Origin of the sequence: Streptomyces albospinus, assembly GCF_014648695.1 — a bacterium.
In the GTDB taxonomy this organism is placed as follows: Bacteria; Actinomycetota; Actinomycetes; order Streptomycetales; family Streptomycetaceae; genus Streptomyces; species Streptomyces albospinus.
This window is the reverse complement of the sequence record NZ_BMRP01000003.1, coordinates 258,147-314,516: the sequence shown is the minus strand read 5'-3', so window position 1 is coordinate 314,516 and position 56,370 is coordinate 258,147. Positions and strand designations below refer to the sequence as shown.

Sequence of the window (56,370 nt, the reverse complement as noted above, 5' to 3'; positions counted from 1 at the left end):
CGCCAGGTTGCCGCGCCGGCTCATCCCGCGCCCGGTCGCGGAGTGCGTGACCAGTGCCTCCACCGGGTCCAGTTCGGCGTCCAGCAGCGCGACCAGGTGGCCGTCGCCGCGGTGCTCGCGCAGCAGCGTCGTGGCGTGCCAGTAGGCCAGGTGCGGGGCGTCGGGCACCGGCAGGTCGGCGTGCGCGGAGTACAGCGGCCGGGCGTGGCGCGCGCCCGCCTCGGCGGCCCGCAGCGCCAGCTTCGCCGCCTCGGCCATCTCCGGGGACTCCAGCGCCTCGTCGCCGAGCAGCCGGCGCAGCGTGGCGTCCACGGCGCGCAGCCGGGCGTCCAGCACGGCCTGCGGGGTGGTGACCGTCCAGACCTCCGGGACGTACCGGGCTATCAGCTCGTACCGGAAGCTGTAGAAGGTCGCGGCGACGGTCCCGGCGCCCACCGCGCCGAGCGGCGCGCTGCGCGAGGAGAAGTAGACGGCACGGCCCTCCACGCCCAACGCGCCCATTTCCGCGGGCAGTTCGGGAGCGAAGTAGTGCGCCGAATGGAACGGGTTGAGGGCGTTGTGGCAGTGCCGGCCGGCCCGTTCGGGCAGTGCGCCGGAAGCGGAAGTGCTCGAAGCAGAGGTCATGCGAGCAGGTTACCGACCCGTTGGTATGTCGTGTCGAGGAGGGGCGAATCCGGACCGGCCCGGCAGCGGACGGCGCGGATGGCAGGAAAGGTGGGAAACCCGTCATTGCCGCCATCGGCACCGCTGCCCAGGATGGACACATGGAACAGCGCGATGTGCTGGTCGTTCTCTTCGACGGGCTCCAGAGCCTCGACGTCAGCGGCCCGGTCGAGGTCTTCAGCGGCGCCTGCCACGGCGCCCCCGGCGCCTACCGGATCCGCACCGCGAGCCTGGACGGCGCGCCGGTCCGCACCACCAGCGGACTGACTCTCACCCCCGACCTCGCGCTCGGCGCCGCCACCCCGCCGCACACCCTCCTCGTCCCGGGCGGCCGGTGCACCGACCCCCCCGACCCGCGGCTGGTCGACTGGCTGCGGGCGAACGCCCGGCGCACCCGGCGCACGGTCTCGGTATGCAGTGGCGCGTTCCTGCTGGCCGCCGCCGGGCTGCTGGACGGCCGCCGCGCAACCACCCACTGGAGCCTGTGCGACACCCTCGCCGCGCGTCACCCGGCCGTCCGCGTCGAACCCGAGCCGATCTACGTCCGGGACGGCGACGTGGCCACCTCCGCGGGCGTCACCGCGGGGATCGACCTCGCGCTGGCCCTGGTGGAGGAGGACCTGGGCCGCGACCTGGCGCTGACCAACGCCCGCCATCTGGTCGTCTTCCTGCGCCGGCCGGGCAACCAGACCCAGTTCAGCGCCCAGCTCGCCGCGCAGACCGCGCAGCGCCGCCCGCTCCGCGACGTCCAGCAGTGGATCAGCGAGAACCCGGCCGCGGACCTCTCCGTCGACGCCCTCGCCGACCGCGCCGGGCTCTCCCCGCGGCACTTCGCCCGCGCCTTCCGCGACGAGGTCGGGACGACCCCCGGCCGCTACGTCGACCGGGTGCGCCTGGAAGCCGCCCGACGTCGCCTGGAGGACACCGCCGACGGCATCGAACAGATCTCCCGCCGCTGCGGCTACGGCACCTCCGAGGCGATGCGCCGTGCCTTCCTCCGCGCCCTCGGCGCCTCCCCGGCCGAATACCGCCGCCGTTTCCAGCCCGCCGCCCCACCCTCCTGAACAGCCCTTCCGCACACCGACGCCCCTCCACAGAAACAGGAGCCGCCATGCAGATCGCCATCCTCCTCTACGACCGCTTCACCGCCCTCGACGCCATCGGCCCGTACGAGACCCTCGGTCTCCTCCCGGGCGCCGAGGTGGTGTTCGTCGCCGAACGCACCGGCCTCCACCGCAGCGACAAGGGCTCCCTCGGGCTGGTCGTGGACGCCGCGCTGAGCGACGTCACCGCGCCGGACGTCCTCGTCGTCCCCGGCGGCCCCGGGCAGACCGCGCTCATGGAGGACGGCCCGGTGCACGAGTGGATCCGGGCCGTGGACGCCGGCACCACCTGGACCACCTCGGTATGCACCGGGTCGCTGGTCCTCGCCGCCGCCGGCCTCCTCAAGGGCCGCCGGGCCACCTGCCACTGGCTCGCCCTGGACCAGATGCCCGCCCTGGGGGTCGAGCCGAGCGGGGAGCGGGTGGTCTTCGACGGCAAGTACGTCACCGCCGCCGGCGTCTCCTCCGGTGTCGACATGGGCCTCGCCCTGGCCGGCCGGATCGCCGGGGACTTCGTCGCGCAGACGATCCAGCTCGGCATCGAGTACGACCCGCAGCCGCCCTACGACGCGGGCGCCCCGGAGAAGGCCCCGGCCGAGGTCGTCGCGGCCCTGCGGGACCACGGCCGCTCCATCCTGGCCGGGAAGCGCTGGCGGGACGAAGCCGTCACCGAGAGGTGACGGAGCACCCGCCGAGCCGCGGCCGGCCCCGGCTCAGCCCGCCGGCCAGGTGAACCGCGGCGCCCGGCGCTCCAGGAAGGCGGCGGCACCCTCCAGGATGTCGCCGCTCTCCCGCGCCTGCGCCGCCCAGTACGCCCCGCGCTCCTCGGCCTCCGCGGGCGGCACGTCCCACGTCCCGTCGGCCAGCTCCTTCGCCGCGGTCTGCGTCAGCAGCGACCGGCTCGCCAGTACGGCCGTGAACTCCGCGACCCGCTTGTCCAGCGCGCCCTCGGCCAGCACCTCGTCCACCAGGCCCGTACGCAGCGCCCGCACGCAGTCGATCAACTCGCCCGAGAACAACAGGTACTTGGCGGCCGACGGCCCCACCAGCCGGACCAGCCGCCGGGTTGCCGACGCCGGATAGGCCACCCCCAGCTTGGCCGGCGTCACCCCGAACAGCGCCCCCTCCTCCGCGAACCGCAGATCGCAGGCGGCTGCCAACTGGGCGCCGCCGCCCACGCAGTAGCCGCGTATCGCCGCCAGCGTCGGCCTGGGAAACGCGGCCAGCGCCTCCTCGGCCGCCACCGCCAGCCCCTGCGACGCCCCCGACGCGTCCCGCAGCGAGCCGATGTCCGCCCCTGCGCAGAACGTCCCGCCGTCGCCCGTCAGCACCAGCGACCGCACCGCGCGGTCCGCCGCGAGCCGGTCCAGCAGCGGCGGGAGCTCCCGCCACATCTGGACGGTCATCGCGTTGCGCTTGTCCATATTGCTGATGGTGACGGTCGCGGTGCCGTCGCCGACGTGCGTCTTCAGACCCTGTTCCATGCCCGGATATTAGAGCGACCGCGCGCCGCGCGGCCGGATACGATCGGCGGTCTGATGTCTGCAACACTCGTCGCCAAAGACCTCGCCGCCGGCCACGGCGAGCGCGTCCTGTTCTCCGGTCTCGATCTGGTCGTCGCCCCCGGCGACGTGGTCGGCCTCGTCGGCGCCAACGGCGCGGGCAAGTCCACGCTGCTGCGCCTGCTCGCCGGCCTGGCGTCCCCGGAGCACGGCACGCTCGCGCTCAGCCCGCCCACCGCCACCGTCGGCCACCTCCCGCAGGAGCCCGACCGCCGCCCAGGAGAGTCGGTACGCGCCTTCCTCGCCCGCCGCACCGGCGTCGCCGACGCGCAGCGCGCCCTGGACGCCGCCACCGAGGCGCTGGTCGACGAACGCCCCGGCGCGGACGACGCCTACGCCACCGCCCTGGAGCGCTGGCTCGCCCTCGGCGCCGCCGACCTGGACGAACGCGCCGAGGAGACCGCCGCCCAGCTGGGCCTCGCGATCAGCCTCGACCAGCCGATGACCGCGCTGTCCGGCGGCCAGGCCGCCCGCGCCTCGCTCGCCTCCCTGCTGCTCTCCCGCTACGACGTCTTCCTGCTGGACGAGCCCACCAACGACCTCGACCTGGACGGCCTGCAACGGCTGGAGTCCTTCGTCACCGGGCTGCGCGCCGGCACGGTCCTGGTCAGCCACGACCGCGAGTTCCTGACCCGTACGGTCAACCGCGTCGTCGAACTCGACCTCGCCCAGCAGCAGGTCAACACCTTCGGCGGCGGCTACACCTCCTATCTGGAGGAGCGCGCCCGCGCGCGGCGCCGGGCCCGCGAGGAGTACGAGGAGTACGCCGACACCAAGGCCGCCCTGGAGACCCGGGCGCACACCCAGCGCAACTGGATGGAGAAGGGCGTCCGCAACGCCCGCCGCAAGGCCACCGACAACGACAAGATCGCCCGCAAGGGCCGGGTCGAGGCCACCGAGAAGCAGGCCGCCAAGGCCAAGCAGACCCAGCGCATGATCGAGCGGCTGGAGGTCGTCGAGGAGCCCCGCAAGGAGTGGGAGCTGCGGATGGAGATCGCCGCCGCGCCCCGGGCCGGCGCCGTGGTGGCCACCCTCCGGAATGCCGAGGTGCGCCGCGGCGACTTCCGCTTCGGCCCCGTGAACCTCCAGATCGACTGGGCGGACCGGGTCGCCATCACCGGCCCCAACGGCTCCGGCAAGTCCACCCTGCTCGCCGCCCTCCTGGGCCGGCTGCCGCTGGATTCCGGCCAGGCCACGCTGGGTCCCGGTGTGGTGGTCGGCGAGATCGACCAGGCCCGCGGCCAGCTCTTCGACGGCCACGGCGACGCGCCCCTGATGGACGCCTTCCGGGCCTCCGTGCCGGAGATGGCGCCCGCCGACGTCCGCACCCTGCTCGCCAAGTTCGGCCTCAAGGCGGCTCATGTGCTGCGCCCGGCGCACACCCTCTCCCCGGGGGAGCGCACCCGCGCCGCACTGGCCCTGCTCCAGGGACGCGGGGTCAATCTCCTCGTCCTGGACGAGCCGACCAACCACCTCGACCTCCCCGCCATCGAACAGCTGGAGTCCGCGCTCGCCTCGTATCCGGGCACGCTGCTGCTGGTCACCCACGACCGCCGGATGCTGGAAGCGGTGGATACCGCGCGCCGCATCGAGGTCGCGGGCGGGCGGATCACCGACCGCTCGGTGTGAGGCGCGGCGCCCGCCCGGACAATCGATTTGTTTCCGGGGCAGGGGACCCGTAAGGTGTTCCGAGCCGACGCGGGGTGGAGCAGCTCGGTAGCTCGCTGGGCTCATAACCCAGAGGTCGCAGGTTCAAATCCTGTCCCCGCTACTCAGAAGAACAGCAGGCCCGGTGCGCAGGCACCGGGCCTGCTGTTCTTGTGCCGCCGCCCCGTCTGCCTCCGCGCGCCGGGTCCGCTCCGCTCGCCCTGCCCCACCCTTCGATACGGGGTATACCGGAACATAAGGCACCGGATTGAGGAGGCGGCGATGGCCGGCAGGTCCACATCCGCTCGGCGCGATGCGCAGACGGCCCGGCTGGGGCGCAGCTTCCTCGTACTCGCGCTGCTCGGTTCCGTGCTCGCCCTCGCCGGCATCGTGGGCCTGGTCTACGTCGGCGTGGCCACCCTCACCACCATGCTGCTCTTCGGCTGGCTGCTGCTGATCGGCGGCCTGGTGGGCCTGGCGCACGCCCTCCAGTCCCGCGGCACGAACGTCTTCTGGCTCGCGGTGATCGTGGCGGCGCTGAACATCGCGGCCGGTGTGGTGGTGATCCGCCGGCCCGATGCCACCGCCGCCGCGCTGACCATGTTCGCCGCCCTGCTCTTCCTGACCGGTGGCCTGTTCCGCCTGGTCGGCGCGGTCGTGGTGCGCGGGCCGCAGTTCGGCTGGACGCTGGTGCAGGGCGCCTTCGGCATCCTGCTGGGCGTGCTGGTACTCGGCAACTGGCCGCACAGCAGCCTCTACGTCATCGGTTGCTTCTTCTCGCTCGCGCTGCTCTTCGACGGGCTGGGCCTGATCGCGATGGGGGTCGGCGGGCGCCGGGTCGTCGGCATGGTCGAGGAGGGCAGAGTGGCCGGATCCGGACCCCTTTCCGGCGGCTCCGGTGGCGACGGCGCGGTGACCGCCGAGCGTCAGCCTCGAAACAAGGATTAAAAGCGACAGGACGTGTCGCGAGGTTGATCAATTCCGGCAGAATCGGTCAAAAGGCGTCGATAGGCGCTGACTTGTGTTCAGGGGGTCGGTCCGGACCAGAGCATTCTCAACACTCTTCGTGTGAGGATGCCTTCCGGACCCCCAGCAGAACCCCCCGAGGAGCTGACCTCCCCGCTCGCGTACGAAGGTGTCTGGCGGTTCACCGCCCCGGCACTGGAGTCCTCGGTGCCCCAGGCACGCCACGCGGTCCGGGATCTGCTCGACGAACAGCATGTGCCCGTCGCCGAGGGCATCGTGGACGGGCTGCTGCTGATCGTCTCCGAACTGGTCACCAACGCCGTCCGGCACGCCGCCCTGCTCTCCCCCCAGATCGCCGTACAGCTCACGATCGGTGCGAACTGGCTGCGGGTCGCGGTCGAGGACGACCACCCCTACCGCCCCAAGGCGCTGGAGGCGGACGAGGGCGATATCGGCGGTCGCGGCCTGTGGCTGGTCAAGATGCTCACCACGGAAGTGGGCGGCAAGTGCGACGTCGAGCACACCGTGAACGGCGGCAAGGCCATCTGGGCCGAGCTGCCGCTCACCCCCCTCGCTACCAGCCCGCCGACTGCCCTGTGAGCTCGCGGACCGCCGGGCGCGCCGCGTCCAGCACGGTCATGAACCACGCGGAGAACGGCGCCTGCGCATGCCGCTCGGCCAGCTCCTCCGGGGTGACGAACGCGATCTCGCCGATCTCCTCGGGGTCCGGCGCCGGCTCCGCCCGCACCAGCCCGACGAACAGGTGGTTGTACTCCTGCTCCACGAGGCCGGAGTCCGGGTCCGGGTGGTTGTAACGCACCGTGCCGGCCTCCCCGAGGAGCACGGGCGCCAGCCCCAGCTCCTCCGCGGTCCGCCGGGCCGCCGCCGCGAACGGCGTCTCGCCCGGATACGGGTGGCCGCAGCAGGTGTTGGACCACACGCCGGGGGAGTGGTACTTCGACATCGCCCGGCGCTGCAACAGCAGCCGCCCCTTCTCGTCGAAGAGGAACACCGAGAACGCCCGGTGCAGTTGGCCGGGGGGCTGGTGCGCCGCGAGCTTCTCCGCGGTGCCGATCGTCGTACCGTCCTCGTCGACCAGCTCCAGCATGATCGGCTCGGCGGCGCCGTCCGGTGCGCCCACCGCCGGGGTCCCGGCGGTCTGTCCGTTGGCAGGTGTGATCGGCATGCCCATCCTTGTCGTCGGTCGTCGACGTCAAGTCTGCCCCACCAGGGTCCTGATCAGTGGCAGAGCGCAGCCAGGCGATCCGCGGCGCCGACGCCGCCCGGCGGGAATCGGGGCCCGGCACGGGGCGCCGGACCCGCCCGCCGTCCCGTGAGAAGCTCCACACCGGCCGCATCATGGCCCTCGCCACACCGCCCCGGCACCAACCCGCCCCACCCGTGACCAGCCCCCTCATAACCGACGCCGGGGCGGGCGCCGGGCCGGCGGCCAGTTGTTCATGCGCCGCCCCATCCACCATGATGATCGCGGCAGGCGCAGCCGTCGGTCACCCGATCGAGCGGTGAATGCGTGGTGAACGGCCGCATCCCGCGATCCGATAGCCTCTGCCGACGTGCCACCCAGCCCTCCGCGGGCGAGGTGTGCCACGCCCGCCGCCCGGGTAGTTCGTGCCGAATGCGGACCGACCGGCGCTGCCTGGTCAGCATCCAAGGAGTGAGTTCGTCTGTCGACCGCCATCCTCACCGGTCCGCCGGTCGCCGGGTCGCCGCTCGAAGCCGACCTGCGCACGCTGGGCTTCGACGTCCGTACGGCCAGTGACCCGGCCGACGTCACCGCGCTGCTCGCCGACGTCCCCGCGCAGGAGCGGGTGGCCCTCGTGGACCCCCGTTTCGTCGGCCATCTGCACGCCCTGCGGCTCGCCCTGACCGACCCCCGCTTCCCGGCCGCCGCGGTGCCGGGCGCGCTCACCGCGCAGCCCGAGGCCCGCGCGGCGCTGGCCCGCGCGGCCGGCCGGATCCCGGTCGGCGCCGGCACCGCCCACCTCACCGACGTCCTCACCGACACCCTCACCGAGGCCCTGGACCGCGAGGACATCGGACTCCACCGCGTCGAGCCCGGCAGCCTGGTCGCCACCGTCGCGCTGACCCCGGCCCAGCGGGACGAGGCCCGGGAAGCGGCCGCCGCCGTCGACGACGAGGCGGTCCGGCTGCGCACCGCCGTCAAGTCCCGCGACGGGTTCTTCACGACCTTCTGCATCAGCCCGTACTCCCGCTACCTCGCCCGCTGGTGCGCCCGCCGCGGCCTCACCCCCAACCAGGTCACCACCGCGTCCCTGCTCACCGCGCTGATAGCGGCGGGCTGCGCGGCCACCGGCACCCGCGCCGGTTTCGTCGCGGCCGGCGTGCTGCTGCTCCTCTCCTTCGTCCTGGACTGCACCGACGGGCAGCTCGCCCGCTACTCGCTCCAGTACTCGACGATGGGCGCCTGGCTGGACGCCACCTTCGACCGGGCCAAGGAGTACGCGTTCTACGCCGGGCTCGCCCTCGGCGCCGCCCGCTGCTCCGGCGACGACGTCTGGGCGCTGGCGCTCGGCGCGATGATCCTCCAGACCTGCCGGCACGTCGTCGACTTCGCGTTCAACGAGGCGAACCACGACGCGACCGCCAACACGAGCCCCACCGCCGCGCTCTCCGACCGGCTCGACAGCGTCGGCTGGACGGTCTGGGTCCGCCGCATGATCGTGCTGCCCATCGGCGAACGCTGGGCCATGATCGCCGTGCTGACCGCGCTGACCACCCCGCGCGTCGTCTTCCTGGCGCTGCTGGTCGGCTGCGCGCTGGCCGCCTGCTACACCACCGCCGGCCGGGTACTGCGCTCGCTGACCCGCCGGGCCCGGCGCACCGACCGCGCCGCCCGGGCGCTCCTCGACCTCGCGGACACCGGGCCGCTGGTCGAGCTGATCTCGCGCGGCGCCCGCGGCCGGGGGAGCACCGGTTCCCTCCTCGCGCCCGTTATGGCGTTTCTCTCGTCCGCGGTGCTGCTGGTGTGGGTGATCTTCCAGAAGAACCCCGCCTCCTGGCCCACCGTCGGCGTCGCCGCCTGCTCCGCGCTGCTCGCCGGCGCGGCCGTGTCCCGCCCGCTCAAGGGCGCTCTCGACTGGCTCGTGCCGCCCTTGTTCCGGGCCGGCGAATACCTCACGGTCCTCGTGCTGGCCGCCCGGTCGGACGCCCCCGGCGCGCTGCCCGCGGCGTTCGGGCTGATCGCGGCCGTCGCCTACCATCACTACGACACGGTCTACCGCATCCGCGGTGGCACCGGGGCCCCACCGCGGTGGCTGGTCCGGGCGACCGGGGGGCATGAAGGTCGGATCCTCGTGGTCACGGCCCTGGCCGCCCTGCTGCCCGACACAGGTTTCACAATCGCGCTCACGGTACTCGCTGTGGTCCTGGCGCTGCTGGTGCTCATCGAGAGCATCCGCTTCTGGGTGTCCTCCGGAGCACCCGCCGTACACGATGAAGGAGAACCCGCATGATCGGCCTCGTGCTGGCAGCCGGCGCCGGACGGCGTCTGCGCCCCTACACCGACACCCTGCCCAAGGCTCTGGTGCCGGTGGGCCCGGAATCGGACGGGGAAGCGAAGACGATCCTGGACCTGACCCTCGGCAACTTCGCCGAGATCGGCCTGACCGAGGTCGCGATCGTCGTCGGCTACCGCAAGGAGGCCGTGTACGAGCGCAAGGAGGCCCTGGAGCAGCAGTACGGCCTCAAGCTCACCCTCATCGACAACGACAAGGCCGAGGAGTGGAACAACGCCTACTCCCTGTGGTGCGCCCGTGACGTGATCGCGGCCCACGACTCGGTGATCCTCGCCAACGGCGACACCGTGCACCCGGTCTCCGTCGAGCAGACGCTGCTCGCCGCCCGCGGCAACGGCCAGAAGATCATCCTCGCGCTGGACAGCGTCAAGCAGCTCGCCGACGAGGAGATGAAGGTCGTCGCGGACTCCGCCAAGGGCGTCCGGAAGATCACCAAGCTGATGGACCCGGCCGAGGCCACCGGCGAGTACATCGGCGTCACCCTCATCGAGGGCTCGGCCGCCGCCGAGCTGGCCGACGCCCTGAAGACCACCTTCGAGCGGGACCCCGACCTCTACTACGAGGACGGCTACCAGGAGCTGGTCAACCGCGGCTTCAAGGTGGACGTGGCACCGATCGGCGACGTCAAGTGGGTCGAGATCGACAACCACGACGACCTGGCGAAGGGCCGTGACATCGCATGCCGGTACTGACCCGCCTCATTCCGTCCCCGGTCGTCGTCGACATCAGCGCCGGCGCCCTGGACGACCTGGCGGGCCTGCTGGCCGATCAGCGCATCTCCGCGTCCGGCAAGCTCGCCATCGCGATCAGCGGCGGCTCGGGGGCGCGGCTGCGCGAACGGCTGGCCCCCGCGCTGCCGGGCGCCGAGTGGTATGAGGTCGGCGGCGGCACCCTGGACGAGGCGATCAAGCTCGCCGACGCCATGAAGAAGGGGCACTACGACGCGGTCGTGGGCCTCGGCGGCGGCAAGATCATCGACTGTGCGAAGTACGCCGCGGCGCGTATCGGCCTGCCGCTGGTGGCGGTCGCGACGAACCTGTCGCACGACGGGCTGTGCTCCCCGGTCGCCACTCTCGACAACGACGCGGGCCGCGGCTCCTACGGAGTGCCGAACCCGATCGCCGTGGTGATCGACCTCGACATCATCCGCGAGGCGCCGGTCCGCTTCGTCCGCTCCGGCATCGGCGACGCGATCTCCAACATCTCCGCGGTCGCGGACTGGGAGCTCTCGCACCGCGAGACCGGCGAGGACCTCGACGGGCTGGCCGCCGCCATGGCGCGTCAGGCGGGCGAGGCGGTGCTGCGCCACCCCGGGGGCGTCGGCGACGACAGCTTCCTCCAGGTGCTGGCCGAGGGGCTGGTCCTCACCGGCATCTCGATGTCGGTGGCCGGCGACAGCCGCCCGGCATCGGGTGCCTGCCACGAGATCAACCACGCCTTCGACATCCTCTTCCCCAAGAGGGCGGCGAGCCACGGCGAGCAGTGCGGCCTCGGTGCCGCGTTCGCCACCCATCTGCGCGGGGACCGGGAAACCTCCGCGCTGATGGTCGAGGTGCTCCAGCGGCACGGGCTGCCGGTCACCCCGGGCGAAATCGGCTTCACCGACGAGGAGTTCGTCCAGGCCGTCGAGTTCGCCCCGAAGACCCGCCCAGGCCGCTACACGATCCTGGAGCACCTGGACCTGTCCACCGACCAGATCAGGGACGCATACGCCGACTATGCCGAAACCATCAGTAGCTGAACTCCGCCCGGTCGTTCACCCCGAGGGCGTGAAGGACCGGCGCAGCGGTGAGCACTGGGCCGGCCGCCTCTACATGCGGGAAATCTCGCTGCGCTGCGACCGGTACCTGGTGAACACCCGGGTCACGCCCAACCAGCTGACCTACCTGATGACCGTCTTCGGCGTCCTCGCGGCACCGGCGCTGCTGGTACCGGGCATCTGGGGCGCCGTGCTCGGCGTGCTGATGGTCCAGCTCTACCTGCTGCTCGACTGCATCGACGGCGAGGTGGCGCGCTGGAAGAAGCAGTTCTCGCTGGGCGGCGTCTACCTGGACCGGGTCGGCGCCTACCTGTGCGACGCCGCGGTGCTCGTCGGCTTCGGCCTGCGCGCCGCCGACCTGTGGGGCCCCGGACGGATCGACTGGCTCTGGGCGTTCCTCGGCACGCTGGCCGCCCTCGGCGCGATCCTGATCAAGGCCGAGACCGACCTCGTCGGCGTGGCCCGGCATCAGGGCGGGCTGCCGCCGGTCAAGGAGGCGGCGTCCGAGCCGCGCTCGTCCGGCCTGGCGCTGGCCCGCAAGGCCGCCGCGGCGCTGAAGTTCCACCGGCTGGTCCTCGGGATCGAGGCGTCCCTGCTGATCCTGGTCCTGGCGATCGTGGACGCGGTGCGGGGCGACCTGTTCTTCTCCCGGCTCGGCGTCGCGGTGCTGGCCGGTATCGCGCTCCTCCAGACCGTGCTGCACCTCGTGTCCATCCTCGTCTCCAGCAGGCTCAAGTGACCGCGGCTCCCCGGATGCGGCTCGGCGCGGTCGTCCTGACCATGGGCAACCGCCCCGACGAGCTGCGCGCGCTGCTGGACTCGGTCGCCAAGCAGCACGGCGATCCGGTCGAGATCGTGGTGGTCGGCAACGGCTCGCCGCTGCCGGAACTGCCCGACGGCGTACGGACCGTCGAACTCCCCGAGAACGTCGGCATCCCGGCGGGCCGCAACGTCGGCATCGAGGCGTTCGGCCCCCACGGCAGCGAGGTCGACGCACTGCTCTTCCTCGACGACGACGGGCTGCTGCCCAACGAGGACACCGCGGAGCTGTGCCGTGCGGCGTTCGCCGCGGACCCCGCGCTCGGCATCATCAGCTTCCGCATCGCCGACCCCGACACCGGGCAGACCCAGCGCCGGCACGTCCCGCGGCTGCGCGCCTCCGACCCGATGCGCTCGTCGCGGGTGACCACCTTCCTCGGCGGCGCGAACGCGGTCCGTACGACGGTGTTCGCGGAGGTCGGCGGGCTGCCCGACGACTTCTTCTACGCCCACGAGGAGACCGACCTGGCCTGGCGGGCGCTGGACGCCGGCTGGCTGGTCGACTACCGGTCGGACATGGTCCTGCACCACCCGACGACGGCACCGGCCCGGCACGCGGTCTACCACCGCATGGTGGCCCGCAACCGCGTCTGGCTGGCCCGCCGCAACCTCCCAGCCGTGCTGGTTCCGGTCTATCTCGGGGTCTGGTTCCTGCTCACCCTCGCCCGCCGGCCGTCGCGGCCGGCGCTGCGGGCCTGGCTGGGCGGCTTCAAGGAGGGCTGGGCCACCGCATGCGGTCCCAGGCGCCCCATGAAGTGGGCTACCGTTTGGCGACTGACCCGACTGGGCCGCCCTCCCATCATCTGACAAGCTCGTATCTGAGAGCATCAGGCGCGAACCGGGGCGAGTCCCCGGCAGCGCACCTTGAGGACGAAAGTGTCTACTGTGAGCGAGACCACGCACGACAGTGCGGTCGCCATGAGTGCCCCGCCATCCGCCGATGAAGGGCTCACGGCGGCCCAGCGGGCCGAGAAGTACGGGCTCGCGCAGAGCGGTGCCCGCCCCAGCCTCGCGGAGTACATCCGGGAGCTGTGGGACCGCCGGCATTTCATCTCCGCCTTCTCCAGCGCCCGGCTGACCGCGCAGTTCAGCCAGGCGAAGCTGGGTCAGGTCTGGCAGGTGGCGACGCCGCTGCTGAACGCGCTCGTGTACTACCTCATCTTCGGCCTGCTGATCGGCACGCGGAAGGGCGTCCCGGACTACGTCCCGTTCCTGGTGACCGGCGTCTTCATCTTCACCTTCACCCAGAGCTCGGTGATGGCGGGTACCCGCGCGATCTCCGGCAGCCTGGGTCTGGTGCGTGCGCTGCACTTCCCGCGGGCCTGCCTGCCGATCTCGTTCTCCCTGATGCAGCTCCAGCAACTGCTGATCTCCATGGGCGTGCTGGTGGCCATCCTGCTGGGCTTCGGCCAGGTGCCCACCTGGTCCTGGCTGCTGGTGATCCCGGCGCTGGCGCTCCAGTTCGTGTTCAACACCGGACTGGCGATGGTCATGGCCCGCCTCGGCAGCAAGACGCCGGACCTGGCGCAGCTGATGCCGTTCATCATGCGGACGTGGATGTACGCGTCCGGCGTCATGTTCAGCATCGACCTGATCCTGAAGGGCAAGCACGTCCCGCACATCGTCGAGGTGCTGCTCTACTCCAACCCCGCCGCGGTCTACATCGACCTGGTGCGGTTCGCGCTGATCGACAGCTTCAAGGCGCACCAGCTCCCGCCGCACGTGTGGGCGTTCGCCGGCGGCTGGGCGGTGCTGGCGGGCGTCGCGGGCTTTGTGTACTTCTGGAAGGCTGAGGAGCGGTACGGACGTGGCTGAGCAGATGGACGCCGTCCAGCCGACGGCAGCGGCGCAGGAGCGGATCCCGACCGTGATCGCGGACGAGCTGCACATCGTCTACCGCGTCTACGGCACCGGTACGGGCAAGGGCAGCGCCACCGCTGCGCTCAGCCGTATCGTCCGCCGCCGGCCGTCGGTGGGCGTGCGCGAGGTGCATGCGGTCAAGGGTGTCTCCTTCACCGCGTACCGCGGCGAGTCGATCGGCCTGATCGGCTCCAACGGCTCCGGCAAGTCGACCCTCCTCAAGGCCGTCGCCGGGCTGCTGCCCGCGGAGCGCGGCAAGGTCTACACGCACGGCCAGCCCTCGCTGCTCGGCGTGAACGCGGCGCTGATGAACGACCTGACCGGCGAGAAGAACGTCGTCCTCGGCGGCCTGGCGATGGGCATGTCCCGCGAGCAGGTCCGCGAGCGCTACGACGAGATCGTCGACTTCTCCGGCATCAACGAGAAGGGCGACTTCATCTCGCTGCCGATGCGCACCTACTCGTCCGGTATGGCGGCCCGGCTGCGGTTCTCCATCGCGGCGGCCAAGGACCACGACGTGCTGCTGATCGACGAGGCGCTGGCCACCGGTGACAGGGCCTTCCAGAAGCGCTCCGAGGCCCGTATCCGCGAGCTGCGCAAGGAAGCGGGTACGGTCTTCCTGGTCAGCCACAACAACAACTCGATCCGGGACACCTGCGACCGGGTGCTGTGGCTGGAGCGGGGCGAGCTGCTGATGGACGGCCCGACCGACGAGGTCATCAAGGCGTACGAGAAGCAGACGGGCAAATAGTCCGTTTGTGGCGGAAGGCCCCCGCGAGTCCGCTTCGCGGGGGCTTCCGAACGTTAAGAGATGGTCAACTCCGCGGATTTCGGGAACGGTTCGGATCTTCGCGAGGTTGATCGGAGCGTTGCCCGGGGCTTCGGCACCCGCCCGGAGGTGGCACGGGTGTACGGCGTAAGCTGTGCAGGTCGCCGAACGGCATAAGTGGTGCAAGTCGGGCGAATCCCTCCCGAGCGGGCGATGAGGCCTCGATTGGAGCGCGTCGCGGACCGCGGCGTGTCCGAAATGGGATGTTTTGGTTTGGCGGTGTAGAACGGGAGACGTGACGGCAATGGCTACTGGTTCGCTCCGGCTCCACAACGCGCCGGGTAGCCCCCGGTGAGTCGTGGAGACGAGCAGGCGCGTCGCGCCTTCCCGCGGAGGGCGGCGTCGGTCGGCGGGAGGGACCAGACGCGCACCGTGCTCGACCAGGCCGCACACGAGAATTTCCCGGTCGCGCCGTTCTTCCTGCCCCGTGCCTGGCGCGCCGATCTGATGGCCGTCTACGGCTTCGCCCGCCTCGTCGACGACATCGGCGACGGCGATCTGGCACCGGGCGGCGGCGATGCCGTACTCCTCGGCCTGGACCGGGCGCAGTACGACGACCGGCCCGCACTGCTGGACGCCCTGGAGGCCGACCTCCACCGCTGCTTCGGCGACCGCGCCCCCGGCCCCGGTCATCCTCTGATGCGCCGGCTCGGCCCGACCGTCCGCCGCTGCGGGCTGACCCCCGAGCCCTTCCTCGACCTGATCGAGGCCAACCGGCAGGACCAGCGGATCAGCCGCTACGGCACCTATGACGACCTGGCCGCATACTGCGAGCTGTCCGCCAATCCCGTCGGCCGGCTCGTCCTCGGCATCACCGGCACCACCAGCCCCGAACGGGTCCGGTACTCGGACGCGATCTGCACGGCGCTCCAGATCGTCGAGCACATCCAGGACGTGGCCGAGGACCTCGGCCGCGACCGTATCTATCTGCCCGCCGAGGACATGAAGCACTTCGGGGTCACCGAGGCCGATCTGGCCGCCCCGACCGGGGGCGCATCGGTGCGCGCGTTGATCGCGTTCGAAGCGGAACGCGCCCTTGAGCTGCTGAATGAAGGCACCCCGCTGGTGGGTAGCGTGCACGGCAGACTCAAGGTGCTGCTGGCCGGCTTCGTGGCCGGCGGGCGCGCCGCACTCCAGGCGGTGGCGACCGCCGATCACGACGTGCTCCCTGGACCCCCCAAACCGACCAAGCTCAGCCTGCTGCGCGAGATGCGGGCGACATTGCGAAGAGAGGGGTGAGTCGGACCGTGGAGGCAACTGCACACGTGTCCGCGCCGGTGCTCGCTGCGTACCGCTACTGCGAGGCCGTCACCGGGCAGCAGGCACGGAACTTCGCGTACGGCATCCGGCTTCTGCCGACCGAGAAGCGCCAGGCCATGTCGGCGCTCTACGCCTTCTCGCGCCGGGTCGACGACATCGGCGACGGCAGCCTTGCGGCCACCGCCAAGCAGCAGCGGCTGGAGGACACCCGCGCCCTGCTCGCCCGGGTCAAGGACGGGGCGATCAGCGAGGACGACACCGACCCGGTGGCCGTCGCGCTGACCGACGCCGCCCGGCGCTTCCCCATTCCGCTCGGCGCGCTGGACGAGCTGATCGACGGGGTGCTGGCGGATGTGCGCGGTGAGACGTACGAGACCTGGGACGAGCTGAAGGTCTACTGCCGCTGTGTCGCCGGGGCGATCGGCCGGCTCTCCCTGGGCGTGTTCGGCACCGTGCCGGGCGCACCGGACGCCGAGCGCGCTTCCGAGTACGCCGACACACTCGGCCTCGCGCTCCAACTCACCAATATTCTCAGGGACGTTCGCGAGGACGCCGGGAACGGCCGGACGTATCTCCCGGCCGAGGATCTCGCCAAGTTCGGCTGCTCGGCGGGGTTCGACCGCCCCGTCCCGCCGCCCGGTGCCGACTTCGCCGGGCTGGTGCACTTCGAGGTCAGGCGCGCCCGTGCGCTGTTCGCCGACGGCTTCCGGCTGCTGCCGATGCTCGACCGGCGCAGCGGCGCCTGCGTGGCGGCGATGGCCGGGATCTACCACCGGCTGCTGTCGCGGATCGCCGCGGACCCGGAGGCGGTGCTGCGCGGCCGGGTGTCGCTGCCGGGCCGGGAGAAGGCGTTCGTCGCGGTGCGCGGACTGTCCGGGCTCGACGCGCGGGCGATCGGCCGCCGGGAGTCCGTCAGGAGGCGCGGGTGATGTGCCGGACCGCGCACACCTGCGGTGATCCGGCCCCGGTGCGGCGAGCAACCCCCCGCCGGGCGGCTGCGTCCATGGCAGGCGTAAGGGGGGAGAGCACATGACATCGGGAGCCATGCTGCCCGGGCGCCTCACCACCCGTCCCTCCGGCCGTCCCGAAGGGGCGGCTGCGGTGGTCATCGGGGGCGGTCTCGCGGGTACCACCGCGGCGCTGGCGCTGGCCGACGCCGGACTGCGGGTCACCCTCGTCGAGGCCCGGCCGCGGCTCGGCGGGCTGGTCTTCTCCTTCCGCCGCGACTCCGCCGCCGGCGAGCTGACCGTCGACAACGGCCAGCACGTCTACCTGCGCTGCTGCACCGCCTACGGCACGCACCTGGGGCGGATCGGCGCGGACGGCCTGGTCCCCCTCCAGGACAGGATGGACGTCCCGGTCCTGGACGCGGACGGCATGCGGCTCGGCCGGCTGCGGCGGACCGCGCTGCCGGTGCCGCTCCACCTGGCCAGGAGCCTGGCGCTCTACCCGCACCTCTCACCCGCCGAGCGGGCCGGCGTGGTCCGCGCGACGCTGGCGTTGAAGGGTCTGGACCCGGCCGATCCCGCGCTGGACGGCGTGGACTTCGGCAGCTGGCTGCGCCGGCACGGCCAGTCGCCGCGCGCCGTCGAAGCGCTCTGGGACCTGGTCGGTATCGCGACCCTCAACGCCACCGCCGGCGATGCCTCGCTGGGGCTGGCCGCCAAGGTCTTCAAGACCGGGCTGCTCTCCGCGCCCGGTGCCGCCGACATCGGCTGGTCCCGGGTCCCGCTGGGCGCCGTCCACGACACGCTCGCCGGCACGGCGCTGCGGAAGGCCGGCGTCCGGATCTCGCTGCGTACCCGCGCCGGTGCCGTCTCCCGCGCCGACGGCAGCTGGCAGGTCGCGGTGGAGAACGGCCCGCACGGCAGGGAAACGCTCACCGCGGACACCGTCGTGCTCGCCGTACCCCAGCGCGAGGCGCACGCCCTGCTGCCCGACGGCGCCCTGCCCGCCAAGGACCGGCTGCTGGACATCGGCACCGCGCCGATCCTGAACCTCCATGTCGTCTACGACCGCAAGGTGCTGCGCCGCCCCTTCTTCGCGGCGGTCGGCTCCCCGGTCCAGTGGGTCTTCGACCGGACCGACGCCTCGGGGCTGGCCGGGGGCGGACAGTACCTGGCCGTCTCGCAGTCCGCCGCGCAGGAGGAGATCGACCACCCGGTCGCCACGCTCCGCGCCCGCTACCTTCCCGAGCTGGAGCGGCTGCTGCCCGCCGCCCGGGGCGCCCGGATCCGCGACTTCTTCGTCACCCGCGAGCGCACCGCGACCTTCGCGCCCGCCCCGGGCGTCGGCAGGCTCCGCCCCGCCGCCCGCACCCAAGCCCCCGGCCTGTTCCTGGCCGGTGCGTGGACCGCCACGGGGTGGCCCGCGACCATGGAAAGCGCTGTTCGCAGCGGCACTGCCGCCGCTCGCGAGGCACTCACCGAACTCGGCTTCCCCCAGGGCCAGTTGCCTCAGGAGGCGGCATGACTACGAGTACGAGCGCTCGCACGAGCACGAGCATCGGAAACAGAGGAGAAACCGTGAACCCGGCTTCCCCAGCTATCGACACCGCGAGGGTCACCGCGCTGCTGGAGCGCGGGCGGACGCTCGCCACCCCCGTGCTGCGTGCCGCCGTCAACCGGCTCGCCCCTCCCATGGACGCGGTCGCCGCCTACCACTTCGGCTGGATCGACGTCGACGGCCGCCCCACCGCGGGCGACGGCGGCAAGGCGGTGCGGCCCGCGCTCGCGCTGCTGTCGGCCGAGGCCGCGGGCGCCGCCCCCGAGGTCGGGATCCCCGGCGCGGTCGCCGTCGAGCTGGTGCACAACTTCTCGCTGCTGCACGACGACCTCATGGACGGCGACGAGCAGCGCCGGCACCGCGACACGGTCTGGAAGGTGCACGGCCCCGCCCAGGCGATCCTCGTCGGCGACGCGCTGTTCGCGCTGGCCAACGAAATACTGCTGGAGCTCGGCACCGTCGACGCGGGCCGCGCCACCCGCCGACTGACCCTGGCCACCCGCAAGTTGATCGACGGCCAGGCCCAGGACATCTCGTACGAGCACCGCGAGCGGGTCACCGTCGAGGAGTGCCTGGAGATGGAGGGCAACAAGACCGGCGCGCTGCTGGCCTGCGCCGTCTCGATCGGCGCCGTTCTCGGCGGCGCGGACGACCGCACCGCGGACATCCTGGAGAAGTACGGCTACCACCTCGGCCTCGCCTTCCAGGCCGTCGACGACCTGCTGGGCATCTGGGGCGACCCGGAGTCCACCGGCAAGCAGACCTGGAGCGATCTGCGCCAGCGCAAGAAGTCGCTGCCGGTCGTGGCCGCGCTGGCGGCCGGCGGGCCCGCCTCCGAGCGCCTCGCCGACATCCTGGCGGCCGACGCCAAGAAGAGCGAGACCGAGATCGCGGACTTCACCGAGGAGGAGTTCGCCTCCCGCGCGGCGTTGATCGAGGAGGCCGGCGGCCGGGAGTGGACCTCCGAGGAGGCCCGCCGCCAGCACGCCACCGCCGTCGCCGCGCTGGACGAGGTCGACATGCCGGAGCAGGTCCGCGCGCAGCTCGTCGCGCTCGCGGACTTCGTCGTCGTACGAGAGAGATGATGACCATCACCACGCAATAGCTCGCAGTCGCCGGCCGGTGCCAGCCGGGCGCCGGCCGACGGAATCCCTGAAGACGCATTGACAGTTCACTGCAGAAGGGGAAGCCATGACAGCGACGACCGACGGAAGCACCGGGGCGCAGCCGCCCCGGGCCCCCTCGGCCGGCGACGCCACCGCCGAAAAGACCGAACAGACCGCGAAGCCCCGCAGGACCGCGAAGGCCCGTGGGACGGGGAAGGCCGGCACGACCGGCAGGGCACGTACCGCCGTGGTGCAGGACACGGTGGACGCCGCACGGGAAGCGACCGCCCGCGCCACCGACCACCTGCTCTCCGTCCAGGACCCCGCCGGCTGGTGGAAGGGCGACCTCGAAACCAACGTCACGATGGACGCGGAAGATCTGCTGCTCCGTCAGTTCCTGGGCATCCAGGACCCCAAGCTCACCGAGGCCGGCGCCCGCTACATCCGCGGCGAACAGCGCGCGGACGGCACCTGGGCCACCTTCTACGGCGGACCCGGCGAACTCTCCACCACCGTCGAGGCGTACGTGGCGCTGCGGCTCGCCGGGGACGACCCCGAGGCGCCGCACATGGCGCAGGCGTCCGCCTGGGTCCGGGCGCACGGCGGAGTCGCCGCCTCCCGCGTCTTCACCCGCATCTGGCTGGCCCTCTTCGGCTGGTGGAAGTGGGACGACCTGCCCGAACTCCCCCCGGAACTCATCTACTTCCCCAAGTGGTTCCCGCTCAGCATCCACGCCTTCGGCTGCTGGGCGCGGCAGACGATAGTGCCACTGACCATCGTCTCGGCCAAACGCCCGGTGCGCCCGGCACCGTTCGCCCTCGACGAGCTGCACACCGACCCCCGCCGCCCCAACCCGCCGCGCCCGCCCGCCCCCGCGACCAGCTGGGACGGCGTCTTCCAGCGGCTGGACAAGGCGCTGCACCTGTACCACAAGGTCGCGCTGCGCAAGCCGCGCGCCGCCGCGATGCGTTCGGCCGCCCGCTGGATCGTCGAGCGGCAGGAGAACGACGGCTGCTGGGGCGGCATCCAGCCCCCCGCCGTCTACTCCGTCATCGCCCTGCACCTGCTCGGCTACGACCTCGACCACCCCGTGCTGCGCAGCGGCCTGGAGTCCCTGGACCGGTTCGCGGTATGGCGCGAGGACGGCGCCCGGATGATCGAGGCGTGCCAGTCCCCGGTCTGGGACACCTGCCTGGCCACCATCGCGCTGGCCGACGCCGGACTGCCCGCCGACCACCCGCAGTTGGTCAAGGCCGCCGACTGGATGCTCGCCGAGCAGATCGACCGGCCCGGCGACTGGTCCGTCCGCAGGCCCCAACTCCCCTCCGGTGGATGGGCGTTCGAGTTCCACAACGACAATTACCCGGACATCGACGACACCGCCGAGGTGGTGCTCGCGCTGCGCCGGGTCCGGCACCCCGACCCGCAGCGGGTCGCGGCGGCGGTCGGTCGGGCGGTGTGCTGGAACGCGGGTATGCAGTCGAGGAACGGCGCCTGGGGCGCGTTCGACGCCGACAACACCAGCCCGTTCCCCAACCGGCTGCCGTTCTGCGACTTCGGCGAGGTGATCGACCCGCCGTCGGCCGATGTCACCGCCCATGTCGTGGAGATGCTCGCCGACGTCGGCCGCGCCCACGACCCGCGCACCCGCCGCGGCATCGCCTGGCTGCTGGCCGAACAGGAGCCCAGCGGCGCCTGGTTCGGGCGCTGGGGCACCAACTACGTCTACGGCACGGGGTCGGTACTGCCGGCGCTCGCCGCGGCCGGCATCCCCGGCTCGCACCCCGCCGTCCGACGGGCCGTCAGCTGGCTGGAGCGGGTGCAGAACGAGGACGGCGGCTGGGGCGAGGACCAGCGCTCCTACCAGGACAAGGAGAATTGGGCAGGGCGCGGCGCCTCCACCGCATCGCAGACCGCCTGGGCGCTGATGGCGCTGCTCGCGGCCGGCGAGCGGGACGGCACGGCGGTCCGGCGCGGGGTGCGCTGGCTGGTGGACACCCAGCTGCCGGACGGCTCCTGGGACGAGCCGTACTTCACCGGTACCGGCTTTCCCTGGGACTTCTCCATCAACTACCACCTCTACCGCCAGGTCTTCCCGCTGACGGCCCTGGGGCGCTATGTCAACGGCGGCCCGGCCGGTGTGCCGGTGGAGGCCTGATGCCGAGACGGCCCCCGCCGGACGCGGATCCGCCGCTGCTGGTCGCCTGTGCGCTCGGCATCGAACGGTTCGCGCTGCGGGGCGGTGACGGCGGGGCAGCGGACTCTCCCGTGGTCACGCTCCGGACCGGCATGGGCCCCCAGGCGGCGGAACGCGCCATCGCCGCCGCGCTGGGTGAGGGCTCGGCCACCGCGGATTCCCCCGTTGTGGCCAGCGGTTTCTGCGCCGGGCTGGCACCCGGGATGCGGCCCGGGGACGTGGTCGTCGCGGCTGCGACGCGCGACCACCGGGCCGGCGTGCCGGACGTGCCCTGCCGGGACAACGGTCCGCTGCTGCGGGCCCTGCGGCAGCGCGGGCTGCGGGTGCACACCGGACTGCTGCGCGGCTCCGGCCATGTCGTACGCGGCGCGGAGCGGGCCGCCCTGCACGCCCAGGGCGCCATCGCGGTGGACATGGAGTCGGCCGCCACGCTCGGGGCCGCGGTGCGCGCCGGCCGCCGACCGGTTGCGGCCGTCCGGGTGGTCGTGGACGCTCCAGAACATGAACTCGTACGCATCGGGACCCTGCGCGGTGGAATATCGGCGTTCCGGGTGCTGCGCTCCGTGGCTCCGGTTTTCTTTGAATGGCACCGTTCTTTGCTGCTCCCCAGGAGGTGAGCCAGATGGCTATGCCGCTCCGCCAGTCCGTCCGGGTCGGGACCTATCTCTTTGAACAGAAAGTGCTGCGGAAGCGGGAGAAGTTTCCGCTGATTGTCGAGCTGGAGCCGCTCTTCGCATGCAATCTGAAGTGCGAGGGCTGCGGGAAGATCCAGCACCCGGCCGGAGTGCTCAAGCAGCGGATGCCGGTGGCGCAGGCGGTGGGAGCGGTGCTGGAATCCGGCGCCCCGATGGTCTCCATCGCCGGCGGCGAGCCCCTGATGCACCCTCAGATCGACGAGATCGTACGGCAGTTGGTGGCGCGCCGGAAATATGTCTTCCTGTGCACCAATGCGCTGCTGCTGCGTAAGAAGATGGACATGTTCCAGCCCTCGCGGTACTTCGCCTTCGCGGTGCACATCGACGGGATGCGCGAACGGCACGATGAGTCCGTCGCGAAGGAAGGCGTTTTCGACGAGGCGGTCGAAGCGATCAAGGAGGCCAAGCGGCGCGGCTTCCGGGTCACCACGAACTCCACCTTCTTCAACACCGACACCCCGCAGACCGTCATCGAGGTACTGAACTTCCTCAATGACGAGCTCCAGGTCGACGAGATGATGCTGTCGCCCGCCTACGCCTACGAGAAGGCCCCCGACCAGGAGCACTTCCTGGGCGTGGAGCAGACCCGGGAGCTGTTCCGGAAAGCCTTCTCGGGCGGCAACCGGCGGCGCTGGCGGCTCAACCACAGCCCGCTCTTCCTGGACTTCCTGGAGGGCAAGGCCGACTTCCCGTGCACCGCCTGGGCGATCCCCAACTACTCCCTCTTCGGCTGGCAGCGTCCCTGCTACCTGATGAGCGACGGCTATGTCCCCACGTACCGGGAGCTCATCGAGGAGACCGACTGGGGCAAGTACGGCCGCGGCAAGGATCCGCGGTGCGCCAACTGCATGGCGCACTGCGGCTATGAGCCCACCGCCGTACTGGCGACCATGAGCTCCCTCAAGGAGTCCCTCCGGGCCGCCAAGGAGACCGTCGCGGGAAACCGCGGGTGAGGTGGTGAGGGGCGAGCAGGTGACGCCGGCGCCCGCCGGTGTCACCGGCCTGCCCGGCACCCCCGACGTCACCATCAGCCGAATCACTGGAGGGGGACCGCCCATGACGCTGCTGGAGCAGATCCGCTCACCACGCGACCTGAAGGCACTGCCGCCCGCCCGGCTGAAGGAACTCGCCATGGAGGCACGGCAGTTCCTGGTGCAGGCGGTCGCTCGCACCGGCGGGCACCTGGGGCCCAACCTGGGGGTGGTCGAGCTGACCATCGCCCTGCACCGGGTGTTCGACTCGCCCACCGACCGGATCCTCTGGGACACCGGCCACCAGTCCTACGTCCACAAGCTTGTGACGGGATGCCAGGACTTCTCCCGCCTGCGCGCCAAGGGCGGGCTGTCCGGCTACCCCGCACGCGCCGAGTCCGCGCACGACGTCATCGAGAACAGCCATGCCTCGACGGTGCTGGGCTGGGCCGACGGGCTGGCCAAGGCGCGCCGGCTGCGCGGTACCGACGAGCACGTGGTGGCGGTCGTCGGTGACGGCGCGCTGACCGGCGGCATGTCCTGGGAGGCGCTCAACAACATCGCCGCCGCCAAGGACCGCCCGCTGATCATCGTCGTCAACGACAACGAGCGGTCCTACGCGCCCACCATCGGCGGCCTGGCCAACCACCTCGCCACCCTGCGCACCACCGACGGCTACGAGCGCTTCCTGGCCTGGGGCAAGGACGTCCTCCAGCGCACCCCGGTCGTCGGGCAGCCGCTGTACGGATCGCTGCACGGTGCCAAGAAGGGCTTCAAGGACTTCATCGCACCGCAGGGCATGTTCGAGGACCTGGGGCTGAAGTACCTCGGCCCGATCGACGGCCATGACATCGCGGCCGTCGAGTCCGCACTGCGCCGGGCCGCGGGTTTCCACGGTCCGGTGCTGGTGCACTGCCTGACCGAGAAGGGCCGCGGCTGCCGGCCGGCCCTGGAGGACGAGGCGGACCGCTTCCACACCGTCGGGGTGCTGGACCCGCTGACCTGCGCGCCCGCCGCACAGGCCGGCGCGCCGTCCTGGACGTCCGTCTTCGGCGACGAGATGGTCCGGATCGGCGCCGAGCGGGAGGACGTCGTCGTCCTCACGGCGGCCATGCTCCAGCCGCTCGGGCTGGAGCGGTTCGCCGCTGCGTACCCGGACCGGATCTGGGATGTGGGGATCGCCGAGCAGCACGCCGCGGTATCGGCCGCGGGGCTGGCCACCGGCGGGCTGCATCCGGTCTTCGCCGTCTACGCCACCTTCCTCAACCGGGCCTTCGACCAGGTCCTGATGGATGTCGCGCTGCACCGGTGCGGCGTGACCTTCGTCCTGGACCGGGCCGGAATCACCGGCACCGACGGCGCCTCGCACAACGGCATGTGGGACATGTCGCTGCTGAGCGTCGTACCGGGACTGCGGATCGCCGCACCGCGCGATGCCGGCCAACTCCGTGCCCAGCTGCGGGAATCCCTGGACGTGCACGACGCGCCGACCGTGCTGCGCTACCCCAAGGAGACAGTGGGCGAGCCGATTCCGGCCCTCGCGCGGACCGGTGGTACGGACGTGCTGCGGCAGGCGGAGCGGCCGGATGTGCTGCTGGTCGCGGTCGGGGTGATGGCGCGGGTGTGCCTGCGGGCCGCCGAGCTGCTGGCGGAGCGCGGAGTGGAGGCCACCGTCGTCGATCCCCGCTGGGTCAAGCCGGTTGACCCGGCGATCGTCCAACTGGCGGCGATGCACCGCCTGGTGGCCGTCGTCGAGGACAACTGCCGTACCGGCGGGGTCGGCTGGATGGTGGGCCAGGCGCTGCGGGACGCCGAAGTAGATGTGCCGCTGCGTACCTTCGGCATCCCCGAGCAGTTCCTGCCGCATGCCGAACGCGGTGAGCTGCTGGCCGATCTGGGCCTCACCCCGGCAGGGATCGCCGACCGGATCGGCGGCGCGCTGGCCGCCCGTGAGGAGGACGCCTCGTGACCGGATTCGATCTCCGGAAGCTGCTCGCCGAACGGGGCGCCGAGCGTTACGACCTGCACGCCCGGTATCTCAACCACCAGCTGCCGCGGATGCTGCACACCATCGGCTTCGACAAGGTCTACGAGCGGGCCGAGGGCGCCTACTTCTGGGACGCCGACGGCCAGGACCACCTCGATATGCTCGCCGGATTCGGGGTGATGGGCCTCGGCCGGCACCACCCCGTCGTCCGGCAGGCCCTGCACGACGTCCTCGATGCCCAGCTGGCCGATCTCACCCGCTTCGACTGCCAGCCGCTGCCCGGTCTGCTCGCCGAGAAGCTGCTCGGCCACGCACCCCACCTCGACCGGGTCTTCTTCGGCAACAGCGGTACCGAGGCCGTCGAGACCGCCCTGAAGTTCGCCCGCTACGCCACCGGAAAGCCCCGCATCCTGTACTGCGCCCACGCCTTCCACGGGCTGACCACCGGCTCGCTCTCGGTCAACGGCGAGGACGGCTTCCGGGACGGCTTCGCGCCGCTGCTGCCGGACACCGCCGTCGGGATGGGCGATCTGGCCGCGCTGGAACGGGAGTTGCGGCGCGGCGATGTGGCGGGCTTCATCGTCGAGCCGATCCAGGGCAAGGGCGTACACCCCACGCCGCCCGGATTCCTGCGGACCGCACAGGAGTTGCTGCACCGGCACAAGGCCCTGTTGATCGCCGACGAGGTGCAGACCGGGCTCGGCCGCACCGGTGACTTCTTCGCCTACCAGCACGAGGAGGGGGTGGCGCCGGACCTGGTGTGTGTCGCCAAGGCGCTGTCCGGCGGCTATGTCCCGGTCGGTGCGACCCTCGGCAAGGACTGGATCTTCAAGAAGGTCTACTCGTCCATGGACCGGGTACTGGTGCACTCCGCCAGCTTCGGCGCCAACGCCCAGGCGATGGCGGCGGGCCTCGCGGTGCTCTCGGTGATGGAGGACGAGGGGATCGTCGCCAGGGTCCGGCACACCGGCGACCTGCTGCGCGGCAAGCTTGCGGCGCTCATCGACAGCTACGAGCTGCTGCACGACGTCCGGGGGCGCGGGCTGATGGTCGGCATCGAGTTCGGCCGCCCCAAGTCGCTCGGCCTGCGCAGCCGTTGGGCGATGCTGCAAGCGGCGCGCAAGGGTCTGTTCGCGCAGATGGTGGTGGTCCCGCTGCTCCAGCGCCACCGCATCCTGACCCAGGTCTCCGGCGATCACCTGGAGGTCATCAAGCTGATCCCACCGCTGATCATCGGTGAACGGGAAGTGGACCGGTTCGTTGCGGCGTTCACGGCCGTCATGGACGACGCGCACAGCGGCGGCGGTCTGATGTGGGACTTCGGGCGGACGCTGGTCAAGCAGGCGGTCGCCAACCGCTGACAGCGCGTGTGGGGGAGGGGACGGTCGCCGGGGCGACGGCGCGGCCGGCAACGACATGACGGCCCGCTGGTCGCCGTACGGGGCGAGGCGGCAACGGCCTGGACGTCCATCTGCTGTGCGGCGGGCCTGAGTTGACGGGTAGTCAGGAGCCGGCGAAGGCGTGGCGGGGAGGACGGCCGGAGGCTATCCGGCCGTCCCCGGAGCGGAGCGAGTGCGACCTTCGGTGCGCCGGGCCTCAAGGCGGATGCGATGGCCGCGGGAGCGCCGATGGCTCCGCCGTACCGGGCGCAGCGGATCTCGGTCGCCCACGACCGGCCGTTCGGCTTTCTCGCCGTGCACCGGAAGTCGGGGCCGGTACTCGCGGCGGGGTGGGTCGGCGGGCCGTGACCCACCCGGGCCGGGGTCAGTCCTCCAGCAACTGCTCGCGCAGCCGCTCGCGGGTGGCGGGGGCCAGCTTGAGGCCGTCGGAGAGGTAGGACTCGGTCGAGCCCCAGGTCTCCTCGATCGCGGCGAAGGCGGCCGAGAGATAGTCGGCGTCCGCCCCGAACAGCGGCGAGAGCAGGTCCATGACCTCGGGGGACATCCCCACGGAGGAGCTGTCCGAGCGGCGGATCTTGTAGCGGCGGCTGGGGTCGTTGGACTTGAGGTAGTCCGCCTCGATGGCGTCCCGCTCCACACCGACGGCGAGCAGGGTGACCGCGATGGACAGGCCCGCACGGTCCTTGCCGGCCGCGCAGTGCATCAGCGCCGGGACGCTGTCCTCGGCGAGGGCGTGCAGCACCCGGCTGTGGTCCTCGGTGCGGGTGGTGATGATCTCGCGGTAGGTGTGGGCCATACGGGCCGCGGCCTTCCCGTCGCCGAGCGCGCCCCGCAGCTGGCCGAGCTCGCCGTCCCGCACCATCGTCCAGAACTCCGCGCCGTCGGCCGGGTCGGTGAGCGGGATGTTGACGTTCCGCACACCGGGGAGCGCGACGTCCGGGCCTTCCAGCTTGATGTCCGAGGCATTGCGGAAGTCGAAAACGGTGTGCAGCCCGAGCCCGGTGAGGAATGCGGCGTCCTCTTCGGTGGCGTGCGCCAGATGACCGCTGCGATAGAGCCTGCCGTGCCGGATACGACGCCCGTCCACGGTCGGCAGTCCGCCCACGTCACGGAAGTTGCGGACCTCCGCGAGCTCGGGCTGGGCCTGGGGGACCTGCGGCGTCTGCTGCGTCACGGGCGCTCCTTGTGGTCGGCCGCCGACGCTGCTCGTCGACGAAGCGTAACTGCTTCGACGATACGACATTGATGCAATAGGCAATCGGAGGCCAATGCTCCGGTGGCGGCGGGCATCATCGCCGATATGGCGCGCAGAGTGAGCACTGCATGCTCGATTCTTATTCCAACTTGAATGGAAATTGACCTGGTGGCATTAATCACCTCGCGTCAACCCCTGGTTACGGTGGCGTAAGTCACTTCGGAAGGTGAAGTATGTCCTGACGTGGCAGACGATTCGAAGAACAACAGCAACGGCGCGAAAAGCGCCATCGGGTCGTACGCAGCCGTCGGGGACAGCTTCACCGAGGGGGTCGGGGATCCCGGCCGTGACGGGGCGTACATCGGTTGGGCGGACCGCCTTGCGGTCCTGCTTTCTGACCAGCGGGACGAGGGGGACTTCCGCTACGCGAACCTCGCCGTCCGGGGGCGGCTGCTCGACCAGATCGTCGAGGAGCAGGTGCCCCGGGCCAAGCAGCTCGCCCCCGAGCTGGTCACGTTCTGTGCCGGCGGAAACGACATCCTGCGGCCGGGCTCGGATCCGGACGCGGTGGCCGAGCGCTATGAAGCGGCGGTCGCCGATCTGCGCGAGTCGGTCGGGGCGGTGCTGCTGTGCACCGGTTTCGACACCCGTGGGGTGCCGGTCCTCAAGCATCTGCGCGGCAAGATCGCCACGTACACCGCCCATGTGCGGGCCATCGCCGACCGGCACGACTGCCCGGTGCTCGACCTGTGGTCGCTGAAGTCCGTGCAGGACCGGCGGGCGTGGAGCGACGACCGGCTGCACCTGTCCGCCGACGGCCACACCCGGGTGGCGCTGCGCGCCGCGCAGGTGCTGGGGCTGACGGTGCCGGCCGACCCGGACCAGCCGTGGCCTCCGGAGGCGGAGCGGTCGGCCGCCGAGGCGCGGCGGGACAACATCCACTGGGCGCGCGAGCACCTCGTGCCGTGGATCGGCCGCCGGCTGCGCGGTGAGTCCTCCGGCGACCACGTCGAACCCAAGCGGCCCGACCTGCTGCCGCTGTAGCACCACCGCCGTACGAGAAGGCGCTCCCGTACGAGAAGGCCCCGATGTCCGCCCTGACGGCGGCGCGGGGCCTCAGTGCGTGGCGTCGCGGTAGGGCAGGTCCGCCCAGACGACCTGGCCCCGGCCGCCGTCGTCGGGCCGGGTGCCCCAGCTGTCGGACAGCGCACCGACCAGGAACAGGCCGCGTCCGCCCTCTTGGTCGAGGCTGCCCGGCTGGGCGTGCGGCGCGGCGGCCCCGGGGCCGCCCTCGTCGGTGATCTCTATCCGTATGTGCGCGCCGACGACGGTCACTTCGCAGCCGACCTTCTCGCTGTCGGTGTGCCGCACCGCGTTGGTGAACAACTCGGTGACCACCAACTCCACGTCGTCGCGGACCTGTTCAGCCGCACCCCACTCACGCAGCAGCGTGCTGACGCGCCTGCGCGCCTCGGGCACGGACGTACATCGCGCCGGCAAGTGGAACGCGTCCTGTGGGCTCTGGGCGAGGAAACCGCCGCATCGCCCTAACGAGGGAGCGTTTTTGTAGGAAGCCACGACATAACTATGTGCGATGTTGGTCACCGTTGGCAAGGATCACTCTGTAATTTGCAGAATTGAAAGTGCAGTCTGTTCGAGCTGATGACGGCATGACACACTGCTGAACACTGAAGCTGGTTGGAGGGGATCGGACGTGGCGGACCCACGGTCTGCGGGTGCACCGACCGTCCTGCGGGTGGTGCTCGGCAAGCGACTACAGGATCTGCGGGAGAAGGCGGGGCTCTCCTTCGAGCAGGCCGCCGCGGCACTGGATGTGACCCATGCCACGATAAGGCGGATGGAGAAGGCCGAGGTCGGCCTCAAACTCCCCTACGTCGAAAAGCTGCTGGCGACCTACGGCGTCACCGACGAAGAGGAGATAGAGGGCTTCCTCTCCCTCGCCCGCGAGGCCAACCGACCCGGCTGGTGGCACCGCTTCCGCGACGTACTCCCCGAGTGGTTCAGCGCGTTCGTCAGCCTGGAGAGCGAAGCCAACCTCATCCGCTCCTACCAACCGCACTACGTCCCCGGGCTGTTGCAGACCGAGGACTACGCCGCCGCCGTGCTGCGTGCCGGCATGCCGCACGCCGCCCCCGCCGACGTCGACCGGATCGTCGCGCTGCGCATGGAGCGGCAGGCACTGCTGACCCGCGACAACGCGCCGATGCTCTGGTCGGTCATGGACGAGACCGTGCTGCGGAGGCCCATCGGCGGTCCCAAGGTGATGCACGATCAGATCACCCGGCTGATGGAGGCCACCGAGCTGCCCAACGTGCGGCTCCAGGTGATGCCGTTCGCCGCGGGCCCGCACCCCGCCATGTACGGGCCGTTCCACATCTTCCGCTTCCCGATCCCGGAGCTTCCGGACATCGCGTATGCGGAAAGCCTCGTCGGAGCCGTGTACTTCGACCAGCGCAACGACGTCTCGCAGTACCTGGAGGCCCTGGACCGGATGTGTGCGCAGGCCGCGCCGGCACACACCACCGAGGCCATTCTGGGTGGCTTTCGCAAGGAGATCTGAACCCCCCATGGATCGCATACGTATCTACAACGGCATGCCCGCCAACGAACTCGGCACAGAGGGCTGGCACAAGCCGTGGAGTGGCGGAAACGGCGGTGAGTGCCTGGAGGCCATGCGCCTGCGGGACGGCCGGGTAGCCCTGCGCCAGTCCACCGACCCGGACGGTCCCGCACTGATCTACACGCATCGCGAGATGGTCAGTTTCATCGAGGGTGCGAAGGCCGGCCACGCCGACTTCCTGCTCTCCGCCGCGCCGTGCACGGCGCACTGAGGGAGGACGCCGTGAGCGACCAGCACAGCACTCCGGAGGCGGCCGGGTCCGGCGTACCGGAGATCGGTCCGTACCCCCCTGGGCCCGAGCATCTGGGCTTCTCGGCCGAGGAGATCGACACCAGCCGTCCGCATCCGGCCCGGATGTACGACTACTTCCTGGGCGGCTGGGACAACTACGAGGTCGACCGGGTGGCCGCCGACCGGGTCATCGAGGTGCACCCGCAGGTGCGCGACAGCGTCCGCGCCAACCACGCGTTCGTCCAGCGTGCGGTCCGCGCGGTGGTCGCGTCCGGCATCCGGCAGTTCGTCGAGATCGGCACCGGCATCCCCACCTCGCCCAACGCCCATGAGGTGGCCCGGGAGACCGCACCCGACACCCGGGTGGTGTACGTGGAGAGCGATCCGATCGTCGCCACCCACGCCCGGGCCCGGCTCGCCACCACCCCGCAGACAGGATTCGTGCTGGGCGACATCCGCGACGGCAAGGCGCTGCTCGACCACCCGGTGGTCCGCGAACTGATCGACTTCGAGAGGCCGGTGGGACTGCTGATCGGCGGCGTGATGGACTTCGTCGCGGACGAGGAGAACCCGGCCGGCCTGATCGCCCGGCTCGCCGAAGCCTTGCCGGCCGGCAGCCACCTGGTGCTCTCGCACGGGACCCACGAGCCCTACGAGGGATACCCACAGGGCCGCACCGACGAGGTGGCGCGGTCGAACGTGGAGGACGTCTACAAGAGCGCCGCCAGTCCGCTCGTGCTGCGAACGAAGGCCCAGATCGCCGCGCTCCTCGGGCCGTTCGCCCTGCTGGAGCCGGGCGTCGTACGGGTACCGCTCTGGCGGCCGGACGGTCCGGTGCCCACTCCGCAAGAGCTCAACAACACCATTTTCTACGGTGTGGTGGGGCGCAAGGACTGAACGGACCCGTCCGGCGCCGGCGCCCCTGCCGGGATCCCCGCGGCGGGGAACCGCCCCGCCGCGGGGATCCGCTCCGGTACGCCGCCCGCGAAGACGTCGTACAGCGGCAGCGTCTCCACGTGGACGCAGCCGATGGGGCAGTCGCAGGCGGCCAGTGGGCAGGGGCGCGGGCGCAGCGCGCCGCGGAAGCCGCCGTCGTAGGGATTGCCCGGCTCGGCGCGGGCGAAGTGGCAGCGCCGGACCGTGCCAGCGGGCCACCCAGCGTGCACATCGGCAGCGGACCGGCGGCCCGCTGCCGCCCTGCGCGCCTGGCGCGGGTGGCGCATCGACCTCGCCGACGACGAGCCGGTGGTGAGGGGCGAGGTGGTCGACTCCACGCCCCAACCGGACGACACCCGTCGCCCGTACCGGCTGCGGGTGCCGCCGTGGACGCGTACGGCGCGCGAGGGTGTCGCCTGGACTTCGAACCGGGGGAGGAGAGTTATGCGCCGGTAGCGGAGACCTGGGCGTCGGCCGCGGCCGGCACGGATGGCGGGGGAGAAGGGGAGAGCACGGCGCGCAGCGCGGCCCGCCCGACGAGGGCGTTATGAGTGCCCTCCGCGGTGCAGGCGTAGGCGCCCGCGACCGCGCCCAGGCGGGCGCACTCCTCCAGGTCCCGGCCCCTGCGCCTGCCGTAGAGGAAGCCGCAGGTGAAGGCGTCGCCGGCGCCGTTGCTGTCCACGACGGGGCCGGGCGGGACCGCGGCGGGCACCAGGCGCGGGGTGCGGTCCTCGGGCGTGAGGAGGTAGGCGCCGCCCGCGCCGGCCGTGGCGATCACCGCCTCGGCGCGGCCGTCGCGGAGGATCTCCCGCATGACGGAGCTGATGCGTTCGCCGGCGCCGACCGTGCTGAGGAAGACCAGGTCCGAGCGGAGCGCGAAGTCGCGGTGATGCTCGGTCAGGCCGTCCCAGTCGTGCAGGTCCGTGGAGACGGGAAGGCCCAGGGCCTCGATGTCGTCGTACAGAAAGCGGGCGAAGTGGGTGATGGAGAGATGGACGTGCCGGGTGCGGCGCAGCAGGGGGAGGTAGTGCTCCGGCGGCATCCGCAGATCGAGCGGGTCGCGGGCGTCGTAGAAGGACATCCGGCGGCCGTCGGGGGAGACGAGATTGACGGCCCGCCGGGTCCCGTGCGGGGAGATCAGCGGATGGAAGTCGACACCGCTGCCGGCGAGGCGCTCCCGGACCAGGGTGCCTGGATGGTCGTCGCCGAGGAAATCGACGAATCCGGTGGTGAGCCCCAGCGTCGCGCAGCCGAGCGCGACACCTGTGCCCGTGTGCCCCGCGTCCTCGCGGATGGCCGGCACTCCGTGGGTGTCGGCGGGCGGTACGGGCAGCGCGTCGACCCGCACGGTGGTGTCCACGCCCGATCCGCCGACGACGAGGACGTCATATGGCTCAGATTCCTGCTCGAAAGTCACAAGCGTCCCTGAATCCCTTGCTGAAGAGATGAATCCCGTTGCTGGTGGGAGCGGCTGCGGGCGCGGCGCGCCCGCTGTCGGGAGTGTAGACGCAGAGTCGTCTCATATCGGGATGTTAGGGACTGGCGTGACCCGCGGGAGGGAAGCGTGCGCGCGAAACCGGTGGGGAGGCGCGGCGGCCGGAGGCGAGCGGGTGACGGGGCGTGGCCGACGGTGTGGGAGCGGCGGCGCGGGGCCGGAGCATGTCGGGTGGAAGGGCTCTACTCGACCGCCGGAAGGGGATGTTGGGACAGTCGTTGACAGGATGCGGAGGGCGCTGAAGCCTGAGGGCCGTCACGGATCAAGGATCCGGAAACGCTGACAGGGCGCCGACCGGGGGCCGTACGGACCGCGGGGAAGATGAGGTACGAATGGCTGAGCGCACCGGCGGCGGGCGTACCGCGATCGTGATCGGCGGCGGACTCGCCGGAATGCTCGCCGTCACGGCCCTGCGCGGCCATGTCGACGCGATCACCGTCGTCGAACGCGATCGGTATCCCGCCGAGCAGGTCTTCCGCAAGGGCGTCCCGCAGGCCCGCCATCTGCATGTTCTCCTCAGCGGCGGACAGCGCGCGCTGGACGAGCTGCTGCCCGGCACGGTCGCCGCGCTCACCGAGGCCGGTGCGCGGAGCCTCTCCATGCCGCGCGATCTGGTCACCCGTACGCCCACCGGCTGGCAGCGCCGCTTCGACGACCGCCGGCATCCGGCGCTCAGCGTCACCCGACCGGTCCTGGACGCCGTGGTCCGCGAGCGCGTGCTGCGGGCGGCGGCCGAATCGCCGACCCGGGTCGAGGTCCTGGAGGCGACCGAGGCCGTCGGGCTCACCGGCGACGCGCGGCGGGTGACCGGCGTCACGGTCCGCAGCAGGAGCGGCGAGGGCGGCGCCCGGCCGGAGCGGATGCTGCCGGCCGACCTGGCCGTGGACGCCTCCGGCCGTGCGTCGCGTACGCCGCAGTGGTACGCGGCACTGGGCCGGGAAGCGCCGCGGGAGGAGAAGGTCGACTCGGGCCTGGCCTACGCCACCCGGATGTACCGCCCCAGCGATCCGGCCGCCGAACCGGAGATCGGCGTCAACGTCCCCTGCTGGCCCGCGTGTCCGCGCGGTGCCGCGTACGTCCCCGTCGAGGGCGGCAACTGGCTGCTGACCCTGTCCGGGGTGCGCGGCCACCACCCGCCCACGGACGAGGCGGAGTTCATCGCCTTCAGCGCCACCGTCGGCGACCCGTACGTCCACGAACTGCTCGCCGGCGCGGAACCGGTCTCGCCGGTGCACGGCTTCCGCGACACCTGCAACCGCCGGCGCCGCTTCGAGCGCCCCGGGGCCGCCCCGGAAGGGTTCCTGGTCCTCGGGGACGCCAACTGCACCTTCAACCCCGTCTACGGCCAGGGCATGTCGGTGGCCGCGCTCGGTGCGCTGGCGCTGCGCGACACCCTCGCGGACAGCGGTCCGCTGCGCCCCGGGGCCACCGCCCGGGCGCAGCGGGCGGTCTCCCGCGCCGCGGAACCCGCCTGGCGCGCCGCGATCGGCGCGGACCGCCCGTACACCGGCGACGGCGACAGCACGGTGGGCCTCGGCGAGCGGCTGACGACGTGGTACATCGAGCGGCTGTCCGCCCGCGCCGCAGTCGACCGCGTCGTCGGCGGCGCCTTCCGGGACGTCTTCTGCCTCACCGCCCCGCCCTCCCGCCTGATGGCCCCGCGCATCCTCCTGCGCACGGTCTTCCTGCCACGCCGCCCCGGCCTGCCCCGGCCGCCCGCCGCTGTCGAACGCGCCTGACGGCGGCACCTGCCGGCCCCCGGGGCGGAACGGGCCCCCGGCCGGAGAACCGGATGCGGCGGCCACGGGTGCCGGGGAAGGGTGAGGCGGCATGACATGGACGACGACACGGGATCTCGATGTCTTCGAGGCGGCCACACGGGAGTTCGTGCGGGGACGCCCGGTGCAGCACACGCTGCTGCTGTCGATCGCGTCCTCCCTGCGGGCCCTCGGGCCGGACGCGTACGGGACGGACGCCCCCTGGTTCGGATGGTGGGGGAGAGACGAAGAGGCGTCGGTCGGTGGCGCGTTCGTCTGGACTCCGCCGCGCGCGGTGGTGCTCTCCCCGCTGCCTGCGGTCGCCGCGGCCGAGCCGGTCGACGCCCTGGCGCGGCAGCGGCTCGACATCCCCGGGGTGACCGGCTGCGAGCCGACGGCGGAGGCGGTCGCCACGGCCTGGCAGCGGCGGCACGGCGGTCCGGTGTACCGCGCCGAACGGCACCGCCTCCACCGGCTCGGCGAGCTGACCCCGGCCGCGCCCGCCCCGCCCGGAGCGGCCCGGCCCGCCACCCCCGCCGACCGGGAGCTGCTGCGGGGCTGGTTCGCGGCCTTCGCCGCGGACGTCGGCGGTCCGCCGCCCCGCGACACCCGAGCCCTCGACGACCGGATCGCCGACGGCCGCTGCACCCTCTGGGTGGCCGGCGGACGGCCCGTAGCGATGGCCGGGGTCACCCGTCCCCTCTTCAGCACGGTCCAGGTGGCTCCCGTCTACACCCCGCCCGAGCTGCGCGGACGCGGCTACGCGGGGGCGGTGACCGCGGCCGCCTCCCGGGCCGCCCGGAGCTCCGGGGCGACCGAGCTGCTCCTCTTCACGGACCTCGCCAACCCCACCGGCAACGCCCTCTACCGGCGGCTGGGCTACCGCCCGGTCGAGGACCACCTGAGGATGGAGTTCCGACGGGCCGGGCGGCCTGACCAGGCGGGTGGCGGCAACCGGGGTGAGTGGGGGTGGCGTGAACACTGGGCCGGGTGGGGGTGGAGCGGGCACTGTGCCGCGGTTCCCCGGCCGGCCCGCCGGCCCGATGCCCGCTTGACCGGCTCGCTCCGGGCGGCGGCGAAGCGCCTCTGGGCCGGGGGCGCCCGCCAAGTGGTCGGGGCGCGCGCCGTTCGTCTCGCCCCTTGTCCTCGCTTCGGCCCCCGGTCCTTGATTTCACCCGAATGGCTGCCTCCGGGTTGCGGCATGCAGTCGGGGCTCGTAAGGGTCGAGGCCGTAACGGTCGGGCGGCGTGGGGCCGGCCCTGCCGTACGCGCCGGACCGCGCACGGCAGGCCGGAGGGGGTGCCTGCACGGAGGGGGTGGCTGTGCCTGACATATCGCAGCTCACACCGCCGGCAGGAATGCCGCGGCAGGTCGCGCGGTTGGTATCGGAGAGTGATGGTGTTGAGTCCGGGGCCGTGTGCCGCACCGTACGGCGGCGCAGGGCGGCCCGGGAGCGCCGGAACCCTCCGCTCACGCGGCCCGTTCACTTCGCGACTGCCCCGACCATGGAGGTGCTGTGACCGCATCCCGACCCCGCCGTACTCCGCTTACCGCGTTGCGCCCCGCGAGCTTCGGCGCCGAGCCCACCGGGGAGCGGCTGGCCAGGATGCGCAGGTCCCCGCAGTTCGTGGACGGGCAGTTCCGCAATCCGGCGCCCACCCGGCAGTTGCTCCGGGGCGCCGCGCTGCCGATGGCTCGTACGCAGCTGAGCCGTGCGGGCCGGTTGCGGCGGGCACCGGTCGGCCGGATTCCGGTGCACCGCCCGACGGCCGCGGACTGGGGCCGGCCGCCCGCCTCCGGGCTGCGGATCACCTGGATGGGGCATTCGAGCGTGCTCGCCGAGATGGACGGCCACCGCGTGCTCTTCGACCCGGTCTGGGGTGAGCGCTGCTCCCCGTTCAGCTGGGCCGGGCCCAAGCGGCTGCATCCGGTGCCGCTGGAGCTGGCGGAGCTCGATCCGGTCGACGTCGTGGTGATCTCGCACGACCACTACGACCATCTCGACATGCCGACGGTCCAGGGCCTGATCCGCTCCGGCGCGGCCTTCGTCGCGCCGCTCGGTATCGGCGCCGACCTGGAATTCTGGGGCGTTCCCGCGGAGCGCATCACCGAGCTCGACTGGGACGAGACGACGCGCGTCGGCGGGCTGACGCTGACCGCCACGCCCGCCCAGCACTTCTGCGGGCGCGGACTGCGCGGCCCGCAGCACACGCTCTGGGCCTCCTGGGTCGTCGCCGGTTCCGAGCACCGTATCTTCCACAGCGGCGACACCGGCTACTTCCCCGGATTCGCGGAGATAGGCGCGGCGCACGGCCCGTTCGACCTGACCATGATCCAGATCGGCGCGTATTCGGACTTCTGGCCGGACATCCACATGACGCCGGCGCAGGGGGTGCAGTCCCACCTCGACCTCCAGGGCGGCGAGCCCACCGGGGCGCTGCTGCCGATCCACTGGGGCACCTTCAATCTGGCCCCGCACCCGTGGGCGGAGCCGGCGGAGTGGACGATGTCCGCGGCCCATGAGGCCGGCGTGGCGTCCGTCGCGCCGCGGCCGGGGGAGCCGTTCGAGCCGGCCGACAAGCCGGCCGTGGACCCGTGGTGGCGGGCGGTGGCCGTACCGCCGGTGCATGGCTGGCCCGCCTGGCCGCCGGTGGCGGCGACCCGGGAGGCCGCGGGGGCGGCGGACGTGCTCGTGGGCGACGACCTCGTCAGCGAGCGGTGATCGCGCGGCGAGGAGTGCGGCGGGGCGTGCGGAGGGAAGCCTTCGCCACCGGGGGCGGCGTGGCGGTTCGGGGACGGTGGTCGCCGAGGCGTGGCCATGGATGCGTCAACTCCCGTTTCTTGAACGGGAGTTCGTATTCTTTCGTACTGCCGTGCGCGCCATGCCTACCCACGGAGGTGGCGCGGGGTAGCGAAACCCCGAAGTGGGTCCGAACACCACCTCCGTAACAACTAGCGTGCGTGCTCCGTGAACTGCCAACGGCCGATCCGGAGGGCGCCCATGCCTACCGCACCCCCACACAGGACCCAGTCGTCCCAGGAGGCTCAGAGGTCCCACGGGGGACGGCACGGTCGGGCCGCCGTCCCCGAGTCGGCTGCCGACTCGGCAATACGCTCCCGGCTGGTCCGGCTCGCCGCGGTCCCCTGTCTGCTCGTCGCCGTCATCTGCACCGGCGTCGCCGCCTTCGTCGTCCAGAGCGGCGGGGCCCGCCTCACCGGCCGGGAATGGCCGGTGCTGACCAGCGGACTCGTCGTGGTCTGCGTCATCGTGCTGATCGCCGGCGTCGCCGGGAACTCCGAGGCGCGCGCCGTGGTGAACCGCTATGCGCGGCTGCGCCAGGTGTGCGCCCGGAGCCAGTCCGAGCTGTACGACCTCCTGGACCGCGTCCGCCGGAACGAGTGGATCGAACACCGCGACCCCGAGCCGGCACCGGAGCCCGGCGGCGATGCCCTCGACCTGCTCGCCCATGAAGTCGCCGCCGCCGGCCGGGCCGCCGAGGCGGCCGTCGTCGAAGCGGTGGGCATCGCCCGCTCCAACGCCACCGGCAACGAGCAGAAGTTGGAGGTCTTCGTCAACCTCGCCCGGCGGCTCCAGTCCCTGGTGCACCGCCAGATCCAGGTGCTGGACGAGCTGGAGCACCAGGTGGAGGACCCGGATCTGCTCAAGGGGCTGTTCGTCGTCGACCACCTGGCCACCCGGGTCCGCCGGCATGCCGAGAACCTCGCCGTGCTCGGCGGTGCCGTCTCCCGCCGCCAGTGGACCCGTCCGATCACCATGACCGAGGTCCTGCGCTCCTCGACCGCCGAGGTCGAGCAGTATCCGCGGATCAAGCTGGTGCCGCCGGTGGAGGGCACCCTGCGCGGCACCGCGGTCGCCGATGTCGTCCACCTCCTCGCCGAGCTCGTCGAGAACGCCACCATCTACTCCGCCCCGGAGACGCCGGTCACGGTGCGCGCGCAGCACGTCAAGTCGGGGCTCGCGGTGGAGGTCGAGGACCGCGGCCTGGGCATGTCGGCGGAAGAGCAGGCGCAGATGAACCGGCTGCTCGCCGACCCCGAGCAGATGGATCTCACCGAGCTGCTGGACGACGGCCGGATCGGTCTCTACGTGGTCTCCTCGCTCGCCCGGCGGCACGGCATCGTCGTCCAGTTGCAGAGCAACATCTACGGCGGTGTGCAGGCCGTGCTGATCCTGCCGCCGTCGCTGCTCGGCGCCAACTCCGCCCAGGTCCGGGACGAGTTCGACGGTTCGGTGGTGCCCCAGGCGTCCCTTGACTACCACGACGAACCCGCCGCCGATCACGGGCGCGCCCCGGGCGACGGGTACGACGAGGGCGGCGCCGGCTCCCCGTACGACGGCGGGTACGGGCGGCACGACGACCTCATCTACCCCGGCGGGGGGTTCGATGCGACGACCGACGCCGGTTCCGAGGCCGCCCGTATGGTCGCCTTTCACCGGGCGATGGCCCGCCTCGCGGCCGACGCCGACATCGACGCCGGCGCGATCGAGATCCGCCCGCCGGCCGGCGCCAAGGCCCGCCCGGCCGGGCCCGCCACCCCGCGTCCGGCCGCGCCCGCCGACGCCCGGCCCACCCCGCCCGCCGACCCGCGTCCGGGCGCCCCCGCCGACAGCCGGCCCGCGGACCCCGGCCCCGTCGTCCTGCCGCCCGCGCCGCCGGTCGACGACCACGGATCCCGGCCGCGGCTGCCGCGCCGCATCAAGCAGACCCACCTCGCGCCCCAACTGCGCGACGATCCGCGGCTGCTGCCCCGCCGCGAGGGGCCCGAGCGCATCCACGACCCCAACCTGATGGCCGCCTTCCAGCGCGGCTTCAGCCTCGGCGACCCCGACTACGCGGCCGGCCGCACCACGGCCGGCCGGACCGCCGCCGGCACCGGCCCCACCCCGGGCCAGGACGGCTTCCCCGGCCGCCCCGGCGACCCCGACCTGTTCTTCGACCCCGACCACGACGCCCCGAAGGCTCGCCCCCGAGGAGACGACCACAACCATGGTGAGTGATGTGCATGCGCAGACGCACGCCGAGTTCCGCGGAAGTCAGCACACCGACCTTTCCTGGCTGCTGACCGGACTCGTACAGCGCGTACCGCACACCCGAAGCGCCGTACTGCTGTCCTCCGACGGCCTCGTCAAGGCTTCCCACGGCTTCGAACCGGATGTCGCCGACCATATGGCGGCGCTGGCCTCCGGCCTGTACTCCCTCGCCCGCAGCGCCGGCGCGCGCTTCGGGGAGGGCAGCGACGTCCTCCAGGTCGTCGTCGAGCTGGAGGAGACCTTCCTGTTCGTCTCGGCCGCCGGGACGGGGGCCTGCCTGGCGGTGCTCGCCGGGCGCGACGCCGACGCCGCGGTGCTCGGCTACGAGATGGGGATGCTCGTCAAGAGCGTCCGGCCGTACCTGTCCACCCCCGCACGCCATCAGGCCCCGGCGGGCGGTCGTTGACCGGGGCCCTGCCCCGCCGTCGGTGGCCGGGCGGGCAACCCATGTACGACGGAGCCGCGGGCGAGATGATCCGCCCGTTCACCGTCAGTACCGGCCGGACCCGCCCCGCGGGGCAGTTCGACCTGCTGACCATGGTGCGGGCGACCGGACGGCGGCCCGCCGCCGCGCAGGGACCTGACCACGTCCGCGTCCTGGCGCTGTGCGGCGGGCCGGTCTCGGTGGCCGAGATCGCCGCTCACATACGGCTTCCCGCCGTGGTCACCAAGGTGGTCATCGCCGACCTCGTCGCCTGCGGCGCGCTCACCGCGCGGGCCCCCGCCGCCGTTTCGGCCGGGCCCGCGTCCCGTACTGACCGTGCCCTGCTGGAGGCGGTGTTGCATGGACTTCGTCAACGACTGTGACCCCCCGGCCATGGGGGACCCCGGACCCGATCCCTTCCCGACCGCGCTCAAGATCCTGGTCGCGGGCGGATTCGGGGTCGGCAAGACCACCTTCGTCGGTGCGGTGAGCGAGATCGAACCGCTCAGCACCGAGGAAGTCATCACCCAGATCAGCGTCGGTACCGACGACCTGGCCGGGGTCGAGGAGAAGACCACCACGACCGTCGCGATGGACTTCGGCCGGATCACCCTCGACTCGGACCATGTCCTCTACCTCTTCGGCACGCCCGGGCAGACCCGCTTCTGGTTCCTGTGGAACGAGCTGTCCGACGGCGCGCTCGGCGCGGTCATCCTCGCCGACACCCGGCGCCTCGACCAATGCTTCGCCGCGGTCGACTTCTTCGAGCGGCGCGGCATCCACTTCATCGTCGCCGTCAACGAGTTCGACGGCTCCCACCACTACGAGCCCGACGAGATCCGCGCCGCGATAGACCTCGCGCCGGAGGTCCCCGTCGTCCTCTGCGACGCCCGGCAGTGCTCCTCCGGCACCCATGTCCTGGTGTCGCTCGTCGAGTACCTGCTCACTCCCGCCCTCGCCGCCACCCCGGAGCTCCCGTGAACCACCCGTCCCGTTACCCCTTCTCCCACTTCCCCGCCTCCCGCTACCCCTCTTCCCGTATCCCCTACGCCTCCTACGACCTGACCCGCCATCTGATGCTCACCCCGCAGGACGACGAGGCCCCGGCCCGGGTGCGCCGGCTGCGCGAGCTGGGCATCGGCAAGGATCCGCTGCCCGCGTTCGACGATTTCGCGCGCAAGCTCGCGCGGACCACCGATACCCCGTACGCCATGGTCAACTTCATCGACGAGCGCGAGCAGTACTTCGCCGGTCTCTACGTGCCCGACCAGGACAAGGCCATCGAGCTCGGCCCGGTGCCCGCCGGCGGCCGGCCGGGCCGGGTGATGGCCCGCGACCACGGCTACTGTCCGCACGTCGTGGTGCGGCGCAAGGCCCTGGTTCTGGAGGACGTCTGCGACTATCCGCGGTTCGCCGGCAATCCCGTCGTCGACGAGCTCGGCATCCGCACGTATATGGGCGCGCCGCTGATCGACCATACGGGCATGACGCTGGGCACCGTCTGCGTCGTCGACCTCGAACCGCGCCCCTGGGGGCGGGAGGGGCTGCACACGATCAAGTCGCTGGCCGCCGAACTCGTCGAGCAGATCGGCGAGATGGAGCGCCGACAGAAGGCGTCCGAGTCCGAGGAGTCCTGAACCGGAGCGCCCGGCAACGGGGTCCGTCCGGTCGGCTCCGGGGCCGCGGTACGGCGGCGGCCCGCGTCCGGTGCTCAGGTCAGCCGGGCGAGCGGTGCCGGCCCGTCCGGCAGTTCCGCCTCCTCCGGCCACTCGGCCGGCTCCCGCCGTACCAGCTCCGCAAGCCGGCCGGACCACTCGCCCTTGACCTGGCCCAGCGCCAGTTCGCCCAGCCGCAGCAGCTGGATGTCCGAGGTGCCGGCCGGTGCGAAGACGTGGTGCGCATCGCGCAGGAAGCGCTCCACGGGCCGGTCGGTGAAGAGGCCGCAGGCGGCATGGACGTCCATCGCGTCGCGCGCCGACTCCAGGGCCGACTCCACATTCACCAGCTTGGCGTTCATCAGCTCCGCGTCGCACGGCAGCCCCTGGTCCAGGAGATGCACCGCGTGGTAGGCGGACAGCCGGGCGAGCAGCAGCCGGGACTGGATCCGGCCGAGTTTGAGTTTGACGGTGGCCAGGTCGGCGAGCGGTTCGCCGTAGCGGTGCCGCTCGGTGCAGAACCGGGTGGTCTCGTCCAGCACCGCCTGGTGGATGCCCAGTGACACCGCGGTCAGGTTGGGCCGCCCGTACAGCACGCTGGAGGAGTACGCCACGGACAGCCCGTCGCCCTCACTGCCCAGCAGGTTCGCCGCGGGCACCCGGCAGTCGTCGAAGAACAGCTCGCCGAAGCCGAAACCGTGCAGCCCCATGGTGGGCTGCTCGGAGCCGACCCGGAAGCCGGGGGTGCCGGTCTCGACGAGGAAGGCCGACAGGCCCTTGGAGCCCTCTCCGGTGCGGACCACCACGCCGTGCAGATCGCCGACATGGCTGTTGCCGACGTAGATCTTGCGGCCGTTGAGGACGTAGCCGTCGCCGTCCCGGACTGCGGTGGAGGCCATGCCCAGCACATGGCCGCCGGACTGCGGTTCGGTGACCGCGATGGTCGGCAGGCAGTCGCCGGACGCGATGGCCGGCAGCCAGGTCTTCTTCTGCTCCTCGTTGCCGAAGTGGACGATCTTCGCTACGCCCAGCTGGGAGGCCTGCACCATGGCGCCCATCGCGGCGCTGACCCGCGAGAGCTCCTCGATGATGAGGGTCTTGGCGACATGCCCGGCGCCCATCCCGCCGTAGGCGCGGTGCACCGTCGCGCCGAGCCATCCCTGGCGGGCGATCAGACGCGACAGGTCGTGGCAGACCGTGCGGTTCGCCTCCATCTCCGCAATCCGGGGCCGGACCTCGCGCTCGGCGAAGTCCCGCACCCGCTGCCGGAGTGCCTCATGCCGCTGGTCGGTGAAGTAGCGGTGCAAGACGAGCCCTCCTCCGCGATCTGTCCCGCGCTGGCCGCTCCCTCTCTCGGGGCGGCACCGGCGGCGCCGCCTGTGGTCGTACCGGAACGTGATCTGCCGCTTACCGCGTGCAATACCCGTTGGCATACCTACTGCGGACCGCACGAAACATCAACTGGGTGCGATTGCGTGAACAGTTGGCGCACGCGCCACGGCCGCACCACCCCCCTGTTCGAGACGCTGGTGGCGCGGCCCCGGACCGTCCCGGAACCGCGCCACCCCGCGCCACCCGGCCTCGCAGCAGCCGGTGCCGCGGGTCAGTGCCCGGCGCCGCAGCAGGACTCGCGCCGCTGCTGGCGGCCCACCTCCAGCCAGTCGGTACCGGCCGCAGCCATCGAGCGCAGCGCATGCTCCTCGGGCGCCGGGAAGGCGTCCACCAGCGCCCGCTGCTCGTACAGCCGGCCGCCCTTGACCACCGCCGAGGTCCGCACAAGGGTGCTGAAGTCGCTGAACGGATCGCCGTCCACCAGCGTCATATCGCCCAGCTTGCCGACCTCCAGCGTCCCCAGGTCCCGGTCCGCGCCGAACACCCGGGCCGGCAGCGCGGTCGCCGTCCGCAGCGTCTGGCTCACCGTCAGCCCGCCGCGGTGCAGCGCCCGCAGGGCCAGGTGCATCGACAGCCCGACCGCCACCAGCGGCTGGTCGGTGCCCAGCGCGATCAGCCCGCCGCCGCCCAGGATCCGCCGATAGACGCCCACTTCGGTCTGGATGTCGGCCAGTTGCGCGGGCGTCGGCCGGCGCCCGGAGCCCTCCCGCACGACCGCGGTGTCCCACGGCGGCATCAGCCTGGTCACCCGCACGTCCGCGGCCAGCGCCGGATCCTCGCCGATCAGCGGGGTCGCCGAGAACGGGGTGGCGAGCATATGGAAGCCGCTGCCCGTGTAGACCTCCTCGACGTCCTGGTACGCATGCCCGGTGCTGGACACCGCGTGTCCGAACTCCAGCCGCTGGGTGGCCTGGAGATGGGTCGTCAGGTCCTGCCCCAGCTGCATGCCGGGAGTGAGCAGATGGCTCCCTGAGCGCACCCCGAGCCGCTCGTGGGCGAACCGCGCGGCCTCCGCCATCACCCAACCCGGCGCTCTGACATAGGTCTTGACGAAGTCCCAGTCCAGCGCCGCACCGCGCTCCAGCGACCGCCGCAGCCCCTCCCGGGTGCGGTGCGCCCGCCCCATGCTGTACGCGACCCGGCCGCCGTCCAGCAGCTCACCGCAGCTCAGCAGCCGCGGCCCGGTCAGCGCCTCGGCGGCCAACGCCTCGCGGAGGCGGGCCTGTTCGTACGAGAAGCCGCCGCAGGAGACGGTGGTGGTGATGCCGTACGCGAGCTGGAGCGCGGTCTGCCGGCCGCCGTACGTCGTCTGCCACGGGTGCGTGTGCGCGTCCCACAGGCCGGGCAGCACGGTCTTCGTCGAGGCGTCCACCCGCCGGGCGGTACCGGCACGGGACGCCCGGTGCGGCTCCACGGCCGTGATCCGCCCCTCCCGTACGACGACGTCGACGTCCTCGCGCACCGCCTCGCCGGTCCCGTCCCAGAACCGGCCCGCGTGCACGACGGTGTCCCGGGCGCGCGAGGGGCGGCGTTCCAGGGCGACCGGGACGGTCCGCGCCGGGCCGCCGGACACCGGGATCAGCCGCAGCCTCCCGGCGGAGAGGTACAGCAGCGTCGCGGAGTCCCCGGACCACGAAGGGTGGTCGGCGGCCTCCTCGGTCAGCTGCCGCGGCGGGCCGTCCGGCGTCCCGTCGGACCGCACCGGCAGCACCCACAGCGCCGACTCGGCGATCAGCGCCAGCAGCCGGCCGTCCGGCGACCAGACCGGGCCCGAGTCGTAGCGGTCGGCGATCGAGACATGCTCGGCGACCGGGTACAGCCGGTCCTTGCCGGACTCGGCGTCGACGATCCGGATGACGTTGTAGCCCTCGCGGAACCGGCGGTTGAGCCGGTTGCGGTCGCACAGCGCCAGATAGCGGCCGTCCGGCGACCAGCTGGGTCGGCCCGGCAGCCCGCCGGCGCCCATCGGCGCGGCCAGCACCTTCTCCGTGCCGTCCGCCAGCGTCCGGACGACGAGGTTGCCGGACATGTCGAGCGCGGCCAGCCGCCCGCCGTCCGGGGACAGCGCCGGCTGCACCCGCCCGCCGGTCGCCAGCACCGTCTCCGTCCCGGACTCCAGCTCCCGGCGGCGCACCGCGAACAGCCCGTCCCGGTCGTCCGCGTACACCAGCGACCGGCCGTCCCGGGACCAGCTCGGCGCGAGCACATAGCGGGTGGCGTCGGCGGCGGTGATCCGGCGCGGCGCGCCGCCACCCGAAGTGGGCGCCAGCCACAGGGAGTTGAGCGCCGCGAAGGCGACCGTGCGGCCGTCGGGGGAGAGCGCGGGCAGATGCACCCCGCGCACCGGACCGGCCGCGGTCCGCTCGAAGCCGTAGTCCTTGACGCGGTACTCGGGGCGGTGCAGCGGCAGACGGGCGGCGAACGGAATGCGCTCGGCGTGCTCCGGGGCGGCGGGCCGTACGATCCGGAACTGGCCGCCGACCGTCAGCAGCAGCTCCTCGCGCGACACCCAGCGCGGCGGCACCGGCTCCACGTCCCCGCCGACAGCGACCGCCGCACCGTCCACCACCAGCGTGCAGGTCGGGCCCGGATAGTCGGTGGTCCGCAGATACGCCAGCCGCCCGGCGGGGGAGACCGCCGGGACCATCACCTGGGCCGCGGCCGTCTCGGTGTGCTCGGTGCGCACCGCGCCCTGCCCGTCGGCGGGCACCGAAGCGACCGTACGGGAGGCCAGCGCGGTGCCGGCCACCTGCCCGCGGACGAAGAAGAGCCGCGAGCCGTCCGGCGACCAGCACGGGTCGAAGTCCTCCCAGGCGCCGTCCTGATGGGGACCCTCCTGGCCGGGCAGCCCGGTCACCCGGGTGAGCCGCCTGGTCTTCACCTCCAGCACCCATAACCGGTACGGGCTGCCGCTCACCGCGTCGCCGCCGCGCTCCGAGGCGAACGCGATCCGGGTCCCGTCCGGCGACCAGGCGGGCCCGCGGTCGTCCCAGGGGCCGTCGGTCAGCTGTTGGAGGCCGGAGCCGTCGGCGTGCAGCGTCCAGAGGTGGAAGTTGCCGCCCCGGTAGGCGCAGACGGCGATCCGGCGGCCGTCGGGGGAGTGCACCGGACGGGTCGGTTCCAGGTCGGGCGGGGTCAGCGCCACCGCGTCGCCGCCGGTGCGGGGCAGCGACCACAGGACGTTCTGGACCTCGGCGACCAGCCGGTCGCCGGCCGGGGCGAGGGAGGCCGCGCCATTGGTCGCGGCGGTGAAGGAGAGGGCGGCGCCGGACGCGCCGGCGGCGGGCTGCGCCGCCGCGGACGTGGGGGCGGCGACCCCGGCGAGCCCGGCCGCGGCGGCGGCCGACGCGGTGCCCTGGAGAAATCTGCGGCGGGACAGCGGCGAACGCCGGATCGGCACGTCGCCGGAACGGTCTGTGGTGTCCAACGATCCTCCTACGAAAGGGGGTTGCGGCACAGGGCCGACACAGAACCGCCTGATCGTGCCACGCCGCGCGGGCCGCGGGCCAACTCCGCCGCGCGCCCCGTGGCGCACCGCCGCCCGGCGGGACAGAGTGGGCGCGACCGACGCCCGCCAGCCCAGGAGGCAACGATGCAGCAGGACTTCCACCAGGCCCCCGACGGCGCCCGAATCGCCACCTACACCTGGCTCCCGGAGTCCGGGGTGCCGCGCGCCCTCGTCCAGATCGCCCACGGCGCCGCCGAACACGGCCGCCGCTACGACCGCTTCGCCCGCTTCCTGGCCGGCCACGGCTACGCCGTCGTAGCCTCCGACCACCGCGGCCACGGCGCCACCGCCGCCACCACCGGCGGCCTCGGCGTGGTCGGCGAGGACGCCTGGCGGGCGATCGTCGGCGACCTCAAGGGCATCGGCGACCACGCCGCCGCCGCCCACCCCGGCGTCCCGCTCGTCCTCCTCGGCCACAGCATGGGCGCGATGCTGGCCCGCGACTACGCCCAGGAATACGGCGCCGACCTCGCCGGGCTGATCCTCACCGGCGCCTTCCGCACACTGCCGGGCCTGGACATCGACGCCGCGTCCGCCGAACTGGAGGCGGAGATCGCCGCCCACGGCCGCGCCCACCTCTCGTCCTTCATCCCGCGCACCTTCGGCTTCTTCAACGACGCCTTCCCGCACCGCACCGGCTACGAATGGCTCTCCCGCGACACCGCCGAAGTGGACCGCTACGTGGCCGACGAACAGTGCGGCTTCCCGTTCTGCGCCGGCCTCGCCCTCGACTGGGTACGGGCCGTCCGCAAGGTCAACGACCCGGCCCACCTCGCCCGCATCCCCCGGGGCCTGCCCGTCCACATCGCGGTCGGCGACCAGGACCCCTGCCACCAGCGGCTGACCCTGATCCATGAACTCCTGGAGGACTTCCGCTATCTCGGCATCCGCGAGCTGACCTGGCGCGGCTACCCCGGCGCCCGCCACGAGATCCTCAACGAGACCCACCGCGACGAGGTCCAGCACGATCTGCTCGGCTGGCTCGACAAGCACCTCTGAACCGCCGCGGCCGGTCCCCCGGGAGCGTCATCCGCCCAGGAACCCGGTGATGCGGGCCCGCAGGCCCTGCGGGTCGAGCCCGTGCCCCGCCAGGTGCTCGTCGAGCTGCCCGTAGCGGCGCAGCTCCCGGCGGCCCACGCCGAGCCCGAGCACCCGGTGCGGCCGGTCCGCCAGCGCGTCGTTGGCGAACCGGGTGGAGGTGCCGGCCAGATACGGCTCGACCAGCACCACGTCGGCCGCGTCGGCCGCCCCGGCGGCGGCGCGCAGCGTCCGGGCGTCGAAGGGCCGCACGGTCGTCGCGTACAGCACGGTCACGTCCAGACCCTCGGTGGCGGCCAGCACGTTGTCCAGCATCGGCCCGACGGCGGCCACCACCCCGCGGCGTCCCTGCCGCAGGGTCAGGAAGCCGTCCCCGCCCACCGGCCGCGGGGCTCCGTTGACCTGCACGGACAGCCGCACATAGACCTTGTCGTCGCCGGCCGCGGCGGCCTGCCGCAGCAGGGTCTCGGCCTCGTCCGGGTGGCCGGGCACCTGCACCGTCCAGCCGTCGAGGGTGTCCAGCAGTGCGACGTCGCCCGGCGCCATATGGGTGAAACCCCCGCTCGGCCAGTCGTACGAGGCGCCGGCGCTCACCAGGACCCCGCCGGTGCCCTGGTGGCCGAAGTCCAGCTTCAGCTGCTCGAAGGGGCGCTCCACCAGGAAGCTGGCGAAGGTGTGCATCACCGGCCGCAGCCCGGTCAGCGCCAGCCCGCCGCCGACGCCGATGAGCAACTGCTCGCGGATACCGACGTTGACCACTCTCTCGGGGTGCCGCCGGGCCGCGTCGGCGAAGCCGGCCACGCCGATGTCGGCGAGCACGAGGGCGAGCCGCGGGTCCTCGTCCAGCAACCGCGAGGTGACCGCGGCGAAACGCTCACGCATGGTGTCCATCACTGAGAACCTCTCGAAGTCGGGGAAAGTCGGGGAAAGTCGGGGAAGGGGGGCCGAGAAACAGCCGGAGAAACAGCCGGAGAAAAGCCAGGGAAAGAGTCGGGGAAGGGCGTGGCGAAGCGGTCAGAAGACCTGCTTCTCCTTGGGCTCCACGCGGGCCACCACCGCATGCGGACGGCCCGGGTGCGGCGCGCTGAACGCCTCGTGGAGCGCCCGGTGGTCGCGACCGTCCACGGTCGTCGCGGACCAGCCGGCGGCCTCGAACCGGGAGGCGATCCCGCCGTGCCAGCCGTGCGTGGCGGAGGAGTTGTCGATGACGAGGGTGTGCAGCCGGTCGAGGCCGGCGGCGCCCGCGAAGGCGAGCGCCTCGTGATTGCTGCCCTCGTCGAGTTCGGCGTCGCCGATCAGCACCCAGACGGCCGGGTCCGGGCGGCCCTGTGCGCGCAGCCCGAGCGCGGTGCCGACGGCCAGCGGCAGCCCGTGCCCGAGCGATCCGCTGCCGATCTCGGCGCCGGGCACCAGCTCCCGGTCGGGGTGGTGGCCGAGCGGCGAATCGTAGGCGCCGAAGCCCGGCAGCCAGTCGACGGGGAAGAAGCCCTTGGCGGCCAGTACCGCGTAGTAGGCCATCGGGCCGTGCCCCTTGGAGAGCAGGAAGCGGTCCCGCCCGGGGTCGGTGGCGGTGGCGGGGGAGACCCGCAGCACCCGGTCGTAGAGGACCCAGAGGGCGTCGAGGGTGGAGGTGGCGGCCGGGCCGTGTTTCTCATCGCCCGTCATCAGGCCCATGAGCCGGGGCAGTTCGCCGAATCCGATGGGGTCCTCGCCGGTGCGGGCTTCCGGTGCGGTGTCCGTGGCTGTGTTCGTCATGCGACAGACGTTGCAACCTCAAGCTCGCTTGAGGTCAAGTGCGGAGTCGCGGATCCGGCGAACCGTGGCAGCCCGATCCTCCTGATGACCGGCGCCACCAGCGGCAGTGCGGGTGTCCGTACCCGCACTGCCGCCCTCGTGCCCCGCCCGGCCGGAATACGGCGACGCGCGGACCCTCTGACATGGGGTATTGTTCTCTTGCGCGACCGCCCGGGGCATCCCCGGCGGAACGGGCACCGGGACGTGGCGCAGCTTGGTAGCGCACTTGACTGGGGGTCAAGGGGTCGCAGGTTCAAATCCTGTCGTCCCGACTTGTGGCAGCACAGGTCGGAAACCGTCTCCTCATCAGAGGAGGCGGTTTTTTCGTCGTTCCCGCCGTGCGCGCCGTCGTCGGCCTTTCCGGCCGTGCCCGCCGCTTCCGCCGTGCCGCGCGCCCCTCCTGCCCCTCTCGTCCCGTCTGCCTCTCTCGCCACCGGCATCTCGCCGTGCGGTCGTTGTCCGGTCACTCAACTCGTGGTTAAGTTCGGCTGCCCTCACTGTCCGTATGTGGACTGGTGCGGGGTGTTCCCGGCATGACAGGATGGGGATCGCGGTTTCGGCGGCCTTAACTGTTCGTTGGGCTCGATCGAGGGGACGGTGGCATGGCAGTGGGGGGCGACGGCCGGTCCAAGGGGGCGGGTGGCTTACTCGCGGAACGGCTCCATCACCTCTTCGCGCACATGCACCCGCCCGGCGCTCCGTACACCAACGCCTTCGTGGCCGACGAGATCAGCTGCGGGACGGCGGAGTACGGCGGGGTCAAGGTCACCGAGCAGTACCTGTCGATGCTGCGCAACGGGCGGCGTACGAACCCGAGCCCCGAACTCCTGCGCGCGCTGGCCAAGTTCTTCGGGGTGCCGGTCGGCTACCTGCTGGGCGACCTCTCGCAGCCGCAGGCCGCGCGGGTGGAGGAGGAGGTCCGGTTCCTGGCCGCCATGCGGGACCAGCGGGTGCGGGCCATCGCACTGCGCTCGGTGGGGCTGCCGCCGGAAGTGCAGGACAGTCTGACGACGATCATCTCCCAGTTCCGCCGGCAGATGAACCTGCCGGCCGACCCGCCGGAGCAGGGTGGTGATCGGCGTGGCGAACGGCCCGATACGGACCGCTGAGCACGACCGCATCTTCACTACCTGGCGGCGGGCCGGACACGAGGACGGGACGAGCATGCGAGTGGGGCAGATACGCAGGCGGTGCAAGCAGCTCATCAAGGAGCTGGAGCTGCCCGCCTCGACCGATCTGCGGGGGGTCTGCGACATCGTCGCGGCACGGGTGGAGCGGCCGGTCCACCTGGTGCCGATGAGCCTCGGCGGGGTGGTCTCCGGGATGACCGCTACCACGGACGACGGCTACTGGGTCTTCTACGAACTCAAGACGTCCCCCTGGCACCAGACCCATATCGTGCTGCACGAACTCAGCCATCTGCTCCTCGGGCACGCCCAGGACCCGGCCGTCACCGAAGAGGCGCTGCGGATCTGGACGCCGTCCGTCGACGTCGCGACCGCCATGCGGCGGATGGGCCTGACCATGGGCTTCGCCCGGCACCACGGCTATGACAGCCTCGCCGAGCGGGAGACCGAGGTGCTCGGCACGCTCCTGATGGAGCGGGTGGTGCCGTCGGAGGTGGAGCGGGAGGTCCCCCTGGAGGGGCCGGCCGCCGAGGTGGCGGCGGCGCTCGGGCCCGCATTGCAGCACATCCGGCGCCGGCAGGAGCACGCCGGACGGGCGGGAGGCACCGGTGTTTGACATCGTCTACCTCTGCTTCGGGGCCGCCGCCTGGGTGCTCGTGGCGTACAAATCCGTCGCGTGGTTCCGGGACCGCAGCAACACGGACCTGGGGCTCGCCTGTGTGATGACCGGTGGCGTGGCGACGGTCTTCCTCTTCTCCGCGCCCAGTCTCTACCGCGGTTTCGACCGGCTGCTCGGGGTGGCCAACCTCGCCATGGTCTTCCTCTACTCCTCCGTCGTGGTCTTCGCGGCCGGTGCGCTGGTGCTGCTGCTGCGCTGGACGGCGGGGGACGGCGAGGCGGCGCGGGCCCGTGCGCGGGTCAAGGCGCGGGTGGCGGTCGGGGTGGTGGCCGCGCTCTGGGCGGTGGCCGTCACCGGCTTCGCGGTCGGCCGGCCGGACGCCGTCGAGCACCCCCGCGACTTCAGCACCGCCTACACCGACGCCCCCGGCGTGATGCTTTTCCTGGTGCTGTATCTGGCCATTTTCGGATCGAGTCTGGCGGGCCTGGGGACCCTGTGCCCGCGGTACGCCGCCCGGCTCGGCGGATCGTGGCTGGCGCGCGGGCTGCGGGTGCTGGCCGCCGGCTGCTGGCTCGGACTGGTCTACTGCGCCTGCAAAGTCGTCGGCTTCGTCCTGTCGTGGTCCGGGCATCCGGCACTCTGGCTCTCCAACGGCGTGGCCCCCCTGAGCGCCTCCGTCGCCGCGATCCTCGTCCTGGCCGGATTCTCGCTGCCGGCCGCCGGCCCGCGCGTCGCCGCCTGGCGCCGGCTGCGCCGCCTCTCCCCGCTCTGGCGGACCGTCACCGCGCAGAGCCCCGAGGTCACCATGGACGGCTCGCGGTGGTCGGGCCGCTGGCCGTTCGCCGACCTGGAGTGGCGGGCCAACCGGCAGATGGCCGAGATCCGCGACGTACAGCGCGGGATCCGCCGCCATGTGGAGTCCGACGCGGTCGACATCGTCCTCGAACGGGCGCGTGCGGTTGCGCTGGACGACCGCCAGCTGGCCGCGGTCGCCGAGGCAGCGGCGCTGCGGCGCGGCCTGGAGAACCGCGCGGTGGGCCACCTCCCCGCGCACGGCGCCGACAGCGTCGTGGTGGGCACCGCCCCCACCGACCGGGAGAGCGCCCAACTCGTAGCGGAGTACGAGCACTTGGCGCTGGTCGCGGATGTCTACCACTCGCCGCTGATCGAGACCGTACTGACCGAGTTGCGGGAGCGCAGCGCCCGGCCGCGCACCTGACGCGCGGTCGCACAGACGGGGTGGCCCGGCACGGGGGTCCGGGCCACCCATGCTCCAGCGGCGGCGCCGGCCCGCACGGTCGGTGCCGCCGTACAGGGGACCGGAGGCCCTGTTCTAGAGTCGGGAGCCATGCAGAACACCGCCGAGACCGGCCCCGACGCCCCCATCGACGTGACGCCCCTCCTCGACGATCCGTACGCCGGCTACGCCGCGCTCCGCGAAGCCGGACCGGTGCACCGGATCACCGGCGCCGACGGGCAGCCCGCCTGGCTGGTCACCCGCTACGACGACGTCCGCCGCGCACTGGCCGACCCTCGGCTCTCCCTCGACAAGCGCCATGCCGCGCCCGGCAGTTACCGCGGCTTCTCCCTGCCGCCCGCCCTGGACGCCAACCTGATGAACATGGACCCGCCGGACCACACCCGGGTCCGCCGCCTGGTGGTCAAGGCATTCACCCCGGGGCGCGTCCGGGCGCTGCGCGCCCCCGTGCAGCGGGTCGCCGACGCGCTGCTGGACGCCATGGAGGAGAACGGCCGCGCGGAGCTCATCGCGGACTATGCGGGCCCGCTGCCGATCACCGTCATCTGCGATCTGCTCGGCATCCCGCAGGACGACCGGCGCGACTTCCTGGCCTGGTCGGACGCCCTCGTGACTCCGGACCCCAGCCGGCCGCAGGCGATGAAGGAGGCGGTGGGCGCGATGCTGGAGTTCTACACCGGGCTGATCGCGGCCAAGCGCGCCGAGCCCGGCGACGATCTGCTCTCGGACCTCATCGCGGTGCGCGATGACGCCGAGGACGGTGCGGCCGGCGACCGGCTCACCGAGGACGAACTGACCTCGCTGGCCTTCCTCATCCTCTTCGCCGGCTACGAGAACACCGTCCACCTCATCGGCAACGCCGTCCTCACGCTGCTCGATCACCCCGAGCAGTTCACCGAGTTGCGCCGAAATCCAGCCGAACTCCCGGCGGCCGTCGAGGAGTTCCTCCGCTTCGACGGCCCGGCTCCGCTGGCGATCCGCCGGTTCCCCGTCGAGGACCTGGACATCGGCGGCGTACGGATCCCGGCGGGGGAGAGCGTGCTGCTGTCGATCGCGTCCGCGAACCGTGACCCGGCCCGATTCCCCGATCCGGACAGGTTGGACCGGGGCCGGGAACTCTCCGGGCACCTCGCGCTGGGCCACGGCATCCACTACTGCCTGGGGGCGCCGCTGGCCCGTATGGAGGCGGAGATCGCGCTCGGGGCGCTCATCGGCCGCTTCCCGGGGCTGCGACTGGATGTCCCGCGGGGGGAATTGCGGCACCGTCGGGCGCTTCGGGCGCGTGGCCTGATTTCGCTGCCCGTGGCCTGGTAATCCGCAAACGAACACTTTTTTGATGCGTAGCCGTTCAGTCATGCGGTAGAAAAGTGCTGTGACCCGCCCGGTGTGCATCCCCCGTCGCACCGGGCGGGTCCTTTGCAGCTGCGCACGGCTCCGGCCCGCCGGGCGGATCACGGCCGGCATGGCCCGTCTGGCGCATCTGTGCTGCGGCTCCCGCGCGCTCTCCATAGCGTGACTGCATGGCATTTGACGCGTGTGTGTCCAAGAAAGCCGGCGCAATGGCGCTCACCGCCGTCGCCGCGGTGTCCCTGACGTCCATACCGGCCCATGCCCACCCCAACCGGCCAACGGGCCGCCACCGCACCATGGCCGTCCCGGCGCGGGCCGCCGCGCCCCCCGGACGGCGACAGCCCAGCGGCCTGAGCGCGCTGGCCTGGACGGTCGCCGACGCGGATACCGGGCGCGTGCTGGCGGCCAGGAATCCGCATCGCCAACTCGCCCCGGCCAGCACCCTCAAAACCCTCTTCGCGGTCACCGTCCTGCCGAAGTTCTCCGCCGACCGGGTCCGCGAGGTCAGCTCCGCCGACCTCGCCGGCCTCGGCGCCGGCAGCAGCGTCGTCGGCGTCCGCCAAGGCCAGAGCTACCAGGTCGCCGACCTGTGGCACGGCGTCTTCCTGCGCTCCGGCAACGACGCGGTGCATGTGCTCGCCTCGATGAACGGCGGCTGGTCGGCCACCGCCCGCGAGATGCAGCAGACCGCCCGAAAACTCGGCGCGCACGACACCACGGTCAAGTCACCGGACGGCTATGACGAGCCCGGCCAGGTGTCCTCGGCGTACGACCTGACGGTCTTCGCCCGCGCCGGGCTCGCCAACGCCGACTTCGCCCGCTACTGCTCCACCGCCCACGCCAAGTTCCCGGCCTCGGGCGGCGCCGAGATCGAGAACACCAACCGGATGCTGGTCGGCTCGCACGGCCTGTCCCGCTACCCGGGCATCATCGGCGTCAAGAACGGCTACACCAGCAAGGCCGGCAACACGCTGATCGCCGCCGCCCGGCGCAACGGCCACACCCTGATCGCCACCGTCCTCAACCCGCAGTCCGGGGAGGTCAACGGCGTCTACAAGGAGGCCGGGGCGCTGCTGGACTGGGGCTTCAACAGTGTGGACGAGGCCGATCCGGTCAACCGCTCCTAGCGGACACGGCCGGTCGGAGGACTGGAGGACACGGCCGGTCCCAGGACCGGAGGACACAGCCGTCCTCAGGAGGTGCGCAGCCGGGGCGCCGTCCCGGCTGCCGGCACCGGATCGCTCCCGCGGCCGGACGGGGCGCCGCTCAGGCGTTCCGCCAGCTGCCGGGCCCAGGCCGTCAGGCCGCCGACGTCGATCCCGTACGGGGCCCCGGCCGCGTACGGGGCGATGGCCGCCGCACCCCGGACCAGCAGCGCCGCACCGCCGGTGGCGTTGCCGCGCGCCGCATGCGTGAGCCCGACGGCGAGCTGGGCCAGTCCGCGCCACAGCTCCCGCTCGGTCTCCGGGGCGGCCTTCCAAGCGTCCTCCAGGACCTCATGGGCGTGGAACGGCATCCCGGCGTCCAGCAGCCGCTGGGCCTCGGCCAGCGACTCCTCCGGCGTACGCGCCACGCCCTCGGGCTGCCGCTCGACGCCCTCGGACCCGTACGGGAGGGGGCGGCCGAGCCCGTCGCGCGGGCGGGCGTTGCGGGCCCGGCCCTGCGCGTCGCGGTCGCGGCGGCGGCCGGGGGTGGCGGGCCCGGGACCGGCGGCGGGTGCGGTGTCCGTGCCGGTCCCTGCGCCGCCCTCCGCGCCGCAGTGGTCGCAGACGGCGCTGCCGGGCCGTTCGCGGATCCGGCCGCAGGCGTCGCAGACCTGGTCCAGCCAGCAGGCGGGGTCGCCGCCCTCGTCGTCACGGGACGTGTGTCGGGTTTCCTCCGGGTCGCTCACCCTTCGATTGTGCGCTGCGGGGCGAGGTGCGTCGCCAGGGGGCGGGCGACGACCGGGTGCGTTCTCGGGGGACCCGTACAGGGGAGGGGCGGCCGGGACACTGGGGGCGGGGCGCCGCCG

The 56,370-nt window shown here is 72.4% G+C and carries 52 protein-coding genes, 2 tRNA genes and 1 pseudogene (1 of these 55 cut by a window edge); 43 read left to right on the top strand and 12 right to left on the bottom strand.

What is annotated here, in order from left to right; genetic code table 11:
• Positions 1-624, bottom strand: the 5' portion of a protein-coding gene (locus IEZ17_RS06960) for an SCO6745 family protein (RefSeq protein WP_189297459.1). The gene continues 264 nt to the left of window position 1, outside the view; only the first 624 of its 888 coding nucleotides appear in the window; it begins with the start codon at positions 622-624; its stop codon lies beyond the left edge, outside the window.
• A gap of 140 nt (positions 625-764) precedes the next feature.
• On the opposite strand from IEZ17_RS06960, the gene IEZ17_RS06955 reads away from it, so the two are divergent.
• Together IEZ17_RS06955 and IEZ17_RS06950 are read left to right on the top strand one after the other, a co-directional pair.
• On the top strand, positions 765-1,727 hold the full coding sequence (locus IEZ17_RS06955; RefSeq protein WP_189297458.1) for a GlxA family transcriptional regulator: 963 nt from the start codon (positions 765-767) through the stop codon (positions 1,725-1,727).
• 47 nt (positions 1,728-1,774) lie between these two features.
• Positions 1,775-2,446: a DJ-1/PfpI family protein gene (locus IEZ17_RS06950; protein ID WP_189297456.1), complete on the top strand. Its 672-nt coding sequence runs from the start codon at positions 1,775-1,777 to the stop codon at positions 2,444-2,446.
• A gap of 33 nt (positions 2,447-2,479) precedes the next feature.
• Here the strand turns inward: IEZ17_RS06950 and IEZ17_RS06945 are convergent, their stop codons facing one another.
• The gene (locus tag IEZ17_RS06945; RefSeq protein WP_189297454.1) at positions 2,480-3,250 is read right to left on the bottom strand and encodes an enoyl-CoA hydratase/isomerase family protein; all 771 of its coding nucleotides are present in this window, start codon (positions 3,248-3,250) and stop codon (positions 2,480-2,482) included.
• A 54-nt stretch (positions 3,251-3,304) separates the two neighbouring features.
• Here IEZ17_RS06945 and IEZ17_RS06940 point away from each other — a divergent pair, with 54 nt between their 5' ends.
• The 4 genes from IEZ17_RS06940 to IEZ17_RS06925 all read left to right on the top strand — a co-directional run bounded on the left by IEZ17_RS06940 (position 3,305) and on the right by IEZ17_RS06925 (position 6,541).
• Entirely contained in the window at positions 3,305-4,957 is a 1,653-nt protein-coding gene (locus IEZ17_RS06940) for an ABC-F family ATP-binding cassette domain-containing protein (protein WP_189297452.1), read from the top strand.
• Between the two features lie 68 nt (positions 4,958-5,025).
• A tRNA-Met gene (locus IEZ17_RS06935) sits at positions 5,026-5,099 on the top strand.
• 158 nt (positions 5,100-5,257) lie between these two features.
• Entirely contained in the window at positions 5,258-5,923 is a 666-nt protein-coding gene (locus tag IEZ17_RS06930) for an HdeD family acid-resistance protein (RefSeq protein ID WP_189297450.1), read from the top strand.
• A 126-nt stretch (positions 5,924-6,049) separates the two neighbouring features.
• Entirely contained in the window at positions 6,050-6,541 is a 492-nt protein-coding gene (locus tag IEZ17_RS06925) for an ATP-binding protein (protein ID WP_189297689.1), read from the top strand.
• On the opposite strand, the gene idi is transcribed toward IEZ17_RS06925, so the two are convergent.
• Positions 6,516-7,127, bottom strand: coding sequence for an isopentenyl-diphosphate Delta-isomerase (gene idi / locus IEZ17_RS06920; RefSeq protein WP_189297448.1), 612 nt, complete (start codon positions 7,125-7,127; stop codon positions 6,516-6,518). The two genes, IEZ17_RS06925 and idi, sit on opposite strands and share 26 nt — an antisense overlap.
• A 56-nt stretch (positions 7,128-7,183) precedes the next feature.
• Here idi and IEZ17_RS06915 point away from each other — a divergent pair, with 56 nt between their 5' ends.
• From IEZ17_RS06915 to IEZ17_RS06835, 17 genes are all read left to right on the top strand, one after another.
• Positions 7,184-7,468: a hypothetical protein gene (locus tag IEZ17_RS06915; RefSeq protein WP_189297446.1), complete on the top strand. Its 285-nt coding sequence runs from the start codon at positions 7,184-7,186 to the stop codon at positions 7,466-7,468.
• Positions 7,469-7,626: 158 nt separating this feature from the next.
• Positions 7,627-9,435, top strand: coding sequence for a DUF5941 domain-containing protein (locus IEZ17_RS06910; protein ID WP_189297687.1), 1,809 nt, complete (start codon positions 7,627-7,629; stop codon positions 9,433-9,435).
• A complete protein-coding gene (locus tag IEZ17_RS06905; protein WP_189297444.1) occupies positions 9,432-10,190 on the top strand; it encodes a phosphocholine cytidylyltransferase family protein in 759 nt (252 codons plus the stop codon). Before IEZ17_RS06910 ends, IEZ17_RS06905 begins: the two co-directional genes overlap by 4 nt.
• Entirely contained in the window at positions 10,178-11,239 is a 1,062-nt protein-coding gene (locus IEZ17_RS06900) for an iron-containing alcohol dehydrogenase family protein (protein WP_159507079.1), read from the top strand. Before IEZ17_RS06905 ends, IEZ17_RS06900 begins: the two co-directional genes overlap by 13 nt.
• On the top strand, positions 11,217-11,996 hold the full coding sequence (locus IEZ17_RS06895) for a CDP-alcohol phosphatidyltransferase family protein (RefSeq protein ID WP_189297442.1): 780 nt from the start codon (positions 11,217-11,219) through the stop codon (positions 11,994-11,996). The genes IEZ17_RS06900 and IEZ17_RS06895 overlap by 23 nt, the downstream gene beginning before the upstream one ends.
• Positions 11,997-12,010: 14 nt before the next feature.
• Complete coding sequence (locus tag IEZ17_RS06890) at positions 12,011-12,883, top strand: glycosyltransferase family 2 protein (RefSeq protein WP_189297685.1); 873 nt, start codon at positions 12,011-12,013, stop codon at positions 12,881-12,883.
• A 78-nt stretch (positions 12,884-12,961) separates the two neighbouring features.
• Complete coding sequence (locus tag IEZ17_RS06885; RefSeq protein ID WP_189297440.1) at positions 12,962-13,891, top strand: ABC transporter permease; 930 nt, start codon at positions 12,962-12,964, stop codon at positions 13,889-13,891.
• A gap of 4 nt (positions 13,892-13,895) precedes the next feature.
• Entirely contained in the window at positions 13,896-14,687 is a 792-nt protein-coding gene (locus IEZ17_RS06880; RefSeq protein ID WP_189297683.1) for an ABC transporter ATP-binding protein, read from the top strand.
• A gap of 450 nt (positions 14,688-15,137) precedes the next feature.
• Positions 15,138-16,004 carry a squalene synthase HpnC gene (hpnC, locus tag IEZ17_RS06875; RefSeq protein ID WP_189297681.1) on the top strand — a complete coding sequence of 289 codons (867 nt, stop codon included), beginning with the start codon at positions 15,138-15,140 and terminating at the stop codon, positions 16,002-16,004.
• On the top strand, positions 16,001-16,954 hold the full coding sequence (hpnD, locus tag IEZ17_RS06870; RefSeq protein ID WP_189297438.1) for a presqualene diphosphate synthase HpnD: 954 nt from the start codon (positions 16,001-16,003) through the stop codon (positions 16,952-16,954). The genes hpnC and hpnD overlap by 4 nt, the downstream gene beginning before the upstream one ends.
• Before the next feature lie 100 nt (positions 16,955-17,054).
• Positions 17,055-18,497, top strand: a complete 1,443-nt coding sequence (gene hpnE, locus IEZ17_RS06865) for a hydroxysqualene dehydroxylase HpnE (protein ID WP_373299740.1) — start codon at positions 17,055-17,057, stop codon at positions 18,495-18,497.
• A 53-nt stretch (positions 18,498-18,550) separates the two neighbouring features.
• Positions 18,551-19,615 (top strand): polyprenyl synthetase family protein, encoded by a 1,065-nt coding sequence (locus tag IEZ17_RS06860; RefSeq protein WP_189297436.1) that lies wholly within the window; start codon positions 18,551-18,553, stop codon positions 19,613-19,615.
• A 106-nt stretch (positions 19,616-19,721) separates the two neighbouring features.
• The gene (shc, locus tag IEZ17_RS06855) at positions 19,722-21,794 is read left to right on the top strand and encodes a squalene--hopene cyclase (RefSeq protein ID WP_189297434.1); all 2,073 of its coding nucleotides are present in this window, start codon (positions 19,722-19,724) and stop codon (positions 21,792-21,794) included.
• Entirely contained in the window at positions 21,794-22,450 is a 657-nt protein-coding gene (locus tag IEZ17_RS06850; RefSeq protein ID WP_189297432.1) for a phosphorylase family protein, read from the top strand. The genes shc and IEZ17_RS06850 overlap by 1 nt, the downstream gene beginning before the upstream one ends.
• Positions 22,451-22,455: 5 nt before the next feature.
• Entirely contained in the window at positions 22,456-23,481 is a 1,026-nt protein-coding gene (hpnH, locus tag IEZ17_RS06845) for an adenosyl-hopene transferase HpnH (RefSeq protein WP_189297430.1), read from the top strand.
• Positions 23,482-23,584: 103 nt separating this feature from the next.
• Positions 23,585-25,468 carry a 1-deoxy-D-xylulose-5-phosphate synthase gene (dxs, locus tag IEZ17_RS06840; protein ID WP_189297677.1) on the top strand — a complete coding sequence of 628 codons (1,884 nt, stop codon included), beginning with the start codon at positions 23,585-23,587 and terminating at the stop codon, positions 25,466-25,468.
• Positions 25,465-26,847, top strand: a complete 1,383-nt coding sequence (locus IEZ17_RS06835) for an aspartate aminotransferase family protein (RefSeq protein WP_189297428.1) — start codon at positions 25,465-25,467, stop codon at positions 26,845-26,847. The genes dxs and IEZ17_RS06835 overlap by 4 nt, the downstream gene beginning before the upstream one ends.
• Before the next feature lie 403 nt (positions 26,848-27,250).
• Here IEZ17_RS06835 and IEZ17_RS06830 read toward each other — a convergent pair whose 3' ends face one another.
• A complete protein-coding gene (locus IEZ17_RS06830; protein WP_189297426.1) occupies positions 27,251-28,060 on the bottom strand; it encodes a tyrosine-protein phosphatase in 810 nt (269 codons plus the stop codon).
• Positions 28,061-28,324: 264 nt separating this feature from the next.
• Between IEZ17_RS06830 and IEZ17_RS06825 the strand changes: the two genes are divergently transcribed.
• Complete coding sequence (locus IEZ17_RS06825) at positions 28,325-29,125, top strand: SGNH/GDSL hydrolase family protein (protein ID WP_189297424.1); 801 nt, start codon at positions 28,325-28,327, stop codon at positions 29,123-29,125.
• A 72-nt stretch (positions 29,126-29,197) separates the two neighbouring features.
• Here IEZ17_RS06825 and IEZ17_RS06820 read toward each other — a convergent pair whose 3' ends face one another.
• Complete coding sequence (locus IEZ17_RS06820; RefSeq protein ID WP_189297675.1) at positions 29,198-29,581, bottom strand: ATP-binding protein; 384 nt, start codon at positions 29,579-29,581, stop codon at positions 29,198-29,200.
• A gap of 214 nt (positions 29,582-29,795) precedes the next feature.
• On the opposite strand from IEZ17_RS06820, the gene IEZ17_RS06815 reads away from it, so the two are divergent.
• The 3 genes from IEZ17_RS06815 to IEZ17_RS06805 are packed head-to-tail and all read left to right on the top strand — an operon-like array spanning position 29,796 to position 31,850.
• A complete protein-coding gene (locus IEZ17_RS06815; RefSeq protein ID WP_189297422.1) occupies positions 29,796-30,662 on the top strand; it encodes a Sco1979 family transcriptional regulator in 867 nt (288 codons plus the stop codon).
• Positions 30,663-30,669: 7 nt separating this feature from the next.
• Positions 30,670-30,933 (top strand): DUF397 domain-containing protein, encoded by a 264-nt coding sequence (locus IEZ17_RS06810; protein ID WP_189297420.1) that lies wholly within the window; start codon positions 30,670-30,672, stop codon positions 30,931-30,933.
• An 11-nt stretch (positions 30,934-30,944) separates the two neighbouring features.
• A complete protein-coding gene (locus IEZ17_RS06805) occupies positions 30,945-31,850 on the top strand; it encodes an SAM-dependent methyltransferase (protein ID WP_189297418.1) in 906 nt (301 codons plus the stop codon).
• Here the strand turns inward: IEZ17_RS06805 and IEZ17_RS06800 are convergent.
• A complete protein-coding gene (locus IEZ17_RS06800; protein ID WP_373299748.1) occupies positions 31,823-32,227 on the bottom strand; it encodes a hypothetical protein in 405 nt (134 codons plus the stop codon). The genes IEZ17_RS06805 and IEZ17_RS06800 overlap by 28 nt on opposite strands.
• On the opposite strand from IEZ17_RS06800, the pseudogene IEZ17_RS42060 reads away from it, so the two are divergent.
• Positions 32,169-32,353, top strand: a pseudogene (locus IEZ17_RS42060) (DUF6745 domain-containing protein); the annotation flags it as partial. The gene IEZ17_RS06800 and the pseudogene IEZ17_RS42060 overlap by 59 nt on opposite strands.
• Here IEZ17_RS42060 and IEZ17_RS06795 read toward each other — a convergent pair.
• Positions 32,332-33,249 carry a carbohydrate kinase family protein gene (locus IEZ17_RS06795; protein WP_229851967.1) on the bottom strand — a complete coding sequence of 306 codons (918 nt, stop codon included), beginning with the start codon at positions 33,247-33,249 and terminating at the stop codon, positions 32,332-32,334. The pseudogene IEZ17_RS42060 and the gene IEZ17_RS06795 sit on opposite strands and share 22 nt — an antisense overlap.
• Before the next feature lie 467 nt (positions 33,250-33,716).
• Between IEZ17_RS06795 and IEZ17_RS06790 the strand changes: the two genes are divergently transcribed.
• The 8 genes from IEZ17_RS06790 to IEZ17_RS06755 all read left to right on the top strand — a co-directional run bounded on the left by IEZ17_RS06790 (position 33,717) and on the right by IEZ17_RS06755 (position 42,255).
• Complete coding sequence (locus tag IEZ17_RS06790) at positions 33,717-35,123, top strand: NAD(P)/FAD-dependent oxidoreductase (protein WP_189297414.1); 1,407 nt, start codon at positions 33,717-33,719, stop codon at positions 35,121-35,123.
• Positions 35,124-35,214: 91 nt separating this feature from the next.
• Positions 35,215-36,471, top strand: a complete 1,257-nt coding sequence (locus IEZ17_RS06785) for a GNAT family N-acetyltransferase (protein ID WP_189297412.1) — start codon at positions 35,215-35,217, stop codon at positions 36,469-36,471.
• Positions 36,472-36,657: 186 nt separating this feature from the next.
• The gene (locus IEZ17_RS06780; RefSeq protein ID WP_189297410.1) at positions 36,658-37,863 is read left to right on the top strand and encodes an MBL fold metallo-hydrolase; all 1,206 of its coding nucleotides are present in this window, start codon (positions 36,658-36,660) and stop codon (positions 37,861-37,863) included.
• 279 nt (positions 37,864-38,142) lie between these two features.
• On the top strand, positions 38,143-40,161 hold the full coding sequence (locus tag IEZ17_RS06775) for a sensor histidine kinase (protein WP_189297408.1): 2,019 nt from the start codon (positions 38,143-38,145) through the stop codon (positions 40,159-40,161).
• Positions 40,151-40,600, top strand: coding sequence for a roadblock/LC7 domain-containing protein (locus IEZ17_RS06770; RefSeq protein ID WP_159507060.1), 450 nt, complete (start codon positions 40,151-40,153; stop codon positions 40,598-40,600). The genes IEZ17_RS06775 and IEZ17_RS06770 overlap by 11 nt, the downstream gene beginning before the upstream one ends.
• A 41-nt stretch (positions 40,601-40,641) precedes the next feature.
• A complete protein-coding gene (locus tag IEZ17_RS06765) occupies positions 40,642-41,001 on the top strand; it encodes a DUF742 domain-containing protein (protein ID WP_189297406.1) in 360 nt (119 codons plus the stop codon).
• A complete protein-coding gene (locus IEZ17_RS06760; protein WP_189297404.1) occupies positions 40,979-41,599 on the top strand; it encodes a GTP-binding protein in 621 nt (206 codons plus the stop codon). The genes IEZ17_RS06765 and IEZ17_RS06760 overlap by 23 nt, the downstream gene beginning before the upstream one ends.
• 95 nt (positions 41,600-41,694) lie before the next feature.
• Positions 41,695-42,255 (top strand): GAF domain-containing protein, encoded by a 561-nt coding sequence (locus IEZ17_RS06755; protein ID WP_189297674.1) that lies wholly within the window; start codon positions 41,695-41,697, stop codon positions 42,253-42,255.
• Positions 42,256-42,329: 74 nt separating this feature from the next.
• Here the strand turns inward: IEZ17_RS06755 and IEZ17_RS06750 are convergent, their stop codons facing one another.
• Together IEZ17_RS06750 and IEZ17_RS06745 are read right to left on the bottom strand one after the other, a co-directional pair.
• Entirely contained in the window at positions 42,330-43,580 is a 1,251-nt protein-coding gene (locus tag IEZ17_RS06750; protein WP_189297402.1) for an acyl-CoA dehydrogenase family protein, read from the bottom strand.
• Positions 43,581-43,876: 296 nt separating this feature from the next.
• Complete coding sequence (locus IEZ17_RS06745) at positions 43,877-47,092, bottom strand: amidohydrolase family protein (RefSeq protein ID WP_189297400.1); 3,216 nt, start codon at positions 47,090-47,092, stop codon at positions 43,877-43,879.
• Positions 47,093-47,257: 165 nt separating this feature from the next.
• Here IEZ17_RS06745 and IEZ17_RS06740 point away from each other — a divergent pair, with 165 nt between their 5' ends.
• A complete protein-coding gene (locus IEZ17_RS06740) occupies positions 47,258-48,172 on the top strand; it encodes an alpha/beta fold hydrolase (protein WP_189297398.1) in 915 nt (304 codons plus the stop codon).
• A 27-nt stretch (positions 48,173-48,199) separates the two neighbouring features.
• On the opposite strand, the gene IEZ17_RS06735 is transcribed toward IEZ17_RS06740, so the two are convergent.
• The gene (locus IEZ17_RS06735) at positions 48,200-49,102 is read right to left on the bottom strand and encodes a transketolase family protein (RefSeq protein ID WP_189297396.1); all 903 of its coding nucleotides are present in this window, start codon (positions 49,100-49,102) and stop codon (positions 48,200-48,202) included.
• A gap of 123 nt (positions 49,103-49,225) precedes the next feature.
• Positions 49,226-49,966, bottom strand: coding sequence for a thiamine pyrophosphate-binding protein (locus tag IEZ17_RS06730; RefSeq protein WP_189297394.1), 741 nt, complete (start codon positions 49,964-49,966; stop codon positions 49,226-49,228).
• A 237-nt stretch (positions 49,967-50,203) separates the two neighbouring features.
• Between IEZ17_RS06730 and IEZ17_RS06725 the strand changes: the two genes are divergently transcribed.
• From IEZ17_RS06725 to IEZ17_RS06700, 6 genes are all read left to right on the top strand, one after another.
• Positions 50,204-50,277 (top strand) — tRNA-Pro (locus IEZ17_RS06725).
• 330 nt (positions 50,278-50,607) lie between these two features.
• On the top strand, positions 50,608-51,114 hold the full coding sequence (locus tag IEZ17_RS06720) for a helix-turn-helix domain-containing protein (protein ID WP_189297392.1): 507 nt from the start codon (positions 50,608-50,610) through the stop codon (positions 51,112-51,114).
• 61 nt (positions 51,115-51,175) lie between these two features.
• A complete protein-coding gene (locus tag IEZ17_RS06715; protein WP_229851999.1) occupies positions 51,176-51,748 on the top strand; it encodes a hypothetical protein in 573 nt (190 codons plus the stop codon).
• A complete protein-coding gene (locus IEZ17_RS06710; protein ID WP_189297388.1) occupies positions 51,741-52,970 on the top strand; it encodes an MAB_1171c family putative transporter in 1,230 nt (409 codons plus the stop codon). The genes IEZ17_RS06715 and IEZ17_RS06710 overlap by 8 nt, the downstream gene beginning before the upstream one ends.
• A gap of 129 nt (positions 52,971-53,099) precedes the next feature.
• Positions 53,100-54,323: a cytochrome P450 family protein gene (locus tag IEZ17_RS06705; protein WP_189297386.1), complete on the top strand. Its 1,224-nt coding sequence runs from the start codon at positions 53,100-53,102 to the stop codon at positions 54,321-54,323.
• A 206-nt stretch (positions 54,324-54,529) separates the two neighbouring features.
• On the top strand, positions 54,530-55,486 hold the full coding sequence (locus IEZ17_RS06700; protein ID WP_189297384.1) for a D-alanyl-D-alanine carboxypeptidase family protein: 957 nt from the start codon (positions 54,530-54,532) through the stop codon (positions 55,484-55,486).
• A 65-nt stretch (positions 55,487-55,551) separates the two neighbouring features.
• Here IEZ17_RS06700 and IEZ17_RS06695 read toward each other — a convergent pair whose 3' ends face one another.
• A complete protein-coding gene (locus IEZ17_RS06695; RefSeq protein ID WP_229851965.1) occupies positions 55,552-56,250 on the bottom strand; it encodes a DUF309 domain-containing protein in 699 nt (232 codons plus the stop codon).
• Between the last annotated feature and the right edge of the window lie 120 nt (positions 56,251-56,370).

What these genes read in the sequence shown, in the direction of transcription:
- IEZ17_RS06735 (WP_189297396.1), bottom strand. Translation starts at nt 49,102, where the DNA reads ATGGACACCATGCGTGAGCGTTTCGCCGCGGTCACCTCGCGGTTGCTG.
- hpnE (WP_373299740.1), top strand. Translation starts at nt 17,055, where the DNA reads ATGACATCGGGAGCCATGCTGCCCGGGCGCCTCACCACCCGTCCCTCC.
- IEZ17_RS06945 (WP_189297454.1), bottom strand. Translation starts at nt 3,250, where the DNA reads ATGGAACAGGGTCTGAAGACGCACGTCGGCGACGGCACCGCGACCGTC.
- IEZ17_RS06700 (WP_189297384.1), top strand. Translation starts at nt 54,530, where the DNA reads ATGGCATTTGACGCGTGTGTGTCCAAGAAAGCCGGCGCAATGGCGCTC.
- IEZ17_RS06810 (WP_189297420.1), top strand. Translation starts at nt 30,670, where the DNA reads ATGGATCGCATACGTATCTACAACGGCATGCCCGCCAACGAACTCGGC.
- IEZ17_RS06720 (WP_189297392.1), top strand. Translation starts at nt 50,608, where the DNA reads ATGGCAGTGGGGGGCGACGGCCGGTCCAAGGGGGCGGGTGGCTTACTC.
- IEZ17_RS06940 (WP_189297452.1), top strand. Translation starts at nt 3,305, where the DNA reads ATGTCTGCAACACTCGTCGCCAAAGACCTCGCCGCCGGCCACGGCGAG.
- IEZ17_RS06785 (WP_189297412.1), top strand. Translation starts at nt 35,215, where the DNA reads ATGACATGGACGACGACACGGGATCTCGATGTCTTCGAGGCGGCCACA.
- IEZ17_RS06880 (WP_189297683.1), top strand. Translation starts at nt 13,896, where the DNA reads ATGGACGCCGTCCAGCCGACGGCAGCGGCGCAGGAGCGGATCCCGACC.
- IEZ17_RS06950 (WP_189297456.1), top strand. Translation starts at nt 1,775, where the DNA reads ATGCAGATCGCCATCCTCCTCTACGACCGCTTCACCGCCCTCGACGCC.
- IEZ17_RS06890 (WP_189297685.1), top strand. Translation starts at nt 12,011, where the DNA reads ATGCGGCTCGGCGCGGTCGTCCTGACCATGGGCAACCGCCCCGACGAG.
- IEZ17_RS06765 (WP_189297406.1), top strand. Translation starts at nt 40,642, where the DNA reads ATGTACGACGGAGCCGCGGGCGAGATGATCCGCCCGTTCACCGTCAGT.
- IEZ17_RS06900 (WP_159507079.1), top strand. Translation starts at nt 10,178, where the DNA reads ATGCCGGTACTGACCCGCCTCATTCCGTCCCCGGTCGTCGTCGACATC.
- shc (WP_189297434.1), top strand. Translation starts at nt 19,722, where the DNA reads ATGACAGCGACGACCGACGGAAGCACCGGGGCGCAGCCGCCCCGGGCC.
- IEZ17_RS06755 (WP_189297674.1), top strand. Translation starts at nt 41,695, where the DNA reads ATGCTCACCCCGCAGGACGACGAGGCCCCGGCCCGGGTGCGCCGGCTG.
- IEZ17_RS06850 (WP_189297432.1), top strand. Translation starts at nt 21,794, where the DNA reads ATGCCGAGACGGCCCCCGCCGGACGCGGATCCGCCGCTGCTGGTCGCC.
- IEZ17_RS06930 (WP_189297450.1), top strand. Translation starts at nt 5,258, where the DNA reads ATGGCCGGCAGGTCCACATCCGCTCGGCGCGATGCGCAGACGGCCCGG.
- IEZ17_RS06955 (WP_189297458.1), top strand. Translation starts at nt 765, where the DNA reads ATGGAACAGCGCGATGTGCTGGTCGTTCTCTTCGACGGGCTCCAGAGC.
- idi (WP_189297448.1), bottom strand. Translation starts at nt 7,127, where the DNA reads ATGCCGATCACACCTGCCAACGGACAGACCGCCGGGACCCCGGCGGTG.
- IEZ17_RS06705 (WP_189297386.1), top strand. Translation starts at nt 53,100, where the DNA reads ATGCAGAACACCGCCGAGACCGGCCCCGACGCCCCCATCGACGTGACG.
- IEZ17_RS06770 (WP_159507060.1), top strand. Translation starts at nt 40,151, where the DNA reads ATGGTGAGTGATGTGCATGCGCAGACGCACGCCGAGTTCCGCGGAAGT.
- IEZ17_RS06760 (WP_189297404.1), top strand. Translation starts at nt 40,979, where the DNA reads ATGGACTTCGTCAACGACTGTGACCCCCCGGCCATGGGGGACCCCGGA.
- IEZ17_RS06775 (WP_189297408.1), top strand. Translation starts at nt 38,143, where the DNA reads ATGCCTACCGCACCCCCACACAGGACCCAGTCGTCCCAGGAGGCTCAG.
- dxs (WP_189297677.1), top strand. Translation starts at nt 23,585, where the DNA reads ATGACGCTGCTGGAGCAGATCCGCTCACCACGCGACCTGAAGGCACTG.
- IEZ17_RS06730 (WP_189297394.1), bottom strand. Translation starts at nt 49,966, where the DNA reads ATGACGAACACAGCCACGGACACCGCACCGGAAGCCCGCACCGGCGAG.
- IEZ17_RS06740 (WP_189297398.1), top strand. Translation starts at nt 47,258, where the DNA reads ATGCAGCAGGACTTCCACCAGGCCCCCGACGGCGCCCGAATCGCCACC.
- IEZ17_RS06790 (WP_189297414.1), top strand. Translation starts at nt 33,717, where the DNA reads ATGGCTGAGCGCACCGGCGGCGGGCGTACCGCGATCGTGATCGGCGGC.
- hpnH (WP_189297430.1), top strand. Translation starts at nt 22,456, where the DNA reads ATGGCTATGCCGCTCCGCCAGTCCGTCCGGGTCGGGACCTATCTCTTT.
- IEZ17_RS06905 (WP_189297444.1), top strand. Translation starts at nt 9,432, where the DNA reads ATGATCGGCCTCGTGCTGGCAGCCGGCGCCGGACGGCGTCTGCGCCCC.
- IEZ17_RS06925 (WP_189297689.1), top strand. Translation starts at nt 6,050, where the DNA reads ATGCCTTCCGGACCCCCAGCAGAACCCCCCGAGGAGCTGACCTCCCCG.
- IEZ17_RS06895 (WP_189297442.1), top strand. Translation starts at nt 11,217, where the DNA reads ATGCCGAAACCATCAGTAGCTGAACTCCGCCCGGTCGTTCACCCCGAG.